This window comes from Kitasatospora sp. NPDC001540, from assembly GCF_042894345.1.
Classification (GTDB): Bacteria; Actinomycetota; Actinomycetes; order Streptomycetales; family Streptomycetaceae; genus Kitasatospora; species Kitasatospora phosalacinea_C.
The window spans coordinates 1-41,058 of record NZ_JBIAVO010000056.1 but is presented as its reverse complement, the minus strand read 5'-3'; the positions used below and the strand labels follow the sequence as shown (position 1 = coordinate 41,058).

Annotated in this window: 39 protein-coding genes; 11 read left to right on the top strand and 28 right to left on the bottom strand. The window is 73.2% G+C overall.

What is annotated here, in order from left to right:
- Nucleotides 1-157: 157 nt before the first annotated feature.
- Entirely contained in the window at nt 158-1,540 is a 1,383-nt protein-coding gene (locus tag ACFY00_RS36345) for a glycine--tRNA ligase (protein ID WP_285737991.1), read from the bottom strand.
- A gap of 262 nt (nt 1,541-1,802) precedes the next feature.
- On the opposite strand from ACFY00_RS36345, the gene ACFY00_RS36340 reads away from it, so the two are divergent.
- The 4 genes from ACFY00_RS36340 to ACFY00_RS36325 are packed head-to-tail and all read left to right on the top strand — an operon-like array spanning nt 1,803 to nt 5,190.
- On the top strand, nt 1,803-2,771 hold the full coding sequence (locus ACFY00_RS36340; RefSeq protein ID WP_388038051.1) for a metal ABC transporter substrate-binding protein: 969 nt from the start codon (nt 1,803-1,805) through the stop codon (nt 2,769-2,771).
- A 51-nt stretch (nt 2,772-2,822) separates the two neighbouring features.
- Nucleotides 2,823-3,722, top strand: coding sequence for a metal ABC transporter ATP-binding protein (locus ACFY00_RS36335; RefSeq protein ID WP_388038048.1), 900 nt, complete (start codon nt 2,823-2,825; stop codon nt 3,720-3,722).
- Entirely contained in the window at nt 3,719-4,735 is a 1,017-nt protein-coding gene (locus ACFY00_RS36330; RefSeq protein WP_388038045.1) for a metal ABC transporter permease, read from the top strand. The genes ACFY00_RS36335 and ACFY00_RS36330 overlap by 4 nt, the downstream gene beginning before the upstream one ends.
- 35 nt (nt 4,736-4,770) lie before the next feature.
- Entirely contained in the window at nt 4,771-5,190 is a 420-nt protein-coding gene (locus tag ACFY00_RS36325) for a Fur family transcriptional regulator (protein WP_376060830.1), read from the top strand.
- Nucleotides 5,191-5,315: 125 nt separating this feature from the next.
- Here the strand turns inward: ACFY00_RS36325 and ACFY00_RS36320 are convergent, their stop codons facing one another.
- The 4 genes from ACFY00_RS36320 to leuA all read right to left on the bottom strand — a co-directional run bounded on the left by ACFY00_RS36320 (nt 5,316) and on the right by leuA (nt 9,930).
- Nucleotides 5,316-6,146, bottom strand: coding sequence for an isoprenyl transferase (locus tag ACFY00_RS36320; RefSeq protein ID WP_388038062.1), 831 nt, complete (start codon nt 6,144-6,146; stop codon nt 5,316-5,318).
- Between the two features lie 2 nt (nt 6,147-6,148).
- Complete coding sequence (gene recO, locus ACFY00_RS36315; protein WP_388038041.1) at nt 6,149-6,895, bottom strand: DNA repair protein RecO; 747 nt, start codon at nt 6,893-6,895, stop codon at nt 6,149-6,151.
- A gap of 250 nt (nt 6,896-7,145) precedes the next feature.
- The gene (locus ACFY00_RS36310; protein ID WP_388038038.1) at nt 7,146-7,691 is read right to left on the bottom strand and encodes a TerB family tellurite resistance protein; all 546 of its coding nucleotides are present in this window, start codon (nt 7,689-7,691) and stop codon (nt 7,146-7,148) included.
- 454 nt (nt 7,692-8,145) lie between these two features.
- Nucleotides 8,146-9,930, bottom strand: a complete 1,785-nt coding sequence (gene leuA / locus ACFY00_RS36305) for a 2-isopropylmalate synthase (RefSeq protein WP_388038035.1) — start codon at nt 9,928-9,930, stop codon at nt 8,146-8,148.
- Nucleotides 9,931-10,271: 341 nt separating this feature from the next.
- On the opposite strand from leuA, the gene ACFY00_RS36300 reads away from it, so the two are divergent.
- Entirely contained in the window at nt 10,272-10,538 is a 267-nt protein-coding gene (locus tag ACFY00_RS36300) for a protealysin inhibitor emfourin (RefSeq protein ID WP_285737982.1), read from the top strand.
- Between the two features lie 79 nt (nt 10,539-10,617).
- On the opposite strand, the gene ACFY00_RS36295 is transcribed toward ACFY00_RS36300, so the two are convergent.
- The 20 genes from ACFY00_RS36295 to hrcA form a co-directional block, all read right to left on the bottom strand.
- Nucleotides 10,618-11,331, bottom strand: coding sequence for an alpha/beta fold hydrolase (locus tag ACFY00_RS36295; RefSeq protein WP_388038031.1), 714 nt, complete (start codon nt 11,329-11,331; stop codon nt 10,618-10,620).
- A gap of 42 nt (nt 11,332-11,373) precedes the next feature.
- Nucleotides 11,374-12,303, bottom strand: a complete 930-nt coding sequence (era, locus tag ACFY00_RS36290; protein ID WP_388038029.1) for a GTPase Era — start codon at nt 12,301-12,303, stop codon at nt 11,374-11,376.
- A 47-nt stretch (nt 12,304-12,350) separates the two neighbouring features.
- The gene (locus ACFY00_RS36285) at nt 12,351-12,509 is read right to left on the bottom strand and encodes a hypothetical protein (protein WP_285737979.1); all 159 of its coding nucleotides are present in this window, start codon (nt 12,507-12,509) and stop codon (nt 12,351-12,353) included.
- Between the two features lie 176 nt (nt 12,510-12,685).
- Nucleotides 12,686-13,051, bottom strand: a complete 366-nt coding sequence (locus ACFY00_RS36280; protein WP_388038026.1) for a cytidine deaminase — start codon at nt 13,049-13,051, stop codon at nt 12,686-12,688.
- 44 nt (nt 13,052-13,095) lie between these two features.
- On the bottom strand, nt 13,096-14,085 hold the full coding sequence (locus ACFY00_RS36275) for an aldo/keto reductase (protein ID WP_388038023.1): 990 nt from the start codon (nt 14,083-14,085) through the stop codon (nt 13,096-13,098).
- Nucleotides 14,086-14,195: 110 nt separating this feature from the next.
- The gene (locus ACFY00_RS36270) at nt 14,196-14,735 is read right to left on the bottom strand and encodes a DUF4383 domain-containing protein (RefSeq protein ID WP_388038021.1); all 540 of its coding nucleotides are present in this window, start codon (nt 14,733-14,735) and stop codon (nt 14,196-14,198) included.
- Nucleotides 14,735-14,974 (bottom strand): hypothetical protein, encoded by a 240-nt coding sequence (locus ACFY00_RS36265; RefSeq protein ID WP_388038018.1) that lies wholly within the window; start codon nt 14,972-14,974, stop codon nt 14,735-14,737. The genes ACFY00_RS36270 and ACFY00_RS36265 overlap by 1 nt, the downstream gene beginning before the upstream one ends.
- A gap of 163 nt (nt 14,975-15,137) precedes the next feature.
- Entirely contained in the window at nt 15,138-16,472 is a 1,335-nt protein-coding gene (locus ACFY00_RS36260; protein ID WP_388038015.1) for a hemolysin family protein, read from the bottom strand.
- 13 nt (nt 16,473-16,485) lie between these two features.
- Nucleotides 16,486-16,980: an rRNA maturation RNase YbeY gene (ybeY, locus tag ACFY00_RS36255; RefSeq protein ID WP_285737974.1), complete on the bottom strand. Its 495-nt coding sequence runs from the start codon at nt 16,978-16,980 to the stop codon at nt 16,486-16,488.
- Nucleotides 16,981-16,994: 14 nt separating this feature from the next.
- The gene (locus ACFY00_RS36250) at nt 16,995-18,005 is read right to left on the bottom strand and encodes a PhoH family protein (RefSeq protein ID WP_388038059.1); all 1,011 of its coding nucleotides are present in this window, start codon (nt 18,003-18,005) and stop codon (nt 16,995-16,997) included.
- A 308-nt stretch (nt 18,006-18,313) separates the two neighbouring features.
- Entirely contained in the window at nt 18,314-19,231 is a 918-nt protein-coding gene (locus ACFY00_RS36245; RefSeq protein WP_388038012.1) for a ribonuclease Z, read from the bottom strand.
- Between the two features lie 3 nt (nt 19,232-19,234).
- Nucleotides 19,235-19,588: an HIT domain-containing protein gene (locus tag ACFY00_RS36240; protein ID WP_388038009.1), complete on the bottom strand. Its 354-nt coding sequence runs from the start codon at nt 19,586-19,588 to the stop codon at nt 19,235-19,237.
- A 52-nt stretch (nt 19,589-19,640) separates the two neighbouring features.
- Nucleotides 19,641-20,048, bottom strand: coding sequence for a hypothetical protein (locus tag ACFY00_RS36235; RefSeq protein WP_388038006.1), 408 nt, complete (start codon nt 20,046-20,048; stop codon nt 19,641-19,643).
- A 44-nt stretch (nt 20,049-20,092) separates the two neighbouring features.
- Nucleotides 20,093-20,503 (bottom strand): hypothetical protein, encoded by a 411-nt coding sequence (locus ACFY00_RS36230; protein WP_388038003.1) that lies wholly within the window; start codon nt 20,501-20,503, stop codon nt 20,093-20,095.
- 13 nt (nt 20,504-20,516) lie between these two features.
- Nucleotides 20,517-22,082 carry a hypothetical protein gene (locus ACFY00_RS36225; protein WP_388038000.1) on the bottom strand — a complete coding sequence of 522 codons (1,566 nt, stop codon included), beginning with the start codon at nt 22,080-22,082 and terminating at the stop codon, nt 20,517-20,519.
- A 73-nt stretch (nt 22,083-22,155) separates the two neighbouring features.
- The gene (locus ACFY00_RS36220) at nt 22,156-22,443 is read right to left on the bottom strand and encodes a hypothetical protein (RefSeq protein WP_388037998.1); all 288 of its coding nucleotides are present in this window, start codon (nt 22,441-22,443) and stop codon (nt 22,156-22,158) included.
- Between the two features lie 146 nt (nt 22,444-22,589).
- A complete protein-coding gene (locus ACFY00_RS36215; RefSeq protein ID WP_388037995.1) occupies nt 22,590-25,787 on the bottom strand; it encodes a PDZ domain-containing protein in 3,198 nt (1,065 codons plus the stop codon).
- A 246-nt stretch (nt 25,788-26,033) separates the two neighbouring features.
- Entirely contained in the window at nt 26,034-26,777 is a 744-nt protein-coding gene (locus ACFY00_RS36210) for a 16S rRNA (uracil(1498)-N(3))-methyltransferase (protein ID WP_388037992.1), read from the bottom strand.
- 101 nt (nt 26,778-26,878) lie between these two features.
- A complete protein-coding gene (gene dnaJ, locus ACFY00_RS36205; RefSeq protein ID WP_030458639.1) occupies nt 26,879-28,018 on the bottom strand; it encodes a molecular chaperone DnaJ in 1,140 nt (379 codons plus the stop codon).
- A gap of 86 nt (nt 28,019-28,104) precedes the next feature.
- Nucleotides 28,105-29,178: a heat-inducible transcriptional repressor HrcA gene (gene hrcA, locus ACFY00_RS36200; RefSeq protein WP_388037989.1), complete on the bottom strand. Its 1,074-nt coding sequence runs from the start codon at nt 29,176-29,178 to the stop codon at nt 28,105-28,107.
- Between the two features lie 310 nt (nt 29,179-29,488).
- Between hrcA and htpX the strand changes: the two genes are divergently transcribed.
- Nucleotides 29,489-30,409, top strand: a complete 921-nt coding sequence (htpX, locus tag ACFY00_RS36195) for a zinc metalloprotease HtpX (RefSeq protein ID WP_388037986.1) — start codon at nt 29,489-29,491, stop codon at nt 30,407-30,409.
- 30 nt (nt 30,410-30,439) lie between these two features.
- Nucleotides 30,440-31,027 (top strand): hypothetical protein, encoded by a 588-nt coding sequence (locus tag ACFY00_RS36190; protein ID WP_388037984.1) that lies wholly within the window; start codon nt 30,440-30,442, stop codon nt 31,025-31,027.
- Nucleotides 31,028-31,063: 36 nt separating this feature from the next.
- Here the strand turns inward: ACFY00_RS36190 and ACFY00_RS36185 are convergent, their stop codons facing one another.
- Complete coding sequence (locus ACFY00_RS36185; RefSeq protein ID WP_388037981.1) at nt 31,064-31,888, bottom strand: hypothetical protein; 825 nt, start codon at nt 31,886-31,888, stop codon at nt 31,064-31,066.
- A gap of 85 nt (nt 31,889-31,973) precedes the next feature.
- Between ACFY00_RS36185 and ACFY00_RS36180 the strand changes: the two genes are divergently transcribed.
- Nucleotides 31,974-32,744 carry a DUF2785 domain-containing protein gene (locus ACFY00_RS36180; RefSeq protein WP_388037978.1) on the top strand — a complete coding sequence of 257 codons (771 nt, stop codon included), beginning with the start codon at nt 31,974-31,976 and terminating at the stop codon, nt 32,742-32,744.
- 60 nt (nt 32,745-32,804) lie between these two features.
- Nucleotides 32,805-33,650 (top strand): DUF3097 domain-containing protein, encoded by an 846-nt coding sequence (locus tag ACFY00_RS36175; RefSeq protein WP_388037975.1) that lies wholly within the window; start codon nt 32,805-32,807, stop codon nt 33,648-33,650.
- Nucleotides 33,651-33,687: 37 nt separating this feature from the next.
- Here ACFY00_RS36175 and hemW read toward each other — a convergent pair whose 3' ends face one another.
- Nucleotides 33,688-34,917, bottom strand: a complete 1,230-nt coding sequence (gene hemW / locus ACFY00_RS36170) for a radical SAM family heme chaperone HemW (RefSeq protein WP_388037972.1) — start codon at nt 34,915-34,917, stop codon at nt 33,688-33,690.
- Between the two features lie 70 nt (nt 34,918-34,987).
- Nucleotides 34,988-36,889, bottom strand: coding sequence for an AMP-dependent synthetase/ligase (locus ACFY00_RS36165; protein ID WP_388037969.1), 1,902 nt, complete (start codon nt 36,887-36,889; stop codon nt 34,988-34,990).
- Nucleotides 36,890-37,139: 250 nt separating this feature from the next.
- On the opposite strand from ACFY00_RS36165, the gene ACFY00_RS36160 reads away from it, so the two are divergent.
- Complete coding sequence (locus ACFY00_RS36160; protein ID WP_388037966.1) at nt 37,140-38,873, top strand: ABC transporter ATP-binding protein; 1,734 nt, start codon at nt 37,140-37,142, stop codon at nt 38,871-38,873.
- A 146-nt stretch (nt 38,874-39,019) separates the two neighbouring features.
- The gene (locus ACFY00_RS36155; protein WP_388038056.1) at nt 39,020-40,918 is read left to right on the top strand and encodes an ABC transporter ATP-binding protein; all 1,899 of its coding nucleotides are present in this window, start codon (nt 39,020-39,022) and stop codon (nt 40,916-40,918) included.
- Nucleotides 40,919-41,058: the final 140 nt, after the last annotated feature.

The following is a 41,058-nucleotide window of genomic DNA, read 5'->3' as shown; positions in this document are numbered from 1 at the left end:
GTGTTGCCCCCCCCATCATCGGGCACGCGGGGGGGGGGGGGGGGGGGTGGGGCGCCCCCCCCCCCCCCCCCCCCCCCGCCCGCCCGGGGCCCCCGGGGGGGGGGGCCCCGCCCCCCCGGACGGGGGCTGACTGCGGTGCCGCTTCCGGTGCCCGGTGTCAGCAGCCGATCAGACGGGCGGCCAGGTAGGACTTCACCTGGTCGAGCGACACCCGCTCCTGCGCCATGGTGTCGCGCTCGCGCACGGTCACCGCGTTGTCCTCGAGGGTGTCGAAGTCGACGGTGACGCAGAACGGGGTGCCGATCTCGTCCTGGCGGCGGTAGCGCTTGCCGATCGCGCCGGCGTCGTCGAACTCGACGTTCCAGGCGGAGCGCAGGTCGGCGGCGAGGCCGCGGGCCTTCGGCGAGAGGTCGGCGTTGCGGGACAGCGGGAGCACCGCGACCTTGACCGGGGCCAGCCGCGGGTCGAGCCGCATGCCGACGCGCTTCTCCATGACGCCCTTGGCGTTCGGCGCCTCGTCCTCGAAGTAGGCGTCGAGCAGGAAGGCCAGCATGGCGCGGTTGAGGCCGGCCGCGGGCTCGATGACGTACGGGAAGTACCGCTCGTTCGCGTCCTGGTCGAAGTACTTGAGGTCCTGGCCGGAGTGCTCGCTGTGCACCGTCAGGTCGTAGTCGGTGCGGTTGGCCACGCCCTCCAGCTCGGAGAACTCGCTGCCGCCGAAGTTGAAGCGGTACTCGATGTCCACTGTGCGCTTGGCGTAGTGGGACAGCTTCTCCTTCGGGTGCTCGAAGAAGCGCATGTTCTCGGTCCGCAGGCCGAGGTCGACGTACCAGTTCCAGCGCTGCTCGAGCCAGTACTCGTGCCAGGTCTCGTCCTCGCCGGGCTTGACGAAGAACTCCATCTCCATCTGCTCGAACTCGCGGGTCCGGAAGATGAAGTTGCCGGGGGTGATCTCGTTGCGGAAGCTCTTGCCGACCTGGGCGATGCCGAACGGGGGCTTCTTGCGCGTGGTGGTCTGCACGGCGCGGAAGTTGGTGAAGATGCCCTGCGCGGTCTCGGGGCGCAGGTAGGCCAGGCCGGAGGCGTCCTCGGTGACACCGAGGTGCGTCTTCAGCATGCCCGAGAACTCCTTGGGCTCCGTGAAGGCGCCCTTGTTGCCGCAGTTCGGGCAGTTGAGGTCGGCCAGGCCGTTGGCGGGGAGCTTGCCGTGCTTGGCCTCGTACGCCTCTTCCAGGTGGTCGGCGCGGAAGCGCTTGTGACAGGAGAGGCACTCGGTCAGCGGGTCGTTGAAGGTCGCGACGTGGCCGGAGGCCTCCCAGACCTCGCGGGCGAGGATCACCGAGGAGTCGATACCGACGACGTCCTCCCGAGCGGTGACCATCGCGCGCCACCACTGGCGCTTGATGTTCTCCTTGAGCTCGACTCCCAGCGGACCGTAGTCCCAGGCGGCGCGGGTACCGCCGTAGATCTCGCTGCAAGGGTAGACGAAGCCACGGCGCTTGCTCAGGCTGACGATCGTGTCGATCTTGTCGGCGGCCACAGTGCTCTCTTCAGTACGACGGCGCGGTCAGGGCGCGGCTGGTTGCGCGCGCCCGAATAACTCAGGGTACCGGGGATGCAGGGGCGGGGTTCAACTCGATAGTGGCACGGGCGGGCCGCCGGGTGGCTGTACCGGGGGTGAACAGCCGTGCGTTCTCCGGCGTGTTGGAGGCCGCCCGGTGGAGCCGCGGCGGCCCGGCCGCACGGGCGGCCCACCCAACGCAAGTTGACAATCATTTCCAGATAAGATGAGAATGGTTGTCATGAAGATTCGTCGCCTCTCCCCCCCGGCAGCACTCGCCGTCACCGCCGTCGTCGGATCGCTGCTGCTCTCCGGCTGCGGCGGCACCAGCAGCGCGGCGGGGAAGGACGGCGGCAAGCTGGAGGTGGTGGCCTCCTTCTACCCGATGGAGTTCCTGACCCGGCAGATAGGCGGGGAGCACGTCAAGGTCACCGACCTGACCGCTCCCGGTGTGGAACCGCACGACCTGGAGCTGACGGCCAAGCAGGTCGCGGCCGTCCAGCGGGCCGACGCGGTGGTCTACCTGAAGGGCCTGCAGCCGACCGTGGACAAGGCCGTCTCGCAGTCCCACGTCAAGCACGCGGTGGACGCCACCGCCGCCTCCCCCCTGGTGGACCACCACCTCGACGAGGGCGGGGACGACGAGAGCGAGGCGCACGACGGCGAGCACGGGCACGAGCACGAGGGCCCGGTCGGCGACCCGCACATCTGGCTGGACCCGACCCGGTACGCGGCGGTGGCCCGCAGCGTGGGCGCCGAGTTCGCCGAGATCGACCCCGCCAACGCCGCCGAGTACCGGCGCAACACCGACGACCTGGTGGCCCGGTTGACCTCCCTGGACCAGGAGTTCAAGGACGGCCTGGCCCGCACCGACACCCGGACCTTCGTCACCAGCCACGCCGCGTTCGGCTACCTCGCCGACCACTACGGGCTGGAGCAGGTCGCGATCAACGGGGTCGACCCGGAGGCCGAGCCCACCCCGTCCCGGATGGCCGCGATCCAGCGCGCCGCCAAGGAGAACGGCGCGACCACCGTCTTCTTCGAAGCCCTGGTCAGCCCCAAGCTGGCCGAGACCGTCGCCGCCGACCTGGGACTCAAGACCGCCGTGCTCGACCCCCTGGAAGGGATCAAGGAGCCGGACCGGAACGACTACTTCTCCGTCATGCGGCAGAACCTGACCAACCTGCGGGCCGCGCTCGGCGCCAGCTGAGCCGTCCGAGCGGACCTGAGCGAGCGGCGAGAGCAGAGCGAGGAAAACCACATGAGTGCTGTCACTGCCACGACAGACTCCGACCGGCCGCGTCCGTCCTCCTCCGAGGGCACCGGCCCCGAAGAGACCGGGCCCGAGAACAGCGACGCCAAGGACAGCGACACCGAAGGCAGCGGCGCCGAGGACAGCGGCCCCGCGGTCGTCGCCCTCCGGGGCGCGGTCGCCACCGTCGGAGGACGGCCGGTGCTGCGCGGCGTCGACCTGACCGTCCGACCGGGCGAAGTGGTCGCGCTGCTGGGCGCCAACGGCTCCGGCAAGTCCACCACCGTGAAGAGCGTGATCGGTTCGGTGCCGCTGGACCGCGGCGACCTGGAACTGTTCGGCCGGCCCCACCGCAGGTTCCGGGACTGGCACCGGATCGGGTACGTCCCGCAGCGCACCACCGCGGCCGCCGGGGTGCCGGCCACCGTCCGCGAGGTGGTCTCCACCGGGCGGCTGCCGCAGCACGGGCTGCTGCCGTTCCGCCGCAAGGACCGGGCCGCGGTGGACCGGGCGCTGACCGCCGTCGGCATGCTGGACCGGGCCGGTGACGGGGTGGCCCACCTGTCCGGCGGACAGCACCAGCGGGTGCTGATCGCCCGCGCCCTGGTCGGCGTCCCCGACCTGCTGATCATGGACGAGCCGATGGCCGGGGTCGACGTGGACAGCCAGCAGGTGCTCGCCGACATCCTCCGCAGCGAGGTGGAACGCGGCTGCGCGGTGCTGCTGGTGCTGCACGAGCTCGGCCCGCTGGAGCCGCTGATCGACCGCGCCGTGGTGCTCCGGGACGGTTGCGTGGCGCACGACGGGCCGCCGCCCCGGAACGTCGGCCAGCACGCGCTGCCCGGCCACGACCACGTCCACCCGCACGCCGACGACCACCACCGCACCACCCAGGGGCTACTGGCATGACCGAGATGTTCCAACCCGACTTCATGCAGCGGGCGTTCCTCGCCGCCGTCCTGGTCGGCGTCACCGCACCCTCGATCGGCATCTACCTGGTGCAGCGCCGACAGGCGCTGATGGGCGACGGCATCGGGCACGTCGCGCTGACCGGCGTCGGCCTCGGCTTCCTGTTCCAGGCCAACCCGATGTGGACGGCGGTGCTGGTCTGCGTGCTCGGTGCCGTCGTGATGGAACTGGTCCGGGCCCGCGGCAACCAGCGCGGCGACATCGCGCTGGCGATGCTCTTCTACGGCGGCATGGCCGGCGGCAAGCTGCTGGTCTCGATGAGCAGCCAGTCCGGCGCGGGCAGCCTGGAGAGCTACCTGTGGGGCTCCATCCTGTTCGTCTCCCCCGGCGACCTGGCGGTGATCGGCCTGCTCGCGGCGGTGGTGCTCGCGGTGACCATCGGCCTGCGCCGCCAACTGTTCGCGATCTGCCAGGACGAGGAGTTCGCCCGGGTGACCGGCCTGCCGGTGCGGGTGCTCAACCTGCTGCTCGCGGTGATGGCCGCGGTCACCGTGACCGTCGCCATGCGGGTGGTCGGCCTGCTGCTGGTGAGCGCGCTGATGGTGGTCCCGGTGGCGGCCGCCCAGCAGTTGACCCGGTCCTTCGCGGCCACCCAGGCCGCCGCGATCGGCGTGGGCGTGGTGACGGCGCTGCTCGGCGTCGGCACCTCCTACCAGGCCGACCTGCCGTCCGGTCCGACCATCGTGTTCCTGGCGATCCTCACCTTCGCCCTGTTCAGCGCGGTCGCCGCCCCGCTGGCCAGGCGGCGCCACCGGGCCTCCGCCGAGCACGGCCCGGCGGTGTGCGACGTGTCCCTGCCCGGCGGCGGCGCGGACTCCACCCGCGAACCGGGAACCGCGGAGGGCGTCGGCACAGTCCTGGAGATCACGGAGCCGGTCCGGACACCGGCGGGGACCGCGGTCGGCAAGCCGTTGTCGGGGGAGTCGCTGTCAAGTCGGGGGCTGGCACAATGATGTGCGAAACCACCCGATCAGCAGGAGGACCCACGGTGACCACCGCAGGCCCGTCGCCGCGCGCGCGATCGACTCGGCAGCGCACCGCCGTCTCGGCGGTCCTGGACGAGATTGAGGACTTCCGCAGCGCGCAGGAACTGCACGACATGCTCAAGCACCGGGGCGACTCGGTGGGTCTGACCACCGTCTACCGCACGCTGCAGTCACTGGCCGAGGCCGGCGAGGTGGACGTACTGCGCACCGCCGAGGGCGAGGCGGTCTACCGGCGGTGCAGCAGCGGGCACCACCACCACCTGGTGTGCCGGCACTGCGGGGCGACCGTCGAGGTCGAGGGCCCCGCCGTCGAGCGCTGGGCCAACGCGGTCGCCGCCGAGCACGGTTTCAGCGACATCGCGCACACCCTGGAGATCTTCGGCACCTGCGGCGACTGCGCCGCCAAGCAGCAGGCGGAGTAGCCGCACCGCGACCGGGCGGCGGACACCGCCCCGGCCCCGGCACCAGCCCCGGCACCAGCGAGGGCCCGGATCGGAACCGTCCGATCCGGGCCCTCCGCCGTCACCGCGGCGAGCGGGCGGGCGGGTCAGCGCTGCGGCGGGAGCTCGGCGGCGGCGACCTCGTTGGGGAGGGCCCCGCCGAAGCGGCGGTCGCGGCTGGCGTACTGCTCGCAGGCGCGCCACAGGTCGCGGCGGTCGAAGTCCGGCCAGAGCACGTCCTGGAAGACCAGTTCGGCGTAGGCGGACTGCCAGGCCAGGAAGTTGGAGGTGCGCTGCTCGCCGCTGGGGCGCAGGAACAGGTCGACGTCCGGCATGTCCGGGTAGTACAGGTACTTGGCGAACAGCTTCTCGTTGACCTTCTCCGGGTTGAGCTTCCCGGCGGCGACGTCGCGGGCGATGGCCAGCGCGGCGTCGGCGATCTCGGCCCGGCCGCCGTAGTTGAGGCAGAAGTACAGCGTCATCGCGTCGTTGTTCTTGGTCTGCTCCTGGGCGACCTGGAGCTCCTGGACCACGCTCTTCCACATCCGCGGCATCCGGCCGGCCCAGCGGATCCGGATGCCCATGGCGTCCATCTCGTCGCGGCGGCGGCGGATCACGTCCCGGTTGAAGTTCATCAGGAACTTCACCTCGTCCGGGGAGCGCTTCCAGTTCTCGGTGGAGAACGCGTACAGCGAGAGGTTCTTGACCCCGACCTCCAGGCAGCCGCGCAGCACGTCCAGGACGACGCCCTCGCCGACCCGGTGGCCCTCGGTGCGGGGCAGGCCGCGCTCCTTGGCCCAGCGGCCGTTGCCGTCCATGACCACCGCGACGTGGTTGGGGACCAGCTCGCCGGGGATCTTCGGCGGCTTGGCACCGCTCGGGTGCGGGGCCGGGGCCTCGTACGTCCGCTTGCTGCCGAACAGCCGTCGCGCGACCATGCTCATTTCTCCACGTATCTCATCGAGCGGATGCCCCGCTCCAGGTGCCACTGCAGGTAGGCGGCCACCAGCCCGCTGCCCTCGCGCCAGTACCGCGGCTCGCAGCCGTCGGCGGTCTGCCAGTCTCCGGAGAGCAGCGCGCCGAGCAGTACCAGTGTCTCAGGGGAGGGTACGGCACTTCCGGGCACCCGGCAGTCGCCGCACAGCACGCCACCGGCCTGGAGCGAGAAGAAGCGGTTGGGGCCGGGCAGCCCGCAGCGGGCGCAGTCGGTGAAACTCGCACCGTAGCCGTTGACGGCGAGCGAGCGCAGCAGGAAGGCGTCCAGCACCAGGTGCGGCTGGTGGGTGCCGGCGGCCAGCGTGCGCAGGGCACCGACCAGCAGCAGGTACTGCTGGACGGCCGGCTGGCCCTCGTTCTCGGCGAAGCGCTCGGCGGTCTCCAGCATCGCGGTGCCCGCGGTGTAGCGGGCGTAGTCGTCGACGATCCGGGCGCCGTAGGGGGCGATGGTCTCCACCTGGGTGCACAACGGCAGGGTGCGGCCGATCAGTTCGCTGCCGCGGCTGAAGAACTGGATGTCGACGTGCGAGAAGGGTTCGAGGCGCGCGCCGAACTTCGACTTCGTCCGGCGCACTCCCCGGGCCACCGCCCGCACCTGGCCGTGCTGGCGGGTCAGGAAGGTGATGATCCGGTCGGCCTCGCCGAGCTTCTGGGTGCGCAGCACGATGCCGTCGTCGCGGAAGAGACTCATGGTGGAACCCATTGTCCCGCACCCCGCCGACAATCCGGCCGGACGACGGCGGGCCCCGGCGGGCGGTGGGTCAGGGCGCGCGGCAGACGGCAGACGGCAGGCGGCAGTGAAGGCTGCGGCGCGCAGCCGTGAGCCCGCACCGGGGTTGTGGGGGCTTTCACCCGTGCGGTGCGGGACACGGCGGGCCCGGGAGGGGGGAGTACGGGCCCGGCTCGTGGGGTGGTGCGGGAGGGAGAGGAACGGGGGTCGGTCAGTGCGAGGCGCGGGTGGCCGCCTCCAGCAGCTGGTCGACCTGCGGGGTGGTGAGGCGCAGGCAGCGGCCGACCACGGCGAGCGCGGCCCGCTCCTGCGGGAGGTAGCGGCCGTCGGCCAGGGCGACCATGGCGCCGAGGGTGAGCAGTCGTTCGCGACCCTGGACGGCGAGGTGCGGGGCGAGCGGTTCGAGCGCGGCGTGCAGTTCGACCGCGAGTCCGCTGCCCTCGGCGTCCACGTCGATCGGTTCGCCGCCGCCGTGTCCGGAGAGCGCGGCGAGCGAGGCCAGCACCTGGGCCTCGCCGCAGTCGTCGAACCCGGCTTCCTTGATCACCGCGCAGGCCGCCTCGCGTCCGCCGCGCCCGGCGGTGCCGCCGGCGGCGAGCGCGGCCAGGGCGATGGTGTACTGGGCGTCGCGGAGCATCGCGCCGAGCCGGACCGAGGTCAACTGCTCCAGGGCGTCGACCCCGTAGCGGCCGCGGCAGGACGTGCACTGGACGCTGCGGGCCACGCCGCCGAGCGGCAGGACCGGCGTCCCGAGCAACCGCAGCCACCGCCGGCCGTGCTGCCGACGGTAGTTGCGGTCTCCGCCACAGCCCGGGCAGAAGAATTCACCGAGGACATCCGTCCGCCACCGAGGGCGAACACCCCACAACCCTGTCACGGCGCCACTCCCCAGACATGGCAGGCGGCCTGCACATCAATGGGCAGGTCACGCGACCGGACGCCGAAGTCGTCCCACCGACCCCGGTTCCGGTCCGACGATGTTGCCACGGTTACCGGCCCGTGTCAGCACCCTGAACGGGTGCCGGGGGGGAAATTTGTGACCGGGGACACATTCGCTCGGCGGCGCCGCCCGACCCCGCACCGCGAGCCGAACGTATCCTGACGACCCGTCAACGCCCTTGCGGCGGAGGGCCGGAGCTCCGGAGGAAGCGCGGAGGGGACCCGCCGGCGGCGGGTCCCCTCCGAGGGCGCGGAAGCGCGGTACTGCGGCGTCAGCCGCGCTGCTCGGCCCGGTTGACGGCGCTGACCAGGGCCTTCAGCGAGGCCAGCACGGTGTTGCTGTCCACGCCCACGCCCCACAGCACCTTGTCGCCGACGGCGCACTCGACGTACGCGGCGGCCTGCGCGTCGCCGCCCTCGCTCAGTGCGTGCTCGGCGTAGTCCAGGACCCGGACGTCCACGCCGATCCCGGCCAGCGCGTTGACGAACGCGGAGACCGGACCGTTGCCGGTGCCGGTCAGGGTGACCCGGGCCCCGTCGACGACCGCCTCGGTGCTCAGCACGTCGCGGCCGTCCTCGGTGGTCAGGCTGCGGGAGCCGCTCAGCGAGATCCGGCCCCACGGGTTGGCCGGGGTCGGCAGGTACTCGTCCTGGAAGACGGCCCAGATGTCGGCGGGGGTGACCTCGCCGCCCTCGGCGTCGGTCTTGGCCTGGATGATCTTCGAGAACTCGATCTGCATCCGGCGCGGCAGGTCCAGCTTGTGGTCGTTCTTCAGCACGTAGGCGATGCCGCCCTTGCCGGACTGCGAGTTGACCCGGATGACCGCCTCGTAGCTGCGGCCGACGTCCTTCGGGTCGATCGGCAGGTAGGGCACGCCCCAGGTGTGCTCGGAGACCGGGACGCCGGCCGCGGCCGCGTCGGCCTCCAGGGCGTCGAAGCCCTTCTTGATCGCGTCCTGGTGCGAACCGGAGAAGGAGGTGAAGACCAGGTCGCCCGCGTAGGGGTGGCGCTCGGGCACCGGCATCTGGTTGCAGTACTCGGCGGTGCGGCGGATCTCGTCGATGTCGGAGAAGTCGATCATCGGGTCGACGCCCTGGGAGAACAGGTTCATCCCGACGTTGACCAGGTCCAGGTTGCCGGTGCGCTCGCCCTGCCCGAACAGGCAGCCCTCGATCCGGTCGGCGCCCGCCATCACGGCCAGCTCGGCGGAGGCGACGCCGGTGCCGCGGTCGTTGTGCGGGTGGGTGGACAGGCAGACGAACTCGCGGCGCGACAGGTTCCGCGACATCCACTCGATCTTGTCGGCGTAGACGTTCGGGGTGGAGCGCTCGACGGTGGTCGGCAGGTTCAGGATGATCTCGCGGCCCTCACCGGGCTGCCAGACGTCCATCACCGCCTCGCAGACCTCCAGCGCGTAGTCCAGCTCGGTGTCGATGAAGATCTCCGGCGAGTACTCGTAGCCGAAGACCGTCTCGTCGCCCAGGATCTTCTCGGCGTACTCCATCACCAGGCGGGTGCCGTCCACCGCGATGGCCTTGATGTCGTCCTTGCTCGCCTTGAACACCACCCGGCGGAACAGCGGCGAGGTCGCGTTGTACAGGTGGACGGTGGCCCGCGGCGCGCCCTTCAGCGACTCGACGGTGCGCTCGATCAGGTCCTCGCGGGCCTGGGTCAGCACCGAGATGGTGACGTCCTCGGGGATCGCGCCCTCGTCGATCAGCGAGCGGACGAAGGTGAAGTCGGTGGCGCCGGACGCCGGGAAGCCGACCTCGATCTCCTTGTAGCCCATCTTCACCAGCAGGTCGAACATCTTGCGCTTGCGGGCCGGCGACATCGGGTCGATCAGCGCCTGGTTGCCGTCGCGCAGGTCGGTGGACAGCCAGCGCGGGGCCTGCGTGATGACCTTGCTCGGCCAGGTCCGGTCCGGCAGGTCGACGGTGCCGAAGGGCACGTAGCGCTGGAACGGCATGCCCGAGGGCTTCTGCTGCACGGTGGCGGCGGTGATCGGGGTGGGGCGGTCGATGAAGGCGCGGGCGACGGAGGACTGCTCGGTCATGGAGGGCTCTCGGCTTCCGTTGTCGAAGGCGGTCTGCGGTCGGGGGATGGAGGACACCCGACTCGGCCGACTGAATGCGCCGCGAAAGATCACACTGGGCGCAACACGACTCCCCGCGGCGAGGGGGGCCGGCCTTGCTGGACTACAGGCCCTCGCCGCGGCAGCTAAGAAGAAGCAGCCGGATACGCATGATGCGGCAACTGTAACAAGAGGCGCGGGCCCGGGGCAGTGACCCCGCCCACGATCCCACCCACTGAGACGGGCGGCGGGTGGCGCCCCGGCTGCGGGGAGTTGGTGAAAAGCCTCGGCAAACCCCTTCGTTGCGTAGCACACTGACAACCATGCGCATCCAGGTCACCCGCACCGGCGGGTTCGCCGGTCTGCTCCGGTATGCCGAGATGGACACCGAGGAGCGCCCGGACGCCCCGCACGTGCACGCCCTGGCCCGCGAGGCGGTGGCCGGGGGGCTGCGCGCGCCCGCGTACGGCGTGCCCGACGGCTTCCACTACGAGATCACCGTCGACGGCCGCACCGTCCACTGCGCCGACCCGAAGCTCACCGACTCCCAGCGCGAACTGGTCGGCCTGGTGCTGCGCGAAGGGGCCTGACCGGGGCCCCACCCGGGGGCGGGACAGGACAGGGCGGGGCGGGGCGGGACAGGACAGGGCGTGACAGGGCGGGGCGGATTCAGATCCAGCCGTCCAGCGAGGCCAGGAAGCCCGCGGGGTCGTCCCGGTGGATGCAGTGCCCGGCCCCCGGCACGGTGCGCACCTCGAAGCCGCGGCGGCGCAGCTCGGCGGCCTCCGGCTCGGTCACCAGGCTGCTCGGGTCGGCGAGTTGGACCAGCGAGGGGACGACCGGGGCGTCCGGCAGCACGGACGGCCCGGGGTGCGACCACAGGCCGACCGCGGTGTCGGCGTCCCAGAGCGCGAGGGAGGCGAGTTCGGCGTCCACGTCCTCGGCGGCCCAGTCGGGGTGCATGGTGGTGATGAACTGCCTGGTCCCGAAGCGCTTGAAGCTGACGAAGGGGTCCGGCCCGAGCCCGGGGCGCTGGTAGACGAAGGCGGGGTCGCTGTAGACCGCCCGGGCGGGCTTCAGCCGCTCGACGGCCAGCCGGAGCGCGAGCGCGCCCATCGAGTGGCCGATCGCCAGGTCCGCCCCGGCGGGCAGGGTGTCGACCAGGTCCTCGGCGAACTGCTCGGGCCCGTACCGCTCGGCGGGGGTGGCGCCGAGGCCGCGCGGGGAGGCGCCGTGGCCGCGCAGGTCGACGGCGAGCACCCGGTAGCCGCGCTCGGCGAGCGCGGGCCCGATCACCCGCCAGGTGCGGTGGTCGGCCTGGATCCCGTGGACCAGCAGGGCGGTGCGCCCGCCCGTGCCCCACTCGTGGGTGTGCAGTTCCATCCGACCCCCGCCCCTCCCCGCATCCGCCCCCGGTCAGGACGGTCAGAAGCCGAGCTTACGCAGCTGCTTGGGGTCGCGCTGCCAGTCCTTGGCCACCTTGACGTGCAGGTCCAGGTAGACCGGGGTGCCCAGGAGCGCCTCGATCTGCTTGCGGGCGGTGGTGCCGACGTGCTTGAGGCGGGCGCCCTTGGCGCCGATCACGATGGCCTTCTGGCTCTGCCGCTCGATGTACACGTTGGCGTGGATGTCCAGCAGCGGGCGGTCGGCGGGGCGGCCCTCGCGCGGGATCATCTCCTCGACCACCACGGCCAGCGAGTGCGGCAGTTCGTCGCGCACGCCCTCCAGCGCGGCCTCCCGGATCAGCTCGGCGACCATGGTCTGCTCGGGCTCGTCGGTGAGGTCGCCGTCCGGGTACAGCGGCACGCCCTCGGGCAGCAGCTTGGTCAGCAGTTCGCCCACCAGCTCGACCTGCTGGTCGCCCACCGCGGAGACCGGGATGATCTCGGCCCACTCGATGCCGAGTTCGGCGCCCAACTGCTGGACGGCGATCAGCTGCTCGGCGAGCCGCTTGGAATCGACCAGGTCGGTCTTGGTGACGATCGCGACCTTCGGCGTCTTGCGGATCTCGGCCAGTTCCTTGGCGATGAACTTGTCGCCGGGGCCGAGCTTCTGGTCCGCGGGCACGCAGAAGCCGATCACGTCGACCTCGGCCCAGGTGGTGCGGACCAGGTCGTTGAGCCGCTCGCCGAGCAGGGTGCGCGGCTTGTGCAGCCCGGGGGTGTCCACCAGCACGAGCTGGGAGTCGGGGCGGTGCACGATGCCGCGCACGGTGTGCCGGGTGGTCTGCGGACGGTCGGAGGTGATCGCGACCTTCGTCCCGACCAGGGCGTTGGTCAGGGTCGACTTGCCCGCGTTGGGACGGCCGACGAAGCACGCGAACCCGGAGCGGTACGGGGAGGAAGGGGCATTCATGCCACCCATTGTCGCCGATCGCCGGGGCCGCCCCGGCCATCGGGCGTTCAGCCGGTCTTCTTCCCGCCGCCGGTGATCGCGCCGACCACGACGAGCGCCAGCAGGACCAGGGTGCCGGCCAGCCACCACGGGGACCCGGTCTCGTGCCAGCGCCCGAAGCCCATGACGCAGAGCAGCAGGCCGCAGAAGAACGCCGCGACGCCCATGTCTCCTCCCCCGCCGGGACCGACCCCCGACTGGTGCGATTATCGCACCCACGGAGCCCGCGAAAAGGGCGGGCGAGGGCCTTCCCCGACAACTCTGCCCGCCCACCGCCGCACAGGCCCCACCGCCGCACGGCCCCATCTCACAGCCGCACGGCCTCACCCCACCGCCGCGGAACTCACTCCGCCGCGGCGGCCAGCTTCAGCACCCCGTCCGGCCCGGCCAGCAGCACCGGCGTACCGGCCCCGCCCAGGTCCCGCACGGCGGCCAGGTCGCCCGCCGCCGGGGCCTCCGCCTCGGACACCACCGCGGCCGCCTCCAGGCCCTTCGCCCCGCTGGCCACCGCCATCGCCACCGCGGTCTGCAGCGCGGTCAGCCGCAGCGACTCCAGGGCCACCGTCCCGGCCACGTACGTCCGCCCGGTCTCGTCCCGGACCGCCGCCCCCTCGGCCACGCCGTTGCGGGCGCGGGCCGAGCGGGCCAGCGTGATGATCTTCTTGTCCTCGGGGTCCAGCTCGGAAATCTCGGTCATGGCCCCGAGCATAGTGAGAGCCGTGCCCACCGGGCCGGGCAGCCGGGCGGCCCCGCTCAGCCCTTGAGCAGCGCCCCCTCGCCCGCGGGCGCGAACTCGGCGAGCGCCGCGTCGATCCGGCCCAGCGTCGCGGCGTCCAGCGCCAGGTCCGCCGCGGCCAGGTTCTCCGCGATGTGGGCCGGCGTCCGACTGCCCGGGATCGGCACCACGTGGTCGTCCTGGTGCAGCAGCCAGGCCAGCGCCAACTGGCCGGGGGTGACGCCGAGTTCGGCGGCGATGGCGCGCAGCGGGGCGTACCGGTCGTTGTTCGCGGCCAGGTTCTCGGCGGAGAAGCGGGCCTGGTGCTGCCGGAAGTCGCCCTCGCCGACCTGCTGCACGGTGCCGGTGAGGAAGCCGCCGCCGAGCGGGCTCCAGGCGACCACGCCGATGCCCAGCTCGCGGGCGACGGCCAGCAGTTCCGGGTCGATCGGCTGCCACATCGACCACTGGGTCTGCACCGCCGCCACCGGGTGCACCGCGTGCGCGGCCCGCAGCTGCGCGGCCGTCACGTTGGAGACGCCGAGCTGGCGGACCAGCCCGGCGCGGATCAGCTCGGCGACCGCGCCGACGGTCTCCTCGAAGGGCACCTGCGGGTCCGGGAAGTGCGGGTAGTACAGGTCGATCACGTCGGTGCCGAGGTTGCGCAGCGACTGCTCCGCGTAGTCGCGCACGTGCTCGGGCTCGCAGTTCACCGCCAGCTCGCCGAACGCGAAGTGCACCGGGAAGCGGTGCGCCTCGGCGCCGTCCGGCACCCGGAAGCCGAACTTGGTGGCGAGCACCACCTCGTCCCGGCGCTCCCGGACGGCCCGGCCGACCAACTGCTCGTTGTGCCCGTCGGCGCCGTAGCCGTCCGCGGTGTCGATCATCCGGGCCCCGGCGTCGATCGCGGCCCGCAGCGCGTCCTGTCCGCGCCGTTCGTCGATCTCGCCGTACATGCCGGGCGAGAGCACCATCGCGCCGAACCCGATCGGCGAGCTGACCAGCGCTCCGAGCGTGCGCTCCGTCATCGTCGTTCCCCCTCCAAACAGACTGCGGCCCAACGGACCTGACGGTCCGTCGGGCCTGGGCGGTCCTACTCTACGACGAAATGATCAGTGCTCCCCGTACGGTGGCCGGCTCAGTGCCCGGTCGGGTTGGGCGGGCCCGGGCGGAGCACCTTGACCAGGGCGGGCGGCCCGTTGGGCTGGTCGGCGGCCTTCGCGTGCCGCTCCTTCCAGTACGGGTTGTCGTGCGGCAGGTGGCTGCTGACCCGGCCGTACATGCCGAAGGTCAGCACCACGAAGCCGAACACGAAGCTGAAGATGACGTTGGAGATGTGGAAGGCGAGCCGGTTGGCGCTGGAGTCCAGCACCATCAGGCCGACGAAGCCGGCCAGCACGAACAGCACGCCCATGGCCATGTTGATGTTCGAGGCGGTGTTGCCGCCGATCACGGCGCCCAGGATCAGGATCCCGCCGGCCACCAGCGACAGCACGCTCAGCGCCCCGTTGCTGGACAGGCCGATCACCTCCTTGCCCGAGGTGTCCAGGAAGCCCGGGTGGGCCCCGACCAGGCCGAGGATGCCGAACACCACCAGGAACAGCCCGCACAGGCCCGCGCCGTAGCGGTAGACCGTGCCGAGCCGGTGGTCGACCGGGAGTTCGTCGTGCAGTCTCATCAGGTCCTCCCCGCGTGGTCGGACCGGAGGAACGGCACTTCGTGGAGGTACAGCGACCCGCACTGCTGGCAGCAGTGCAACCCGGTGCCCCAGGCCTCCTCCGGCCTGCTCTCGGCGTCCGAGGCGATCTCGGCGCCGCACATGCCGTGCGAGGGGTCGGCGACACGGACCACGTGCCACCTGGCCACCCCGCCGGCCGGCCCGCTCGGGCCGTACTCCGCGCGCAGTAGATGTGCCATGTCTTCCACGGTGCGCACGCCCGGGGCGGCACCGCAAACGGGCCCCGGGACGCCCCGTCCCAACCGGCGGCACCGATTGGGACGGCCCGTCCAAGGGCCCGTCGGAACAGCACGAGGCGCGGAGCAGCACCAGGCGCGGAGCAGCGCGGAACGACGCGAGACGCTACGAGGAGGCGGCCTCCTCGCTCGGCTCCTCGTCCTCCTCCGCGACGATCCGCACCGGGGTGGCCACCACGGTGCCGATCCGGTTGCGCCGGCCCGCCGAGCTCTCCGCGGTCAGGCCGATCGCGGCCAGCCCGCTGCCCTCCGGCACCGGCACCTCGCAGGAGGAGCCCGGGATCGGCACCCGCCCCAGGCACTTGGCCAGCAGCCCGCCGACGGTCTCCACGTCCTCGTCGTCCAGCTCGATCCCGAACAGCTCGCCGAGGTCCTCCACGGTGAGCCGGGCGGTGATCCGGTAGGAGCCGTCGCCGAGGTCCTCGACCGGGGCGATCTCCCGGTCGTACTCGTCGGTGATCTCGCCGACGATCTCCTCCAGGATGTCCTCGATGGTGACCAGCCCGGCGGTGCCGCCGTACTCGTCGATGACGATGGCGACGTGCGAGCGCATCTGCTGCATCTCGCGCAGCAGGTCCGCGGCGGGCTTGGAGTCGGGGACGAACACGGCGGGGCGCATCACCGAGTCGACCTGGTCGGACTCGGCGTCCCGGTTGATGTGGGTGCGGCGCACCAGGTCCTTGAGGTAGACGATGCCGACCACGTCGTCCTCGTTGTCGCCGACCACCGGGATCCGCGAGAAGCCGGAGCGCAGCGCCAGCGTGAGGGTCTGCCGGACGGTCTTGTGCCGCTCGATCATCACCAGGTCGGTGCGCGGCACCATCACCTCGCGGACGATGGTGTCGCCCAGTTCGAAGACCGAGTGCACCATCCGGCGCTCCTCGTCCTCGATCAGGTCGTCCTTCTCGGCCAGGTCGACCAGGGCCCGCAGCTCGGCCTCGGAGGCGAACGGGCCCTCCCTGTAGCCCTTGCCGGGCGTCAGCGCGTTGCCCAGCAGGATCAGCAGCCGCGGGATCGGCCCGAGGATCCGGGCCAGCGGCAGCAGCACGTAGGACGCGGCGGTGACGGTGCTCAGCGGGTGCTGGCGGCCGATCGTGCGCGGGGAGACCCCGACCGCGACGAAGGACACCAGCACCATCACGCCGAACGCCACCAGCACGGCCTGCCAGGTCTGCTGGAAGCTGCGCACGCACACCACGGTGACCAGCACCGCGGCGCCCATCTCGCTGGCGACCCGGATCAGCGTCGCCAGGTTCAGGTAGCGGATGCTGTCCGAGGCCAGGGTCAGCAGCCGGTCGGAGCCGCGCCGCCCGGAGCGGACGGCCTCCTCGGCCCGGAAGCGGGACATCCGGGAGATGCCCGCCTCGGCGCACGCCGCCAGCCAGCCCAGGCCGACCAGCAGCAGCGCGCCGATCAGGAAGCTCGTACTCTCACCACTCACAGCGGGCCGGCCCTCAGTGGACGGTCGGCGCGGGCGACAGGCCGGACAGGCCGCGGCCGGCCCGCCAGTCGTCCAGGATCCGCTTCTGGAGGGCGAACATCTCGCGCTCCTCGTCGGGCTCCTCGTGGTCGTAGCCGAGGACGTGCAGCACCCCGTGGACGGTGAGCAGCTGCAGCTCCTCGTCCATCGAGTGCTTGGTGGGGGCGGCCAGGCCCTGCTGCTTCGCCACCTCGGGGCAGAGCACGATGTCGCCGAGCAGGCCCTCCGGCAGGTCCTCGCCCTCCTTGCCCGGACGCAGTTCGTCCATCGGGAAGGACATCACGTCGGTCGGTCCTGGCAGGTCCATCCACTGGACGTGCAGCTCCGCCATCGACTCGCTGTCGTAGAGGATCACGGAGAGCTCGGACTGCGGATGGATCCGCATCTTGTCGAGGGCGTAGCGGGCGACGTCGAGGATGGACTCCTCGTCGACGTCCCACCCGGACTCGTTGGCGATGTCGATCGACATGGAGGGCTCAGTACTCAGCTTTCGGTGCGATGGGACTGCCGGGGCGCCCGGGCGCCCCGCCGTTGGACGGGTTTGCGGTCGCCGGACTCCTCGGCCTCCTGCCGGGCGTCCCAGCGTTCGTACGCATCCACGATGCGGCCGACCAGCTTGTGCCGCACCACGTCGGTGCTGGTCAGCACCGAGAAGTGGATGTCGGGCACGTCGGCGAGGATCTCCTGGACGACCTTGAGGCCGGAGCGGGTGCCGCCCGGCAGGTCGATCTGGCTGGTGTCGCCGGTCACGACCACCCGGGAGTTGAAGCCCAGGCGGGTCAGGAACATCTTCATCTGCTCGGGCGAGGTGTTCTGCGCCTCGTCGAGGATGATGAAGGCGTCGTTCAGGGTGCGGCCGCGCATGTACGCGAGCGGGGCCACCTCGATCGTCCCGGCCGCCATCAGCCGCGGGATCGAGTCGGGGTCCATCATGTCGTGCAGCGCGTCGTAGAGCGGGCGCAGGTACGGGTCGATCTTCTCGTAGAGGGTGCCGGGCAGGAAGCCCAGCCGCTCCCCCGCCTCGACGGCCGGCCGGGTCAGGATGATCCGGTTGACCTCCTTGGCCTGCAGGGCCTGCACGGCCTTGGCCATCGCCAGGTAGGTCTTGCCGGTGCCGGCCGGGCCGAGGCCGAAGACGACGGTGTGCTTGTCGATCGCCTCGACGTAGCGCTGCTGGTTGAGCGTCTTGGGGCGGATGGTGCGGCCCCGGTTGGACAGGATGTTCGCCGTGAACACCTCGGACGGGGCCGGGTGGGCCGGGTCCTCGGCGGCACTCCTGAGCATGGTGATGGAGCGCTCCACGGCGTCCTCCGTCAGGGGTTGGCCGGTGCGCAGCACCAGCATCATCTCGGTGAAGAGCTGCTTGACGAGCGCGACCTCGGCGGGAGAGCCGGTGGCCGTCACCTCGTTTCCGCGGACGTGGATGTCGGCTCCCGGGAAGCCGTCCTCGATCACTCGCAGGAGCGAGTCGGCCGCACCCAGCAGGGTGACCATCGGGTGCTTCTCCGGAATGACGATCCGGGTGCTGGTGGACGCCTCGTCGGGGCGCCGCTGTCCGTCGGTGCGGGTCTGCGGTGTGTCACTCATGGGTCGGCGCTGCGGCCTGCCTCATCCCCATCCGTCGTGTCGTGTGGCTCGGGCTCTCCGGGTCACCAGGGTACGCCGCGCAGGTGTTCGCCGGAGCGGCGCGGCGGCTTCGATGGTGGGGTCTGCCGCCCGGATGCGCGAACGGTTTTCCGCACGTCCGGGCCTGGCGGCGGCCCCGACCGCGTCCCCGGCGGCGGTCGACGGCGTCACGGCGGTCAACGGCGCGGCGGGACGGGGACCCTGGCCAGGTCCTCGGCGACCGTGACCTCGCCGTCGAAGTGCCGGCGGGCCTCCGCGAGGTGTTCGGCGAGGTCGGGGTAGCGCTGGGAGAAGTGCGTGAGCACCAGGGTCCGCACCCCGGCCCGGGCGGCGACCCGCGCGGCCTGGGCGGCGGTCAGGTGGCCGTGCTCCTCGGCGAGCGCGGCGTCCCGGTCGAGGAAGGTCGCCTCGATCACCAGCAGGTCGGCGCCCTCGGCGAGTTCGTCCACCCCGTCGCAGAGCCGGGTGTCCATCACGAAGGCGAAGCGCTGCCCGGGCCGGACCTCCCCGACCTGCTCGGCGGTGACCGTCCGCCCGTCCACCTCGACCCGGCCCTCGCGCTGCAGCACGCCCACGGCGGGCCCGTGCAGGCCGAGTTCGCGCAGCCGGTCGGGGCGCAGCCGCAGGCCGTCGGGTTCGGTCAGCCGGTAGCCGAACGACTCCACCGGGTGGGAGAGTCGCACCGCGGCCAGCGCGAACGGGGCGCCGGGGGCGTCGAGCGGGCCCGGCTCCGCGATCGGGCGCTCCCTGATCTCGGCGGTGGCGTGGTAGGCGCTGGCGTGCCGCAGCCGGTCGAAGAACTCCTGCCCGGACGCCGGGTAGTAGGCGTCCACCGGGTGCGGCACCCGGTCCAGGTTGATCCGCTGGACGATGCCGGGCAGGCCCAGGCAGTGGTCGCCGTGGAAGTGCGTCACCGCGATCCGGCTGATCCCGGTGGCGCTCACCCCCGCGTGCAGCATCTGCCGCTGGGTGCCCTCCCCCGGGTCGAACAGCAGCCCCTCGCCGTCCCAGCGCAGCAGGTACCCGTTGTGGTTGCGGTGCCTGGTCGGCACCTGGCTGGCGGTGCCGAGGACGACGAGTTCACGCTGCGACAACGCTCAGACCAGTCCTTCGGCGAGCGGCTTGCCGCCCAGCACGTGCACGTGCGCGTGGAACACGGTCTGCCCGGCCTCCGCACCGGTGTTGAAGATCAGCCGGTACGCCTCCAGGCCCTCGCCCGCCGCCGCGGCGCCCGCCTCGACGAGCAGCTCGGCCGCGATCTCCGGTTCGGCGGCGGCCAGTTCGGCCGCGTTGGGGTGGTGCACCCGGGGGATCACCAGCAGGTGCACGGGCGCCTGCGGGTTGATGTCCCGGAAGGTCAGCGTCCGCTCGCTCTTCCGTACCACGGTCGCCGGGACGTCCCCCGACACGATCTTGCAGAACACGCAGTCCGCCTGCGGCTCGCCGGCCATCTCCCGCGCTCCTTCCCGAGCGTCCGTCACTGGTGCCACGACCTTACAGCGGTCAGCGCACCACGATCCGGTAGGTCCGGTGTTCGCGGTACTCCTCGTCGAACCGCCCGCAGGACTCCCGGCAGTTGTCGACCGTCAGCTCGGTGGTGCCGCGGCCCACCGCCCGGAACACCAGGTACAGCTCGCCGCCGTTGCCCAGGTAGTGCGGGTTGCCGCGGACCCGGTCGGTGCCGGTGAAGGCCACCACCGCCGGGTCGGGCGCGGGGGCCACCGGTCGGTGCTCGGTGCCCGGCTGCACGGCCAGCTTCCAGTGCAGCGAGAACACCTGGCCGCGGCGGACCGAGATCTCCCGGGCGTCCGAGGGGAAGACCCGGCCGTGGTTGGTCCGCCGCTCCTCCCCCCAGACCGGCGCCACCAGCACCAGCAGCACCGCCGCCCAGGCGGCCCGTCCCCTGGTCACCCGCGGCACCCGCAGCCGTGCGGACCGCACCCACCGCAGCGCACTCACCCGCGGCGCCCCGGGCGGCCGGTGCGGCGCAGTTCGAGGAGCGCGGCGACCGCCTCCAGCCAGTCGGCCACCAGCGCCCCGGCGGCCGGGTCGTCGGCGTCCAGCACCGCGGCGGCCCCGTCCAGCCACTCCCCGGCCAGTTCCGCCGCGCCGGGGCCGACCAGCGGCTCCGGCAGCCCGGCGGCGGCCCGGAGCCCGGCGGCCCGGACCACCTCGGACAGGTAGGAGACGGCGTACGGGGGCACCTCGCACCGTTCGGCCCGCAGCGCGGCGGCCACCGCCCCGTCGGCGAACAGCGCCCGGCGGTGCGGCCCGTCCGCGGGCAGGCCGAAGCGCAGCAGCGCGGGCACGTCCAGGGCGGCGAGTTCGGCGTCGGTCCGGCCGGGCGGGGGCGCGGGGCTGTTCATCGGTGGGCTCGGCTCACTTCGGTAGGCGGACGCTGGTGGCGGTGTTCATCGGGGAGGGCTGGTCGAGGGCGTTGCCCATCCGGTTGTCGACGAAGTCGTCCTCGGTGATCCAGACGGTGTAGCCCCACGGGTTGTAGACCTGGAGCTTGTCGCCGCTGTGCCCGATGATCATCAGTTGGTGGCCCTGGTCGCCGCCGCGGATGGTCACCGGGACGGGCCGCCCCCCGTCCACCGCCTTCTCGACGTCGATCAGCACGTCGCGCCGGGCGTCCTGGCCGCCCAGGTCGACGTTGCGGTACTCGGTGCCGGTGACCGCGCCGACCTCCTGGTTCATCACGTCCCGGGACTGGCCGTCGCTCAGGCCGTCCCGCCCGACCAGCGGCAGGTCCTGGTACCACTCCCGGCTGCCCCGGTAGACCCGGTTCTGCTCGGCGGTCAGCCGCTGGGTGAAGGCGTCCTTGTTGTCGTACCCCGGGTCGCCGGGGTGGCCGCCGGTGGTGAGCTGCAGGGCGTAGACCGGGTCGGCCATCGCCCGCATCGTGACGGTGGAGGCGGCCACGCAGGTCGGGGCGGCGTCGGCCTGCTGCCAGCGGGCGCCGGGCTCGCCGACCGGCCGGAGGTGGGCGGTGCCGGCCGTGGGGGCGGCCGAGTCGAGCCGGACGGGGCTGAGCCGGTCGCCCAGCCAGTGCGGGTCGGCGCCGTGGTCGTGGATCTGCCGGTCGAAGGCGGCGACCTCGTCGACGCCGTGGCCCGCGGCCAGCGCCTTCAGCAGGTAGGCGCGCTCCTGGGGCGAGCGGGAGTCGGCGAGCAGCCGGTCCATCCGCTGCCGGTCGGCGGGGGCGAGGCGGTCGAGGGCCTGGCCCGCGCGGGCGGCGTCCTGCGGGCCGAGGATGCGGTTGAGGTCGCCGAGGGCGGTGGTGGCGGTGAGCGTCAGGCGGTCGGCGGCGCTCAGGCCCCGGGCCCGCAGCCGGGCCGCCTCGGCCCCGGCGGCGAGCCGGTTGAGTTCGGCGGCGGCGCGGTGCCCGGCCTCCTCGGCCTGCTGCGCGGCGTCGAGCATCGCGGCGATGCCCTCCTCGGCGGCGGCCTTGGCCTCGTGCATCCGGTCGTCGTCCCAGGAGGTCGGGTCGGGCAGGCCCTCCCAGGTGGTGAGGTCGGCGAGCAGGTGGGAGGCGTGGAGCAGCGGGTCGCGGGCGGCGGCGTGCCGGGCCCGGGCGTGGTCGAGCGCGTCGCACAGTTCGAGCAGCCGCCGCCCGGCCTGCTGGTGGGCGCGGCCCATCCGGTCCAGGTCGTCCGCCGCGGCCTTGACCACCTCGGCCGCGCTCTCGCCGACCCGTCCGGTCCACGCCTCCGGGAGTTCGGCGGAGCCGATGCCGACCACCGTCAGCCAGACCTCGGAGATCCGGGCGGCGGCGTCGACGCAGGCCCGGCCGAGGGTGTCGAGCGCGTCGGGGCTGCCTGCGGGCCCGGGGAGCCGGACGGCCGCGTCCACGGCGTCCTTCAGGTCGCCCGCGCCCCACATCCCGTGCGCGGCGGCGATGGTGCGGCCGAGCGATTCGACCCGTTCCCGGTGCGTCCTCATCGTCGTGCCGACTCCCCCTCAGCGGTGGCGAGTTGCTTCCCGTGGTGCCCGCTCCCCGGCCGGTGCGGGTGGTTCACCACCGCTGCCGGGTCAGCGCCCCGGCCACCGCGTGGTCGGTGTCGCGGTAGTTGGCGGCGCTGCGCCGCACCTTGTCGGCGAGCTCGTGCAGGGCCTCGACGTCGAGCAGCCGCTCGTCCCGCCAGGCGGCGAAGAAGGCGGCCGCCGCGTCGGCCACGCCGTAGTCGCCGACCCGGGCGGCCGTGAACTCGCCCAGGCACTCCAGCCCGCCGCCCGCCGCCGCCAGGTCGTCCCCGGCCCGGTCGAGCTTCCGGCCGCACTCCTCCAGCACCTCGTGGTCCACGCTGAAATCCGGTGTTCCCAACGCTCCCCCCGCGGTCGTCACTGCGTGCACCCTAGCGGTAACCGCCCGGCGCCGGAAGGACGCCTCGGGAAACCGGGCGCCGTGCGGGCGAACGGTCGTTCGCCGACGCACCTTCCCGGGCGGGCTCAGTCCAGCGGGGGCGGGGTCTTGGCGGGGGTGCGGTCCAGCGCGTCCAGGGCGAGGCGGACGGCGGTCTCCAGCTGCGGGTCGCGCCCGGCCGCCCAGTCGTGCGGGGCGATCGGGACCTCCACGTCGGGGGTGACGCCGCGGTTCTCCAGCTGCCAGCCGTAACCCTCCAGCCAGAAGGAGTACTTGGGCTGGGTGACCAGCGTCCCGTCCACCAGCGCGTACCGGCTGTCGATGCCGATGACGCCGCCCCAGGTGCGGGTGCCCACCACCGGGCCGATGCCGAGCGCCTGGATCGCCGCGTTGACGATGTCGCCGTCCGAGCCGGAGAACTCGTTGGCCAGCGCGACCACCGGGCCGCGCGGGGCGTCGCCGGGGTACGGGTCGGGGTGGGCGAGGTCGCGGCCGTGGTTCCAGCCGACGATCCGGCGGGCCAGCTTCTCGACGATCAGCTGCGAGGTGTGGCCGCCGCGGTTCTCCCGCAGGTCGAGGACGATCCCCTCCAGGGACATCTCGAACCGCAGGTCGCGGTGGAGCTGCGCCCAGCCCGCGCTCTGCATGTCGGGCACGTGCAGGTAGCCGAGCCGCCCGCCGGACAGCTCGCGGACGGCGGCCCGCCGCCCGGCGACCCAGTCGTGGTAGCGCAGCGCCTCCTCGTCGTCGAGCGGCACCACGACGGGGTGGCGCTCGCCGTCCTTGCCGCTGACGGTGAGCTCGACCGGCTGGTCGGCGGTGCCCGCCAGCAGCGGGGCCGGACCGGCCACCGGGTCGACCGGCCGCCCGTTGACCGCCAGGACCGCGTCGCCGGGCCGGACCGCCACGCCGGGCGCGGCCAGCGGCGAGCGGGCCCGCGGGTCGGAGGACTCGCCGGGCAGCACCCGGGCCACCCGCCACACCTCGCCGTCGCGCACCAGGTCCGCCCCCAGCAGGCCCTGCAGCCGGGCCGGCTCGGTGCCGCGGCCGGGCGGCAGCACGTACGCGTGCGAGGTGCCGAGCTCGCCGACCGTCTCCCACAGCAGGTCGACCAGGTCGGAGTGGCTGCCGAGGTGCTCCACCAGCGGCCGGTAGCGCTCCAGCACGCCCGCCCAGTCGACGCCGTTCAGGTCGGCGCGCCAGAAGTTGTCGCGCATCAGGCGGCCGTTCTCGTCGAACATCTGCCGCCACTCGGCGGCCGGGTCGACGGTGACCCGGACCCGGTCCAGACCGACGTCGACCTCGTCGTCCTCCCCGGCCTTCTGGTCGGCGGGCACGATCCGCAGCGAGCCGCCCTCCAGCACCGCCACCCGGGCGCCGTCGCCGCTGACCGCGAACGCGTCGACGCCGGTGAGCAGTTCCTCCGCCCGACGCTTCCCCAGGTCGAACCGCTCCAGCGCGGTGCGGGCCGGCTCCTCGTCCAACGAGGCGGCGCTGTCGCCGAGTTCACCGCCGAACGGGAACCTGGTCCACAGCACCCCGTCCTTCGCCGCGCGCAGCGCCCCGAACCGCCCGGCCTCCACCGGGAACGGCACGATCCGGTCGGCGAGGCCCTCCAGGTCGACCCGGGTGCTCGGCGCCGCGCCGTCCTTCTCGCCGTCCTTGGCGTCCTCCTCCTCGCCGCCCACCGGCCGCCCGCCGCGCTGCGGGCCGAACGGCGACGGGGTGTCGGCGGCCAGCGTCAGCAGGTACGGGCGGGTGCCGCCGGGGAAGGACAGGTCGAAGGCGTGCTGGTCGTACACCGGGTCGAAGGTGCGCACCGAGAGGAACGCCAGGTGCTTGCCGTCCGCGGTGAAGGCGGGCGAGTAGTCGTGGAAGCGCTGCGGGGTGGCCTCGCTGACGGTGCGCGAGGTCAGGTCGGCCAGCATCACCTGCCGCAGCGACCACGGGCCCAGCACCGGCTGCGACCAGGCCAGCCACGCCGAGTCCGGGCTGAACACCAACCCGCTGACCTCGCCGTCCCCGCTGTGCGCCAGCTCGTTGACCGCGCCGTCGCTGAGCGCCACCAGCAGCACCCGGCCGTCGTGCGAGGCCACCGCGAGCTGCCTGCCGTCCGGCGAGACCGCCAGGCCGCGCACCCGGCCGAGCTGCCCGGCCGCCAGCCGCCGCCGCTCCGCGCCCAGCACCGCCGGGGCGAACTCCAGCGCGTCCTCGCCCTCCGCGTCGGTCACCCACACCGCGCCCTGCGCGCCCTGCTCACCGGGCACCACCCGCGCCAGGCGGCCCCGCACCCCCGGCGTCTCGTCCAGCACCCGGGCCGGGCCCTCCCGGTGGGTCACCCAGTGCACCGTACCGCGCACCACCACGGCCGCGGCCCGGCCGGTGCGGTCCGGGGCGGCGGTCTCCACCTGCCCGGCGGCGGGGGTCGGGTGCGGACGGCGCCCGGTGCGGGGCCCGGCCGGACGCACCTCCAGGCGGCGCGGCCCGGCCCCGTCCAGGTCGTCCAGCAGCCACAGCTCGCCCGCGCTCTGCCAGATCACCCGGCGGCCGTCGGTGGACGCCTGCCGGGCGTAGAACCCACCCTCCGCCGACCCGTGCGCCCGCAGGTCCGAACCGTCCGGGAGGCTGGAGTACAGCCGCCCGACGCCCTCGTGGTCGGACAGGAACGCGACCCGGTCCCCGACCCACATCGGGCACTCCAACTGCCCGTCCAGATCGGCGTGCAGCCGCTCGAACTCCGCCGCGCCGATCCACAGCTTCCCGGCCCGGCCGCCCCGGTACCGCTTCCAGTGCGCGGCCTCCCGGTTGTGCGTCCCCAGCAGCACCCGCCCGCCGGCGGCACCCTCCGGCACCGGCTCGAACGCCAGCGCCCCGACCGGCCCGTACGGCAGCCGCGACGGCTCCCCGCCGTCCAGCGGCACCGCGAACGCCCAGGTCCGCCGGATCGTCTCCTGCCCCGCCGCGGTGATCGCCAGCGGCCGCCCGTCCGCGCTCCACCCCACCAGCGCGGTGTACGGGCTCCCCCAGTACGTCAACCGCCGCGCCGCCCCGCCCTCCACCGACCCGACGTGCACCTCCGGCGCCCCGTCCCGGCCCGACGCCCACGCCAACGACCGCCCGTCCGGCGAGAACCGCACCGCCCCCACCGGCGCCCGGTCCGCCGTCACCCGCCAGGCCCGCCCGCCCTCCACGGGCGCCAACCAGACGTCGTCCTCGGCGACGAACGCCACGACGTCGCCGTGCAGGTGGGGGTGGCGCAGGTAGCCGCGCGTAGATTCGGTCATCCCGCCAGCCTAGGACGGGAAGCCCACGATCCGTCAGAAGAAGCCGCGAAAGCCGAAGGGCGAAACCGGGGCCGCGAGGAACTGCGCGGCCAACCGCTGCGAAAGCAGGGGCGCGAGGAACTGCGCGGCCAACCGAGCACCCCCAGCCAGATCGCGACGCAGGAGGGCAACTTGCACTATCCCGCGACCTCGCTGACGTGCCACTCCCGCAGCGCGCAGTTCCCCGCGCCCCTGGCTGCCCCCTGCTTATCCCCAGCGCCCCGTGCGCCCGAGCAGGAGGGCGCCCGCCGCGACCCCCGCCGTGGAGGTGCGCAGGACGGAGGGGCCGAGGCGGTGGGGGGTGGCGCCGGCTTCGGCGAAGGCGGCGATCTCGTCCGGGGAGACCCCGCCCTCGGGCCCGACGACCAGGACGATCTCGCCCCCGGCGGGCAGTTGCGCGGTGGCCAGCGGCAGCGACCCTTCCTCGTGGAGGACGGCCGCGAAGCTCGCCCCCGCGAGCAGCGGCAGCAGTTGCCGGGTGGTGGCGAGCTCCCGGACCTCCGGGAACCGCAGACGCCGCGACTGCTTGCCCGCTTCGCGGGCGGTGGCCCGCCACTTGGCGAGCGCCTTGGCCCCGCGGTCGCCCTTCCACTGGGTGATGCAGCGGGAGGCGGCCCAGGGGACGATCGCGTCGATCCCGGCCTCGGTCATGGTCTCGACGGCGAGTTCGCCGCGGTCGCCCTTGGGGAGGGCCTGGACGACGGTGATCCGGGGTGCGGGTTCGGGTTCGTCGCGGACGGCGGTGACCAGGACGTCGAGGGCGTCCTTGCCGTGCAGGGCGGCGACGGTGCCGTCGGCGCCGCGGCCCCGGCCGTCGGCGAGGGTGAGGGCCTCGCCGGGTTCGAGGCGTTTGACGGCGACGGCGTGGCGGCCCTCGGGCCCGTCGAGCCGGACGGTCGCGCCGGGGGCGGCGCCCGTCAGGTCGTCGACGACGAACACGGGTGCGGTCATCGGTGCAGCGGTCCTCTCGGCAGGGCCCATCGAAAACGGCCGGGAACGGCGGGGGCACGCGGCCCCTCCACCGTTCCCGGCCCCGGGAAACAACAGAGGTCTCACCGACCGTTGAAGGCGTCCTTCAGCCGGGAGAACAGGCCCTGCTGGCCGGGCGCGAACTGCCCGGAGGGACGCTCCTCGCCGCGGAGCATGGCGAGCCGCCGCAGCAGCTCCTCCTGCTCGGGGTCGAGCTTGGTGGGCGTCTGCACCTCGACGTGCACTATCAGGTCGCCCCGGCCGCCGCCGCGCAGGTGGGTGATGCCGCGGCCGTGCAGGGGGATCGACTGGCCGGACTGGGTGCCGGGCCGGATGTCGACCTCCTCCAGGCCGTCGAGGGTCTGCAGCGGCACCTGGGTGCCGAGCGACGCCGCGGTCATCGGGATGGTGACGGTGCAGTGCAGGTCGTCGCCGCGCCGCTGGAAGGTCGGATGGCTGGTCTCGGCGATCTCGACGTACAGGTCGCCGGCGGGGCCGCCGCCGGGGCCGACCTCGCCCTCGCCGGCCAGCTGGATCCGGGTGCCGTTGTCGACGCCGGCCGGGATCTTGACGGTGAGGGTGCGCCGGGCGCGGACCCGGCCGTCGCCCGCGCACTCGGGGCAGGGAGTGGGGACGACGGTGCCGAAGCCCTGGCACTGCGGGCAGGGGCGGGAGGTCATGACCTGGCCCAGGAAGGACCGGGTGACCTGGGAGACCTCGCCCTTGCCGCGGCACATGTCGCAGGTCTGGGCGGAGGTGCCGGGGGCGGCGCCCTCGCCGTTGCAGGTGGTGCAGGTGACGGCGGTGTCGACCTGGAGCTCCTTGGTGGTGCCGAACGCGGCCTCCTCCAGGGTGATCTCCAGCCGGATCATGGCGTCCTGGCCGCGGCGGGTGCGCGAGCGCGGGCCGCGCTGGCCGGTCGCGGCGCCGAAGAAGGCGTCCATGATGTCGGAGAAGCCGAACCCGGCCGCCCCGGCGCCGAACCCGCCCGCGCCGCCGCCGTTGGGCGAGAGCGGGTCCCCGCCGAGGTCGTAGACCTGGCGCTTCTGCGGGTCGGAGAGCACCTCGTAGGCGGCGTTGATCTCCTTGAACCGCTCCTGCGTCTTCGGGTCCGGGTTGACGTCCGGGTGCAGTTCACGGGCGAGGCGCCGGAACGCCTTCTTGATCTCGTCCTGCCCCGCGTCGCGTCGGACGCCGAGTACCGCGTAGTAGTCCGTGGCCACCAAATGCTCCGGTTTGTTCCGCCTCTAGAAGTGCCTGCGACGGCACGCTGGTTGTTGCGCCGTTCCGCTGCGCCTGCGCCGTTCCGTTACGACTCCGCCAGGATCTGGCCGACGTACCGTGCCACCGCTCGCACCGCCCCCATTGTGCCCGGGTAATCCATCCGGGTCGGACCGATCACTCCCAGCTTTGCCACGCTCTGGTCGCCCGAACCGTAACCGACCGAGACGACCGACGTGGAATTGAGCCCCTCGTAGGCGATCTCGTGGCCGATCCGGACCGTCATCGCGGAGTCCGCCGTCTCACCCAGCAGGCGCAACAGCACCACCTGCTCCTCCAGCGCCTCCAGGACCGGCCGGATGGTGAGCGGGAAGTCGTGGCCGAAGCGGGTCAGGTTGGCGGTGCCCGCCAGCATGATCCGCTCCTCGTTCTGTTCGGCCAGCGCCTCGAACAGGACCGCCAGCACGGTGCTGACGGCGGGCCGGTCGGCGGGCTCGAAGCCGGCCGGCAGGTCCTCCAGGACGGTCGGCACCTCGGGCAGCCGACAGCCGCCCGCCATGCCGTTGAGCCTGGCCCGCAGGTCGCCGAGCAGGGCCTCGCCGACCGGGGCCGGGCAGTCGACCATCCGCTGCTCGACCCGGCCGGTGTTGGTGATCAGCACCAGCATCAGCTTGGTCGGGGTGAGCGACACCAGTTCGATGTGCCGCACGGTGGAGCGGGTCAGCGAGGGGTACTGGACGACCGCGACCTGCCGGGTCAGCTGGGCCAGCAGCCGCACCGTCCGGGCGACCACGTCGTCCAGGTCGACCGCGCCCTCCAGGAAGTGCCGGATCGCCCGGCGCTCGGGAGCGGTCATCGGCTTGACCTCGGCGAGCCGGTCGACGAACAGCCGGTAGCCCTTGTCGGTGGGGATCCGGCCCGCGCTGGTGTGCGGCTGGTGGATGTACCCCTCCTCCTCCAGCGCGGCCATGTCGTTGCGGACGGTCGCCGGGGAGACGCCCAGGTTGTGGCGCTCCACCAGGGCCTTGGAGCCGACCGGCTCCTCGGTGCCCACGTAGTCCTGGACGATCGCCCGGAGCACCGCGAGCCGCCGCTCGTCCAGTGGCCGGACGGACGGGCGCGTGTCGATGAGTCGGCCGTCGGGCTTGCTGTCGTCCGGCATGGGCAGGCACCTCCGTCGTCGTCCGTGGTTCCGGTGTCCGGTCCGGGCCTGGCACTCAACTGGGCAGAGTGCCAGAACCGTACCTGCCAGTGTACGGCCCGGGCCTGACGGCAGGAACGGCCCGCCCGCGTGATCCTCGTCCGGTGCGGCCGCGACGCGCCCGGGGCGCGTCCCCTTCCCGCCGATTCCCACCGAATTCCCCCCGTTTCGGATGGTGCCCGGCGGGCCGCCCGGTGGCAGCATCGAAGGCGAGCGGGGCGTCCGGGCGAGCGGCCGGGCCCGGCCCGCACGAGGCAGAGGAGGAGCAGCGATGTCCGCTTCCCAGCACTCCCGGTTCACCCCCGACCGCGGCCTGACCGGCCGGATGGTCACCACCATGTTCCTGATCGGGCTGCTCTACGTGGGCTTCACCGGCCTGCTGATCGTGCTGCTGCGCGGCGCCTGGCCGCTGGTGGTGCTGATCTCGGGCGGCCTGTTCGTCGCCCAGTTCTGGTTCTCCGACAAGATCACCGAGCGGGCGATGGGCGCCCACCGGGTCACCCCCGAGCAGTACCCGCAACTGCACGGCGCGGTGGACCGGCTGTGCGCGCTGGCCGACATGCCCAAGCCGCGGGTCGCGGTCGCCGACAACGACATGCCCAACGCCTTCGCCACCGGCCGCAACCCGCAGAACGCGGTGGTCTGCGTGACCACCGGCCTGCTGCGCCGCCTGGAGCCGGAGGAGCTGGAGGGCGTGCTGGCGCACGAGCTGTCGCACGTCGCGCACCGGGACGTCGCGGTGATGACGGTGGCCGGGTTCCTCGGCGTGCTGGCCGGCGCGATGACCAGGATCGCCCTGTACGGCGGGATGATGGGCGGCGGCAACCGCAACAGCAACGACCAGAACGCGGCGATCGCGATGGTGCTGATCCCGCTGGCCTCGATGGTGGTGTACGCGATCAGCTTCCTGCTGACCAGGCTGCTGTCCCGCTACCGCGAGCTGGCCGCCGACCGGGCCGCCGCCCAGCTGACCGGGCGGCCCGCCGCGCTGGCCTCGGCGCTGACCAAGGTGACCGGGCAGATCGCCGCCATCCCGACCAAGGACCTGCGGCAGGCCCAGCCGTACAACGCCTTCTACTTCGCCCCGGCGCTGAGCGCCAAGGAGACGGCCGCGCGGCTGCTGGCCACCCACCCGTCGCTGGAGCAGCGGCTGGCGCAGCTGCGGAAGGTCTCCGAAGAACTCGGGCGCTGAGCCCGCCCCCAGACACGAGGAGCGCTGCACGTGGGATTCCTGGACGCCCTGTTCGGCCGGAGCAAGCCGGTGAAGCCCGACCTCGACCAGCTGTTCGGCGTCCCGTCGGCGGCGCTGACCCTGCAGGCCGCCAAGGGGTTCACCCCGACCGGCCTCGGCTCGGTGTGCTTCGCCGCGGTCGAGGGCGCCGCCTTCACCGAGGTGCAGCGGCAGGTGCGGGCGCTGCTGGACGCGGACACCGGGCGCGGCGGCGTCCCGGTCGAGGCCTCCCGGGACGCGTACGGGTACTCCTGGCTGCTGGCCCGGCACACCCCCGAGGAACTGCCCGACCTGGTCAACGACCTGCACGCGGTCAACAGCGAGCTGGAGGCGAACGGCTTCGGGCCGCAGCTGCTCTGCTCGCTGGTCGGCTTCCGGGACGCCGAGGGCCGCTCGCTGGCGCTGGTGTACCTGTACAAGCGCGGCACCTTCTACCCGATGTGCAAGGTCGCCGGGCAGGAGAAGCGGAACAACCCGCTGGAGATCGAGGTCTCCGACCTGCTCCGCGACGACCTGCGGATCGAGCCGGACCTGTCGCGCTGGTTCCCGGTCTGGGGCGCGCCGGGCATCGAGGACTGAGCCCGCGACTCACCCGGGCCCCACCCGCCCGGGCCCTCACCCGGCGAGGGCGCTCCGGTAGGCGGCCACGGCCGCGCCGGCGGCCCGCAGCAGGTCCGGGGACTCCTGCTCGCTGACCACCTCCTGGATGATCAGCAGCACGTCGTCGCCGACGGGCAGCACCACGGTCCGGTCGACCCAGGTGAGGCCGAGGTGGTCGGAGCGGTCGGCCGTGCGCAGCAGCAGGCCCCCGCCGAGCGGGCCGACGTCGAGCGGTTCGGCGGTGACGGTCCGCTCCGTCCTGTCGCTCCCGTCGCCCCTGGCGACGGGCCCGGCGCAGCGCAGGGCGGCGGCCCTCAGTTCGGCGATCACCCGGGCGGCCCGGCCGGGCGGGTAGCGGTCCAGCGACTCCTGGCCGAACCAGCCCAGGTCCTCCACGTCGTCCTCGGCCGGGGAGCGCTGCAGCCCCACCGCGACGTCCTCCAGCGGCGGGGCGTGCCTGGTCACGAAGGCGCTGACCCCGATGTCGTCGCAGGGCATCGACGCCAGCGGTTCCGGGCTCGGACGGGTCGGGCCGCCGGGCGCCCGGGTGGTCGTCGACTCCACCTCGTTGGTGTTCAGCGTGAAGCCGACCGGCAGCCGCAGCTTGGTCAGCAGCCCGTCCCGCAGCACCTGCGGCGCCCGCCCGCCGACCCCGCCACCGCCCGTCCCGCCACTGGCCGTCCCGCCACTGGCCGTCCCACCGGTGGCCGCGTCGGTGGCTGCCGCGTCACCGGCCTTCCGGGCGGCACCGCTCCCGTCGCCGCCCTCCGAGCAGCCGACGGCCGCGCCCAGCACCACCGCGACGGCCGCCGCCGCCCACCACCATCGCCGTCCGTACACCCGTTCCCCCTCCGCCCGCCGCCCGCCGCGACTGCCGGAAAATATCCCACGCCGCCGACCGGGCGGGGACCTAGGGTGGTCGATCGTGATCGACTGGAGCGCCCTCCCCGACCGCGACCCCTCCGAGGCCGAGCTGTCCGCCGTCAGCGCGGCGCTGCGCTCGCCCGATCCGGTGGAGCGCGACGAACGGGCCTACCCGCGGCTGGTCGGCTGGGTGCCCGGGCTGTCCGAGGAGCGCCGGCTGGCCCTCGGCGACGCGATGGCGGACCGCTTCGCGGACCCGGAGGTCCAGGCCCGGACGTTCGCCCCGCTGGTGCTGGCCGCCGTGGTGCGGGGCGGCACGCCGCGCCCCGGGTGGCTGGAGGCGTTCGCCCGCTGGTACCCGGCCGAGACCGACCTGCGCGGCCACCACCCCGAGCTGGGCTGGCTGCACGCCGTCGCGCACGGCGCCGACCTGCTGGCCGCGTTCGGGCAGCGGCCGGAGGTCGACCCCGAGCCGCTGACGGTGCTGGGCTCGGCCCGGTTGCTGGCCCCGACCGACCACGTCTTCGACGCGATGGAGGACGACCGCCTCGGCCACGCGCTCGCCCTGACCCTGACCCGGCCGGAGCTGACGGAGCGCCAGGCGGTCGGCTGGCTGGACGCGGTGGAGGAGGCGTTCGCCGCGGGGGAACCGGGGCCGGTGCCCGCCGAGGTCTCCAACACCCTGCGCACCCTGCGGGTGGTGCACCTGCTGGCGCTGCGCGGCGTGCGCTCGCGCTGGGGCGCGCCGGAGGTGCGGGCGCTGCCGTACGGCGCGGCGGTCGCCGGGCGGATCGCCGCGGTGCTGGCGGTGGCGGCGCCGTACGCGGGCTGAACCGGGCCGACCCGAGCCGAGCCGGACTGACGGGCCGTCCCCTTCCGTAGACTGCCGCCCATGCGGAGCAGGGAGTACGGGCCGGATCTGACCCCGCCGTGGAAGCGGCAGCAGCCCGCGCCCGAGGTGGCGGCGGAGCGGGACCTGGTGGTGGAGGAGGCGGCGACCGGGTTCTGCGGGGCGGTGGTGCGCTGCGAGCGGACGGCCGAGGGGTTCACCGTCACCTTGGAGGACCGTTTCGGCAAGCACCGGGTGTTCCCGCTGGTGCCGCGCGGATTCCTGCTGGAGGGGCGGGTGGTGACGCTGGTGCGTCCCGCCGCGGCGGCTCCGGCCCCGCCGCGCGGGCCGGGGCGGACGGCGTCCGGTTCGGTCGCGGTGCCGGGGGCGCGGGCCCGGGTGGCCCGCGAGTCGCGGATCTACGTCGAGGGGCGGCACGACGCCGAGCTGGTCGAACGGGTCTGGGGCGACGACCTGCGGATCGAGGGCGTGGTGGTGGAGTACCTGGAGGGCGTGGACGACCTGCCCGCCATCGTCGAGGCCTTCGCGCCCGGCCCCGGCCGCCGGCTGGGCGTGCTGGTCGACCACCTGCTGCCCGGCACCAAGGAGCACCGGATCGCCGAGCGGGTGACCGGCGACCACGTGCTGGTCGTCGGCCACCCGTACGTGGACGTCTGGCAGGCGGTCAAGCCCGCCGCCCTGGGCATCGCCGCCTGGCCCGAGGTGCCGCGCGGCGAGGTGTGGAAGGAGGGCGTCTGCCGCCGCCTGGGCTGGCCGGTGGACACCCCCGCGGCCTGGAAGCGGATCCTGGCCGCGGTCGACGGCTGGAAGGACCTGGAGCCCGAACTGCTCGGCCGCGTCGAGGAGTTGATCGACTTCGTCACCCTGCCCGGCGGGGGCGGCGCCTGACCTGGCGGGGCCGGGCCGGGGCGCCTCTCGGACCCGTTCAGTCGACCAGGTCGCGGACCACCCCGTCCGCCAGCAGCCGCCCGCGCAGGGTCAGCGCGGCCCGGCCCGCCGCGTACGGCACGGGCTCCAGCAGGCCGTCGGCGAGGGCCCGGTCGGCGGCGGCGCGGCCGTCGGCGGTGAGCAGGTCGAGCGGGCAGCCCTCGGCCAGGCGCAGTTCCAGCAGGATGCGCTCGACCCGGCGGTCCTCGTCGGCCAGCACCTCGCGGCCGAGCGCGGGGGTGCGGCCCTCGGCCAGCGCCTGGGCGTACGCGGCGGGGTGCTTGGCGTTCCACCAGCGGACGCCGCCGACGTGGCTGTGCGCGCCCGGTCCGGCGCCCCACCAGTCGGCTCCGGTCCAGTACAGCTCGTTGTGGCGGCAGCGGCCCGCGGGGGTGGTGGCCCAGTTGGAGACCTCGTACCAGTGGTACCCGGCGGCGGCGAGCGCCGTCTCGGCCATCAGGTAGCGGTCGGCGTGCACGTCGTCGTCGATCATCGGGAGTTCGCCGCGCTTGACCCGGGCGGCGAGCCGGGTGCCGTCCTCGACGATCAGCGAGTAGGCGGAGACGTGGTCGGGCCCGGCGCCGATCGCCGCGTCCAGCGAGGCCTGCCAGTCCCGGTCGCTCTCGCCGGGGGTGCCGTAGATCAGGTCGAGGTTGACGTGCTCGAAGCCGGCCGCGCGGGCCTCGGCGACGCAGGCCTCGGGGCGGCCGGGGGTGTGGTGGCGGTCGAGCAGGGCGAGCACGTGCGGGCGGGCGCTCTGCATGCCGAAGGAGACCCGGTTGTAGCCGCCCTCGCGCAGTTCGGCCAGGTACGCCGGGTCGACGGACTCCGGGTTGGCCTCGGTGGTGACCTCGGCGCCGGGGGCGAGCCCGAACTCCTCGCGCAGCGCGGCCAGCATCCGCACCAGGTCGCGGGCGGGCAGCAGGGTCGGGGTGCCGCCGCCGAGGAAGACCGTCTCGACCGGCAGGTCGACCTCTCCGAGGACGCGGCGGGCCTGCCGGATCTCGGCGATGACGTTGTCCGCGTACGTCTCCTGCGAGGCGACCGCGCCGGAGGAACGCAGCTCGGTGGCGGTGTAGGTGTTGAAGTCGCAGTAGCCGCAGCGGCTGGCGCAGTACGGCACGTGCAGGTAGAAGCCGAACGGCCGCCCGCCGAGTCCGTGCAGGGCGTGGGCGGGCAGCGAGCCGTCGGACGGCACCGGTTCGCCGTCGGGGAGTGCGGAGGGCATGCCCCCCATTGTCCGGTAGCGGCCGGCGAAACCCGAAGGGGGTCCGCAGGCCGTACCGGACGGACGGGGCTCAGGCCTCGTTGGTGCCCGCGTACATCGCGCCGACCGCGTCCGCGTACGTCCGCTCGACCACCGGGCGCTTGATCTTGAGGCTCGGGGTGAGCTCGCCGTGCTCGATGTCCAGGTCGCGCGGGAGCAGCGTGAACTTCTTGATCGTCTGCCAGCGCTGCAGCTCGCCGTTGAGGCGCCGGACGAAGCCGTCGATCAGCTCGACGGTGGCCGGGTCGGCGACCACCTCGGCGTACGACTTGCCGGCCAGGCCGTGCTCGGCGGCCCACGGCATGATCACCGCCTCGTCCAGGCCGATCAGCGCGGTGCAGTAGTTGCGGCCGTTGCCGATCACCAGGACGTTGCTGACGAACGGGCAGATCGCCTTGAACTTGCCCTCCACCTCGCTGGGCGCGACGTACTTGCCGCCGGAGGTCTTGAACATGTCCTTCTTGCGGTCGGTGATCCGCAGGTAGCCGCCCTCGCCGAGCTCGCCGATGTCGCCGGTGTGGAACCAGCCGTCCGGCTCCAGCACCTCGGCGGTCTGCTCGGGCATCTCGTGGTAGCCGCGCATGATGCCCGGGCCGCGCAGCAGGATCTCGCCGTCCTCGCCGATCCGCACCTCGGTGCCGGGCAGCGGCAGGCCGACGGTGCCGACCCGGAAGTCCTCGGCCCGGTTGACCGTGGAGCCGGCCGAGGTCTCGGTCAGGCCGTAGCCCTCCAGCACCGGGACGCCCGCGCCCTTGAAGAAGTAGCCGATCTCCGGGGCCAGCGCCGCGCTGCCCGAGACCGCGCCGCGCAGCCGACCGCCGAACGCGGCCCGGATCTTGGTGTACACCAGCTTGTCGGCCAGCGCGTGCTGCAGCCGCAGGCCCAGCGGGGCGCTCTCCCGCCCGGTGGCGACCTGCGCGGCCTGGACGGTCTGCGCGTAGGAGCGGGCCACCCGGGCCGCCCACATGAAGATCTTGTACTTGGCGCCGCCCTCGGCCCGGGCCTTGCTCGCGATGCCGTTGTAGACCTTCTCGAAGATCCGCGGCGCGGAGGCCATCAGGGTCGGGCGGATCACCGGCAGGTTGTGGATGATCCGGTCCACCCGGCCGTCCACCGCCATCACGTGGCCGGTGGCGATCTGGCCGGAGATCAGCGTCTTGCCGAACACGTGCGACAGCGGCAGCCACATGAACTGCACGTCGTCCGCCCGCAGCAGCCCGCTCTCCTCCTGCGCCACCGCCTCGTACGACCAGCAGTCGTGCACCAGGCGCACGCCCTTGGGGCGGCCGGTGGTGCCGGAGGTGTAGATCAGGGTGGCGAGCTGCTCCTTGTCGAGCGAGTCGACGGCCTTCTCCACCGCGTCCGGGTGCTCGGCCAGGTACGCGGCGCCGCGCTCCTCCAGCTCGGCCAGGGTCAGCACGGTCAGGCCCTCGACCTGCGGCGGCTCGCCGTCCGGGGCGTCGAACAGGATCACCCACTCCAGCGCGGGCAGGGCGTCCTTCTGCTCGGCGGCCTTGCGCAGCTGGCCCTCGTTCTCGGCGAACAGGGCGCGGCTGCCGGAGTTGGCCAGGATGAACGCGGTCTCGTCGGCGTTGGTGCTCGGGTAGACGGTGGTGGTGGCCGCGCCCGCGCACATGTTGCCCAGGTCGGCGAGGATCCACTCGATCCGGGTGGCGGAGGCGATCGCGACCCGGTCCTCGGCCCGGACGCCCAGCGCCGTCAGCCCGGCCGCCACCGCGGAGATCCGCCGGAACGCCTGCGCCCAGGTCAGCGAGCGCCACTGCTCGGCGCCGGGCGCGCTGTCCGCGGCCTGCTCGTCGACCGGAACCGGGTACCGGTAGGCCTCACCGTTCGGAGTGGCCTTTACCCTGCTGAGCAACAGGTGCGCCACGGACGGCGGGCGCCGCTCGATCATGGACTGCGCGGAACTCAACGAGGACCTCCGGGGGCGGGTGGACCGAGAGTGGGCGGACGCCGGCCGTGGGGGCGGCCGGCCACCGACTTAACCGGTGAGTAACAAGAGGGCAGCAGCAGCCTAGGGGGTGGACAGCCGATCCGTAAGGGGGTGACGTGAGCTGGCACACCCCCAGGTCGGCAGTGCAGTGGCCGTTCGAACGTGAAGCTTTCCCACAAGTACCCGAAATCGGGATGCGCGCATCCCCTCCGCAGACGAGAGTGTCACGGTGCTTTTCAGACTCCTACGGGCCCACCTGGGGCCCTACACCCGGGACATCACCCTGCTGGTGCTGCTGCAGCTGGTGTCCACCCTCGGCATGCTCTACCTGCCGACGCTGAACGCGGACATCATCGACGACGGCGTGCTCAAGGGCGACACCACCTACATCCTGCGCGTCGGCGCGGTCATGGTCGGCGTGTCGCTGGCCCAGGCCGTCTGCTCGATCGGCGCGGTCCACTACGGCGCGCGCACCGCCATGGCCATCGGCCGGGACATCCGCGGCGCGGTGTTCTCCCGGGTCCAGGACTTCTCCGCCCGCGAGCTCAACCAGTTCGGCGCGCCCTCGCTGATCACCCGCACCACCAACGACGTCCAGCAGGTCCAGATGCTGGCCCTGCTGACCTTCACCCTGATGGTCGCCGCGCCGATCATGTGCGTCGGCGGCATCGTGATGGCGCTCAACCAGGACGTTCCGCTCTCCGGCCTGCTGCTCGCCGTGGTGCCCGCGCTGGGCGCGGTGGTCACCGTGCTGGTCGCCAGGATGCGGCCGCAGTTCCGCGGCATGCAGACCCGGATCGACGCGGTCAACCGGATCATGCGCGAGCAGATCACCGGCATCCGGGTCATCCGGGCCTTCGTCAAGGACGACCACGAGAAGGCCCGCTTCACCGGCGCCAACGGCGAGCTCGCCGACTACGCGCTGCGGGTCGGCCGGCTGATGTCGCTGATGTTCCCGGTCGTGATGGGCGTCGTGAACATCTCCAGCGTCGCCGTGTTCTGGTCCGGCGCGCACCGCATCGAGAGCGGCGGCATGCAGATCGGCGCGCTCACCGCGTTCCTCTCCTACCTGATGCAGATCCTGATGAGCGTCATGATGGCCACCTTCATGTTCATGATGGTGCCGCGCGCCGAGGTCTGCGCCGAGCGCATCCAGGAGGTGCTGGACACCGAGTCCAGCGTCGTGCCCCCGCTGCGCCCGGTCACCGAACTGCACGCCCGCGGCACCCTGGAGCTGCGCGGCGTCGACTTCCGCTACCCCGGCGCCGAGGCCCCGGTGCTGCGCGGCGTCGACCTGACCGCCCGGCCCGGCCGGACCACCGCCGTCATCGGCTCCACCGGCTCCGGCAAGACCACCCTGCTCGGCCTCGTCCCCCGGCTGTTCGACGCGACCGGCGGCGAGGTGCTGATCGACGGCGTTGACGTGCGCGAGCTCGACCCGGTCAAGCTCTCCGAGATCATCGGGCTCGTCCCGCAGAAGCCGTACCTGTTCTCCGGAACCGTCGCCTCCAACCTGCGCTACGGCAAGCCCGAGGCCACCGACGAGGAGCTCTGGCAGGCCCTGGAGACCGCCCAGGCCGCGGAGTTCGTGCGGAAGCTCCCCGAGGGGCTGAACGCCCCGATCGCCCAGGGCGGCACCAACGTCTCCGGCGGTCAGCGCCAGCGCCTGGCGATCGCCCGCGCGCTGGTCCGCAAGCCCGAGATCTACCTGTTCGACGACTCCTTCTCCGCCCTCGACTACGCCACCGACGCCCGGCTGCGCGCCGCGCTCGCCCGGGAGACCGGGGACGCCACCGTGGTGATCGTCGCCCAGCGGGTCTCCACCATCCGCGACGCCGACCGGATCGTCGTGCTGGACGAGGGCGCCGTGGTCGGCGCCGGCACCCACCAGGAACTCATGGCCGACAACCCGACGTACCGGGAGATCGTGCTCTCCCAGCTCACCGAGCAGGAGGCGGCGTGACCGGCCCCGAGAACCCCGACAAGCCCGACCTCGCCAAGTCCGGGACGGCCGAGGCGCCCGGGACGACCGAGGCGCCCGCCGCCCCCGCCGTCTCCGGTTCGCAGGAGGCCGCGGCCCGGCGCGGCGGCGGCGGTCCGGGCCGGTTCATGGGCGCGCAGGGCGCCGAGAAGTCCAAGGACTTCGGCGGCTCCGCGAAGCGCCTGCTCGGCCTGCTCGGCCCCGAGCGCAAGCTGCTGTTCACCGTGCTCGGCTTCGGCGTGCTCGCCATCGGCTGCCAGGTGGTCGGTCCCCGGGTGCTCGGCAAGGCGACCGACCTGATCGTGGCCGGCTGGACGGGCATGCAGTCCAAGGGCGCCCCCAGCAAGCAGGCCGCCGTCGAAGCCGTCCGTGCCAAGAACGGCGACCACGCCGCCGACCTGCTCTCCACCATCGACTTCACGCCCGGCCAGGGCATGGACTTCCACGCCATCGGCACCGTCCTGCTCTGGGTGCTCGGCATCTACCTGGCCGCGATCGTGTTCGGCGTGTTCCAGGGCCGACTGGCCGCGCTGGCGATCAACCGGACGGTGTTCCGGCTGCGCGAGGAGGTCGAGGCGAAGCTGTCCCGGCTGCCGCTCAGCTACTTCGACCGCCAGTCGCGCGGCGAGGTGCTCAGCCGGGTCACCAACGACATCGACAACATCAACCAGTCCATGCAGCAGACCATGGGCCAGGTGGTGAACTCGCTGCTCACCATCGTCGGCGTGCTGGCGATGATGTTCTGGATCTCCCCGCTGCTGGCCGTGATCGCGCTGGTCTCGGTGCCGGTCTCGGTGGTCGTCGCCACCAAGGTCGGCAAGCGCGCCCAGCCGCAGTTCATCAAGCAGTGGGGCTCCACCGGCAAGCTGAACGCGCACATCGAGGAGATGTTCACCGGGCACAGCCTGGTGAAGGTCTTCGGCCGTCAGAAGGAGGCCGCCGAGCTCTTCGAGAAGGAGAACCAGGCGCTCTACGAGGCGTCCTTCAAGGCGCAGTTCATCTCGGGCATCATCCAGCCCGCGATGATGCTGGTCGGCAACATCAACTACGTGCTGGTCGCGGTGGTCGGCGGCCTGCGGGTGGCCTCCGGCGCGCTGTCGATCGGCGACGTGCAGGCGTTCATCCAGTACTCCCGGCAGTTCAGCCAGCCGCTCAGCCAGGTCGCCTCGATGGCCAACCTGGTGCAGTCCGGCGTGGCCTCCGCCGAGCGGGTCTTCGAACTGCTGGACGCCGAGGAGCAGTCCCCCGAGCCGCAGTTCCCCGAGCGTCCCGCCGAGCTCCACGGCCGGGTCGCGTTCGAGGACGTCTCCTTCCGCTACGACCCCGACAAGCCGCTCATCGAGGGCCTGTCCCTGAAGGTCGAGCCGGGCCACACGGTGGCCATCGTCGGCCCGACCGGCGCGGGCAAGACCACCATGGTCAACCTGCTGATGCGCTTCTACGAGGTCAGCGGCGGCCGGATCACCCTGGACGGCGTGGACATCGCCGCGATGTCCCGCGAGGAACTGCGCTCCGGCATCGGCATGGTGCTCCAGGACACCTGGCTGTTCGGCGGCACCATCGCCGAGAACATCGCGTACGGCGCCGAGAACGCCACCCGCGAGCAGGTCGTCGCGGCGGCGAGGGCCGCGCACGTCGACCGCTTCGTCCGGACCCTGCCCGAGGGCTACGACACCGTCCTGGACGACGAGGGCACCGGCGTCAGCGCGGGCGAGAAGCAGTTGATCACCATCGCCCGGGCCTTCCTGGCCCAGCCCTCGATCCTGGTCCTCGACGAGGCCACCAGCTCCGTCGACACCCGCACCGAGGTGCTGATCCAGCGCGCGATGGCCGAACTGCGCACCGGCCGCACCAGCTTCGTGATCGCGCACCGCCTCTCCACCATCCGGGACGCCGACGTGATCCTGGTGATGGAGAACGGCTCGATCGTCGAGCAGGGCGACCACGACGAACTGATCGCCGCGGACGGTGCCTACGCCCGCCTGTACCGGGCCCAGTTCGCCGAGGCGGTGGCCGAGGTCAACTGACCGCCGCCCCGCCCGCCGCGGGGGGGGGGGGGGGGGGGGGGGGGGGGGGGGCCCCCCCCCCGGGGGGGGGGGGGGGGGGGGGGGGGGGGGGGGGGGGGGGGGGGGGCGGGGCGGCGCCCCCCCCCCCCGCCGCGGCCGGG

Excerpts from the sequence above, each read along its gene's own strand:
- hrcA (WP_388037989.1), bottom strand. The coding sequence starts at position 29,178 with ATGCCGGACGACAGCAAGCCCGACGGCCGACTCATCGACACGCGCCCG.
- ACFY00_RS36155 (WP_388038056.1), top strand. The coding sequence starts at position 39,020 with ATGGGCGCGCAGGGCGCCGAGAAGTCCAAGGACTTCGGCGGCTCCGCG.
- ACFY00_RS36340 (WP_388038051.1), top strand. The coding sequence starts at position 1,803 with ATGAAGATTCGTCGCCTCTCCCCCCCGGCAGCACTCGCCGTCACCGCC.
- ACFY00_RS36300 (WP_285737982.1), top strand. The coding sequence starts at position 10,272 with ATGCGCATCCAGGTCACCCGCACCGGCGGGTTCGCCGGTCTGCTCCGG.
- era (WP_388038029.1), bottom strand. The coding sequence starts at position 12,303 with ATGAATGCCCCTTCCTCCCCGTACCGCTCCGGGTTCGCGTGCTTCGTC.
- ACFY00_RS36240 (WP_388038009.1), bottom strand. The coding sequence starts at position 19,588 with ATGGCCGGCGAGCCGCAGGCGGACTGCGTGTTCTGCAAGATCGTGTCG.
- ACFY00_RS36285 (WP_285737979.1), bottom strand. The coding sequence starts at position 12,509 with ATGGGCGTCGCGGCGTTCTTCTGCGGCCTGCTGCTCTGCGTCATGGGC.
- ACFY00_RS36175 (WP_388037975.1), top strand. The coding sequence starts at position 32,805 with ATGCGGAGCAGGGAGTACGGGCCGGATCTGACCCCGCCGTGGAAGCGG.
- ACFY00_RS36225 (WP_388038000.1), bottom strand. The coding sequence starts at position 22,082 with ATGAGGACGCACCGGGAACGGGTCGAATCGCTCGGCCGCACCATCGCC.
- ACFY00_RS36270 (WP_388038021.1), bottom strand. The coding sequence starts at position 14,735 with ATGAGACTGCACGACGAACTCCCGGTCGACCACCGGCTCGGCACGGTC.
- ACFY00_RS36230 (WP_388038003.1), bottom strand. The coding sequence starts at position 20,503 with ATGAACAGCCCCGCGCCCCCGCCCGGCCGGACCGACGCCGAACTCGCC.
- ACFY00_RS36295 (WP_388038031.1), bottom strand. The coding sequence starts at position 11,331 with ATGGAACTGCACACCCACGAGTGGGGCACGGGCGGGCGCACCGCCCTG.
- ACFY00_RS36335 (WP_388038048.1), top strand. The coding sequence starts at position 2,823 with ATGAGTGCTGTCACTGCCACGACAGACTCCGACCGGCCGCGTCCGTCC.
- hemW (WP_388037972.1), bottom strand. The coding sequence starts at position 34,917 with ATGCCCTCCGCACTCCCCGACGGCGAACCGGTGCCGTCCGACGGCTCG.
- ACFY00_RS36210 (WP_388037992.1), bottom strand. The coding sequence starts at position 26,777 with ATGACCGCACCCGTGTTCGTCGTCGACGACCTGACGGGCGCCGCCCCC.
- htpX (WP_388037986.1), top strand. The coding sequence starts at position 29,489 with ATGTCCGCTTCCCAGCACTCCCGGTTCACCCCCGACCGCGGCCTGACC.
- ACFY00_RS36320 (WP_388038062.1), bottom strand. The coding sequence starts at position 6,146 with ATGGTCGCGCGACGGCTGTTCGGCAGCAAGCGGACGTACGAGGCCCCG.
- ACFY00_RS36265 (WP_388038018.1), bottom strand. The coding sequence starts at position 14,974 with ATGGCACATCTACTGCGCGCGGAGTACGGCCCGAGCGGGCCGGCCGGC.
- leuA (WP_388038035.1), bottom strand. The coding sequence starts at position 9,930 with ATGACCGAGCAGTCCTCCGTCGCCCGCGCCTTCATCGACCGCCCCACC.
- ACFY00_RS36280 (WP_388038026.1), bottom strand. The coding sequence starts at position 13,051 with ATGCTCGGGGCCATGACCGAGATTTCCGAGCTGGACCCCGAGGACAAG.
- ACFY00_RS36250 (WP_388038059.1), bottom strand. The coding sequence starts at position 18,005 with ATGGTCACCCTGCTGGGTGCGGCCGACTCGCTCCTGCGAGTGATCGAG.
- recO (WP_388038041.1), bottom strand. The coding sequence starts at position 6,895 with ATGAGTCTCTTCCGCGACGACGGCATCGTGCTGCGCACCCAGAAGCTC.
- ACFY00_RS36275 (WP_388038023.1), bottom strand. The coding sequence starts at position 14,085 with ATGACGGAGCGCACGCTCGGAGCGCTGGTCAGCTCGCCGATCGGGTTC.
- ACFY00_RS36215 (WP_388037995.1), bottom strand. The coding sequence starts at position 25,787 with ATGACCGAATCTACGCGCGGCTACCTGCGCCACCCCCACCTGCACGGC.
- ACFY00_RS36330 (WP_388038045.1), top strand. The coding sequence starts at position 3,719 with ATGACCGAGATGTTCCAACCCGACTTCATGCAGCGGGCGTTCCTCGCC.
- ybeY (WP_285737974.1), bottom strand. The coding sequence starts at position 16,980 with ATGTCGATCGACATCGCCAACGAGTCCGGGTGGGACGTCGACGAGGAG.